We start from the raw sequence: 56387 nt of genomic DNA, 5'->3' as shown, positions 1-56387 counted from the left end.
ATGTTGTGTTTTCCGTCGTCACAGTGACTCCTTATCCCAACCTTTGAAGGGGATTATACATAGAAGTCGAGGCCTTCTTGATGTTTTAGTCGGCCGCACACGTTGTGAGTACTAATTCCCACCATACAGCCGAAGCCGCTTGGCGGCTATGGGATCATTATTTGGGTGCTCAACGCCTGGGTGCTAAAAGCCGAGCTATGGTAGTCTAGTACGCTTTATCATCGATTATAGAGGACTGGGCCAAGATGGCGGCCAAGCCGATCTACCGCGTAGTGGTGCACCAGCAAGGTGAAGTGTGGGAACTCTATGTTCGCGAAATCTTTCAAAGCGAACTATGGGGGTTTATCGAGGTGGAAGAGTTTGTCTTTGCCGATGCCAATCGCGTGGTGGTTGACCCGGCAAGCGAGAAGCTTGAACGCACTTTTGAAGGCGTTAGCCGAAGCTATTTGCCGATGAATGCTATTGTGCGCATTGATGAAGTTGAGCGAGAAGGCCCGCTTAAGGCGGTAAAAAGTGATGCCCGTGTGGCAGAGTTTCCACGTCCCTTCTCGATGCCACCACGAAATGAGTGAAGCGACGCCTGACGCGGCGCAGCGCTTTGTGTAAAGGTCTAAAACGTTTAAGGCACTGTTTATGCGAGTGAAAAATTGTCGTGTACGCGCCGTTGCCGTGGCGCTTGGCATGCTGCTCAGCGCAGTAAGCGCCTCAGCCGTTGCTCAGTCGGAAGATACCGCTTGGGTATCCGATGAGCTCAGCACTTACGTACGAAGCGGCCCGACCGATGGGTATCGTATCGTCGGCACGTTAACCGCCGGTGAGCAGGTTCAAGTACTTGAATCCAGTGGCGATTATACCCGCGTGCGCAATAGTGAGGGTGATACCGTCTGGGTGTTGAGCAATGAGCTTCAGAGCTCGCCCAGCGCGAGCGAGCAGTTACCTGCCTTAGAAACGAGAGTGGAGGAGCTGACCGACGAGCTTGAAGGCATCAATTCAGCGTGGGAGCAACGCGTTGCGTCCATGACCGAAACGCTTGAAATGCGTGAAGGGCGAATTGCGGAGCTGCAAAACCGCAACGCAGCGCTTGATCAAGAATCTGATCAATTGCGCCAACAAGTCCGCTCGTTGCAGGCGCGGCTGGATACCCAGGAAGAAGATTTGCTGCTGCGCTATTTTATGTACGGTGGCGGGGTAGCCGGTGCGGGATTGGTGGTCGGTTTAATCGTGCCGCATCTGCCGCGTCGGCGTAAAAAACGCGACCGTTGGTTTCAATAAGATCGGCAGGCTTAAGTAAGGAGATCACTGATGCGCGAGCAATGGCTAAAGCGCTGGCGGGAAGGGCGCATTGGCTTTCACTTAGCGCAAACCCACCCAGCGTTGGTTCGCCACTGGAAGGCGCTTGGGGTACCAAGCCGTGCCAAAGTGCTCGTGCCTCTATGTGGTAAAAGCCTGGATATGCGTTGGTTGTCTGAGCAGGCGCATCCGGTATTAGGTGTGGAGCTTGCGCCTGAAGCGATAGCGCAATTTCTTGCCCAACGCAGTGGTGACGTATCGCGTTATCACCAAGCCGGTTTTGATATCGCTCGCCAAGGCAGCGTTGAGCTGTGGCAAGGGGATTTTTTCCACCTGCATATCCGGCAGGTGGATGAAGTGGGCGCCTTTTATGACCGCGCTTCATTGATTGCGCTACCGCCCGCCACCCGTAAGCGCTACGCTTTTCACCTTGCGCAGCTGGTGCCGCCAGGGGCGAAAGGGCTACTGATCAGCTTGCGGCGTTGTGATAGCGACGCTGGCCCTCCCTACAGCGTCAGCCATGAAGAAATTGATGCGCTGTTCACCCCTAACTTTCGGTTGGAGATGTTGGAGGAGAGTGCGCCCGATGAACGTGGCTTCGCCGAGAGTGTTTGGGCCTTAGAAAGGCGTGGTCCGCTGGAGTAGGCGTTGTTTTACAGCAAAAATGATATGCCATCCTTCGACAGGCTCAGGAAGAACGATTTGCGGCAACTTCCGCTCGTCCTGAGTTTGTCGAAGGGAGCTTGTCGAAGTTTTTATCTGGCGTTAGCGTGCCAGGAGTTCAGCAAGCTCTGGGTCGCTAAATGCGCGGTCCAATCCATCGCTTAATAAATCGTTCAGCATCCGCGTATTCGCGGCTTCACCGGGTTTGACCGCAAAGCTCTGGGTGCGCCGAGAGGTGTAAGTGCCGGTGTAGGTCGTGCCCTGGTGGCGGCCAATGGCACGAAAGACGCCTTCCAGCTGTGCTTCATCTAGCGCTGGCTGGCTACTATCGCCATGCACGTAGGTGAGACTTGCCAATTCCAGAATGAGCGAAGGACGTCCATCGGCTTTTTCCATTGTTGGGGTGAAGCCCATATCCCGTACGGCGCGTTCGGCTTCTTTTTGTAAATGAGGAATCAGCTCGTGGCTGCTCACGGTAATGGTGGCCGTCGACATTCCCGAACCGCTACGCTGGCCGATTACATCCGTAGCACGCCCATCTTGTGCCATCACCGTGACACGTTGCCCTTGGCCGGTTTGCGGTACGTCGGCGCTGCGCGTGGGAGAAAGGCTTAAATAGTGGGGGCTCGCGCAGCCCGCTAACCAAACGCTGGCAAGCAAGGCTCCTGATAAAGTAAGAAAACGACGCCGTAACATTGGGTTCTCCCCTATGGCTAAAGCATTAGTATAACGCGGGTATCGCGTTGGCGGTATGTTCAGGCGACCGGCATTGCGTTGCTGCTTTCAACGCCGCGCGGTTTCACCTGGTGAGCACGCAATAGGTATCGCTATGACGTTTACAGATCTATTTGAAAACGATGGTATGAAGTTGGTTAATCTGCTTCCACGGGATGGAGAGGTCAACTATCACGGCAAGATCCTGGATACAGTCACCGCCGATAGGTATTTGGATAAGTGCATGAGCGAATTACGCTGGGAGCATGATCGCGCGTTTATTTATGGAAAAGAGATTACCACCAAGAGAAAGGTAGCATGGTATGCCGATGCGCCGGTCTCCTATACGTACTCTGGGTATACCAAGGTAGCGTTAGTTTGGCCGGACCTTTTGCGCGAGATTAAACAGGTAGTGGAGAGCCACTGCACAGACGTGTTTAATTCCTGCCTGGCTAATGTCTATAGCGTCGGCGAGGAAGGCATGAGCTGGCACAGTGATGCCGAAAAAGATCTTGTTGAAAATGGCACAATCGCGGCGTTGAGCCTTGGCGGCGAGAGAAAGTTTTCGTTTAAGCATAAGCAAACAGGGGAGACGGTGGCGCTTTGTTTAGCGCATGGAAGTTTGTTAATAATGAAAGGCATCACACAGAAGCATTGGTTACATAGCTTGCCAAAAACCAGGAAAAACGTAGGGCCTCGGGTTAGCCTTACGTTTCGGCAAATGCGTTAGGCATCCATGCCAATATGCGCATCAAAAAGGAGGCCAACAGCGCCAATGTGATCGCCGATACAGTGGCGTGCCGGTCGCACCCTTGATCTAGTTGCCAGGCCCTAAGCCACATGGCGTTGCTCAGGCGCTTTTGACTCTGCCTCGGGGAAGCGATGCCATTGGCGCAGATGGACGTAAAGGCGTAGCCCACGACGCAGCGCCAAACGCTCGAAATCAGCATGACGCACGGTGGCAAGCCACGGCTTCGCCAACCAATCCGCTTCGAGCTCAACGCGTACTTCGGCGCCCACCGGAGAAATGGCGGTAATCGTTACCGGCAAATGGCTCTCGGGGGAAGGCGCCTCTGCTAGGCGCACCTCATGCGGGCGCAGTAATAGCTCTTCGTGGCCATCGGGCAGATCCACGGTTAAGCGCGCGTCACCGCAAGTGAGCACGCCGTTGCGCACGCGGCCTTCCAGGTGGTTGACGTCGCCTAAAAACTCAAACACAAAACGGTTTTTGGGCACGCGATAAAGCGTCTCCGGCGAGTCGATCTGCTCAATACGGCCGTTACTCATCACCACCACGCGGTCAGAGAGTTCAAGTGCTTCTTCTTGATCGTGAGTGACAAACACGCTGGTGAAGTTGAGTTCGTCGTGTAAATGGCGCAACCAGCGACGCAATTCTTGGCGCACCTTGGCATCGAGAGCGCCAAACGGCTCATCGAGAAGCAATACATCGGGTTTGACCGCCAGTGCCCGTGCGAGTGACACCCGTTGCTGTTGCCCGCCGGAAAGCTGAGCGGGGTAGCGATTGGCGAGGTGCTCCAGCTTGACCATTTCCAACAGCCGGAAGACTCGCGAGCGAACCTCGCCGCTGCTGGGGCGGCGCTTACGCGGCATGACCGTCAAACCGAAGGCGACGTTATCGTACACCGTCATGTGGCGAAACAAGGCGTAATGTTGAAACACAAAGCCGATGCGTCGGTCGCGCACGTGAACGTTGGTAACATCGCGCTCACCGAACAAAATCTTACCGGGTTCACGAGCATGGTCGGCGTTTTCCAGCCCCGCGATAATCCGCAATAGCGTGGTTTTGCCTGACCCCGAGGGGCCTAGTAGGCCAACCAACTCACTTTCGTGGATATCAAGATTGACTGGCTCTAACGCCTGGGTGGCACCAAAGTGTTTGCCAATATTGTGTAAGTGAATGCTCATATGAATGCCTCCCGGCGTGATGCGCGCCATTCCAGGGTGGCTTTAGCAGCCAGTGTCAGTAGGGCAATGAGGGCCAACAGTGAGGCGCTGGCAAAGGCGCCCACGGTGTTGTAATCCTGGTAAAGCTGTTCTAAATGCAGTGGCAGCGTATTGGTTTGACCACGAATTGCCCCGGATACCACCGAGACCGCGCCAAACTCACCCGCCGCGCGGGCATTGGTCAGAATCACGCCGTACAACAGCGCCCAGCGGATATTGGGTAGCGTGACGCGCCGAAACAGGGTCCAGCCACGGGCACCGAGTGTAACCGCCGCTTCTTCTTCTCGTGAGCCTTGCGCCTGCATCAGCGGAATGAGCTCGCGGGCCACAAAGGGGCAGGTGACAAACACGGTCACCATTAATATGCCCGGCCAGGCGAACATCAGCTGAATATCGTGGCTATCCAGCCAAGCGCCCATCCAGCCATTGCGTCCGTAAAGCAGCAGGTAAATCAGGCCCGCCACCACCGGTGAGACGGCAAACGGAATATCAATCAGTGTTTGTAAAAGCCGCCGGCCAGGAAAGCTAAAGCGCGTCACGAGCCAGGCGAGTGCCACGCCAAACACCAAGCAGATTGGGATGGTCAAAAGCGCCACACCCAGCGTCAGGGCAATGGCGTGCAGTGTGTAGGTGTTGCTGACGTTACTCCAAAAAACACCAACGCCTTGGGAAAACGCCTGGGCAAAGATAGCCACCAGCGGCAGCAACAAAAAGAGCGCCGATAGCACCACTGCAGCGCCAATCAGCACGCGGCGCACGGCCGGGGCATCACCGATACGACGCATTAGCCTTTTCCTCCGTGTAAGCGGCGAATGAAACGGCCTTGCCAAATATTGATAGCAAGAAGCAAGGTCAGCGAGACAAACAGCACCACCGAGGCAATCGCCGAGGCACCGGCATAGTCATACTCTTGAAGTTTAACGAAGATCATTAAGGCGGTGATTTCGGTTTCGTAAGGCGTGTTGCCGGCGATAAAAATGATCGCGCCGAACTCCCCCAGCGAGCGCACAAACGCAAGCCCTGTGCCGGTGACAATGGCAGGCCACAGGTGAGGAAGAATCACGCGTCGAAACGCCACGCCATCGCGTGCCCCTAGCGACATGGCTGCCTCGTCCACTTCATTGGGCATGTCTTCCAGCACCGGCTGCACCGTGCGTACCACAAAGGGAATGCTGGTAAACGCCATGGCCAACGCAATCCCGACCCAGGTGTAAGCGACTTGAAAGCCTAAGGGCTCCAGTAAGCCGCCCATCCAGCCGCTGTTGGCGTAGAGCGTGGCGAGCGTGATCCCGGCCACTGCCGTGGGCAGCGCAAAAGGTAAGTCCATTAGCGCGTCAAGCAGGCGCTTGCCGGGGAATTCGTAGCGCACCAATACCCAGGCCAGCAGTAAGCCAAAGATCGCATTCACTATCGCGGCAACGGCTGCCGCGCCGATGGTGACCATATAGCTCGCGACGACGCGGCCTTCGGTCACAATCGCCCAGTATTCAGCCAAGCTAAGATTGGCCAGTTGGCCAAATAAGCCCGTCATGGGCAGCAGCAGTACCAGCGAAATAAACAGCACGCTGATGCCCATCGAGAGGCCAAAGCCTGGGAGAACCCGCTTTTGACCGGCAGCGATGCGACGAGTGCTAAGCGCAGCCAAGCTCATGGAATACCTCAGCGACGCTGGAGCTGGTCGAGAAGACCGCCGCTGCCGAAATGGGTGTCCATGACGTTATCCCAGCTGCCAAAGACATCGTTGACTTCCAAAAGCTCGGTTTCCGGGAAGTGATCGGCGAATTCAGCGACCACGTCTTCGTTGTGTACACGGTAATTGAAGCCCGCGAGCAAGCGCTGCATTTCCTCGGTGTAAAGGTATTCCAGATAGCCATGCGCCAGGTCTTCGTTACCGTTGTCCTCGGCATTTTCCTCTACCACGGCCACCGGGAATTCCGCCAGTATGCTCACCGGCGGCACGATGACTTTATAATCATCGCTGCCGTACTCACCGCGGATGTTGTTGACTTCCGACTCAAAGCTGATGAGCACGTCGCCCATGCCCCGCTCGATGAAGCTGGTGGTGGCACCACGGCCGCCGGTGTCGAATACCACAACGTTGCGCAGGAACGTACGCATAAAGTCGTGAATTTGCTCTTCGTTACCGTCGAAATGCTGGTCGGCAAATCCCCAGGCCGCCAAGTAGGTGTAACGCCCATTGCCCGAGGTTTTCGGATTAGGGAAGACGATATCGATATCTTCGCGTGCTAAGTCGTCCCAGCTTTCGATACCTTTGGGGTTACCGTCGCGTACCAAAAAAGCGGTGGTGGAATAGTAGGGCGAGGCGTTGTTATCGAACGCATCTTGCCAATCCTCAGCGACCAGGCCGGCATCGGCGAGCACTTGCACGTCGGTGACCTGGTTGAACGTCACCACATCCGCACGCAGGCCTTGCAAAATAGCGCGTGCCTGGGCGGAAGAGCCGCCGTGGGATTGGCTTACGCTCACGTCTTCGCCGTGCTCTTCTTGCCACCAGGCCTCAAACTTGGGGTTAATCTCACCAAAAAGCTCGCGCGCGATGTCATACGAGGAGTTCAAAAGCTCGCGCTCCTGTGCCACCGCCGTGGGGGCGGCAGCGCTCGCGGTAACGGCCAGCGCGAGCACGCTGAGGCCTAGGTTTTTACTTATCGCACGTTTCTTACTTATCGTACGTTTCTTGTTTAGCGAGAGATGAGTGAATGGCATGAAAATATTCCTTCGATAGCGTGTGGCCTGAAACGCTCAGGCGAATAACACAAAAGGTTAAACCTGCATTTATGGAATTACAATCATGTTTTATATTCTATTTAAGAATATATGTGTATGGAGTTAGGGATGCCGTCGCCTTTAGAAAAAGTAAACGCAGAACCCCAAGCCCATGCTCTGTTATCATGCGGTTTTTTCGCTAGCCAAGGTTTCACTTCATGACGACTACCCGCGATTTTGTGATTGCGCCTTCGATTCTTTCTGCCAACTTCGCCCGCTTGGGGGAAGAGGTTGATAACGTTCTCGCGTCCGGTGCGGATTGGGTACATTTTGATGTGATGGATAACCATTACGTGCCCAATCTCACCATCGGCCCGATGGTGTGCCAAGCGCTGCGTGATCATGGCGTGACCGCCCCTATCGACGTACATTTGATGGTCAAACCGGTGGATCAGTTAATCGGTGATTTCATCAATGCCGGGGCGAGCATGATTACCTTCCACCCGGAAGCGTCAGACCATATCGACCGCTCATTGCAGCTGATCCGCGACGGTGGCTGTCAGGCGGGATTGGTCTTCAACCCAGCCACGCCACTTTCATACTTGGATTACGTGCTAGATAAGATCGACATGGTGCTGTTAATGAGCGTCAACCCTGGTTTTGGTGGGCAGGCGTTTCTCCCTTCCACACTGGATAAACTGCGTGAGGCGCGGGCCAAAATTGATGCTACGGGGCGAGCAATTCGCTTAGAAGTTGATGGCGGTGTCAAAGTGGATAATATCGCCGAGGTTGCGGCGGCAGGGGCAGACACCTTTGTGGCGGGCTCGGCGATTTTTAAAGCGTTTGAGGCCAATGATCCTAATGGCTATGACTCGGTGCTCAAGCAAATGCGGACTAATCTCGCTTACGCCGGGCAATAACGGAGGAAAACGGGTGCACTTAACGCTTAAGGGGAAGCGGCTTGTGGCGTTCGACCTGGACGGCACATTGATTGACTCTGTACCGGATCTCGCCGTGGCAGTGCAAAAGACGCTCGACGATCAAGGCCTGGCGGTACCGCAAGAGGCGGATGTGCGTGATTGGGTGGGAAATGGTGCTCCGGTGCTGGTGGAGCGCGCGCTTACCTGGGCGTTAAATGAGCCGCCCTCCGAGGAGAGGCAGGCGGAAAGCTATCGCGAATTTTTGGCCCACTACGCTCATGCCCCCAATCGGTTAACCCGGCTCTATCCCGGCGCTGCAGAGACGCTTTCTGTGCTTAAAGAAGCTGGCTTGACGTTGGTGTTGATTACCAATAAACCCGAAGACTTTATCGCCCCGATTCTTGAGCACTTTGACCTCTCAGGTTATTTTGATTTGACCCTTGGGGGTGATTCGCTGGCACGCAAAAAACCTGATCCACTACCGCTTCTTCATGCCGCCGAATATTTTGGCGTTCCTACCTGCGAATGCGCCATGGTGGGGGATTCTCGTCACGACATAGGGGCGGGAAAAGCGGCGGCGTTCACCACGTTCGGCCTGCCCTACGGCTACAATCATGGTGAGCCCATCAGTGATAGCCACCCCGATGTATTGCTCGACACCCTTGATGATCTTATTTCTTCAACGACTGGTTCTTCAACGACTGGTTCTTCAACGACTGTTCTTTCAACGACAGGGACCGCGTGATAATGACCCCCGAATATTTTGCCGAGCTCGCCAAGGCGGGTTATAACCGCATTCCGGTCTCCCGTGATGTGTTGGCGGATTTAGATACACCGCTTTCCACTTACCTAAAGCTTGCCAATACGCCGTGGACATTCTTGCTTGAGTCGGTGCAAGGCGGCGAAAAGTGGGGACGTTACTCGATTATTGGGCTGCCGTGTCACGAACGCATCGAAGTACGCGGGTTTACCGTCCACCACGTTAAAGAGGGTGAAACGCAAGGCGTGACCGAAGTAGAAGACCCGCTGGCGTGGATTGAGCAATTCCAGTCGCGCTTTAAAGTCCCCAAACTGGACGATCAGCCGCGCTTTGATGGCGGGCTGGTCGGGTATTTCGGTTACGACACCATCCGTTATATCGAGCCGCGCTTGCGCGGCGTCAAAAAGCCCGACCCCATCGGTGTGCCGGATATTTTGCTGATGGTGTGCAACGACTTGGTGGTGTTTGACAATCTTTCAGGGCGCTTGACGCTTTTGACTCACGCCGACCCAGAAGAGCCCGATGCACTTGAACGCGCCGAGCGCCATTTAGCGCACTTGGAAAGCCGTTTGCGCGATGCCTATGTGCGCCCGCAAGGCAAGGGTTCTGGACGCTCGGCGGTGGAGGAGAGCGACTTCAACTCCGGTTTTACCCAAGAAGGCTTTAAAGCGGCGGTGGAGAAAATCAAAGAGTACGTGCTGGCGGGTGACATCATGCAGTGCGTGCCCTCGCAACGCATGTCGACCTCTTACCAGTCTGCGCCGCTGGATCTCTACCGCGCGTTGAGAAGCCTCAACCCGTCGCCTTATATGTACTATCTCAACCTCGACGATCATCAGGTTGTCGGCTCGTCGCCAGAAATCCTTACCCGCACCGAAGGGAGCGAGGTGACGGTACGCCCCATTGCCGGCACGCGAAAGCGCGGCAAAACCGAAGAGGAAGATAAGGCGCTGGAAGCGGAGTTGCTGGCCGACCCTAAGGAGCGCGCTGAGCACTTGATGCTGATTGATTTGGGCCGCAACGATGTCGGCCGAATTAGCGAAGTGGGCAGCGTTGAAGTCACCGATCAGATGGTGGTGGAGCGCTACTCGCACGTCATGCATATTGTCTCGAATGTGACCGGAAAGCTGAAACCGGGGCTCACCGCCATGGACGCGTTACGCGCTACTTTCCCTGCCGGTACGGTTTCTGGCGCGTCGAAAATTCGCGCGCTTGAAATCATCGATGAAGTCGAGCCGGTCAAACGGGGTATCTACTCAGGTGCGGTGGGTTACCTCTCTTGGCACGGCAACATGGACACCGCGATCGCCATTCGTACCGCCGTGATCAAAGACGGCCAGGTTCACGTGCAGGCAGGCGCCGGCATTGTCGCGGATTCCGTGCCGGAAATGGAGTGGCAAGAAACGCTCAATAAAGGCCGCGCGCTGTTTCGCGCCGTGGCGATGGCCGAGCGAGGGCTGGATAATCTGTAGTCGGCCTGAAGTCGTCGGCCTGAAGTCGTCGGCCTGAAGCAGCAGGCAACTCGCCGGATTGGGTGATGTTGCGCACGAGCCCCTGCACGCTAGGCCTGGGTTGCGGTATCATCAATAGCAAATGGTTTCACCAAATAACGGGGTTAGCGGGCCAATGGCGCACGGGCAGGGGGTTCAAGAAAAGGTGGCACAGGAAAAGGCAGCGCCACAAAGCGCGAAACGAGTTGTCATGCTCGATAACTACGACAGCTTCACGTTCAACATCGTCCAGTACCTGGGCGAGTTAGGCGCTGAGGTGCTGACGCACCGCAACGATGAAATCGGTATTGCGGATATTGAAGCGCTTGCGCCCACCCATTTAGTAATTTCTCCCGGGCCTTGCACGCCGTCTGAGGCGGGGCTTTCCATGGAAGTGATTCAGCACTTTGCCGGTCGACTGCCCATTTTGGGTGTGTGCTTAGGGCATCAAGCCATTGGTCAAGTTTACGGTGGTCAGGTGGTGCGCGCACCGCAGGTTATGCACGGCAAAACCTCCGCCATCGAGCATACCGGCGAGGGCGTTTTTGCCGGGCTTGAAAACCCCTTGGAAGTGACGCGCTATCACTCGTTGGTGGTGGAAAAAGCGAGCCTGCCTGAGTGCTTGGAAATCACGGCCTGGACGAGTGACGATGATATTACACCGGGCCTTATCATGGGATTGCGCCACCGTGAGCTCGATATTGAAGGCGTTCAATTTCATCCTGAATCGATCCTGACCCGTCAAGGCCACGCGTTATTGGCCAACTTTCTTAAACGCGCTTGACCGTTCACCCTTAACTAAGAGGCTCACGTTTTCATGCAGATGCGAGATGCTATTCACGCGGTCATGTGCCGCGAAGACCTCTCTTTTGAGGCGATGCACGCGCTGATGCGCCAGATCATGACCGGCGAGGCGACCGATGCTCAGATTGGTGGCTTGCTCGTCGGGCTAGCCATGAAAGGCGAAAGCGCCGTGGAGATCAGTGCGGCGGCCAAAGTGATGCGTGAGCTGATGAATCGCGTTGAGCTCAATGCCGATAACGTGGTGGATATTGTGGGTACGGGTGGCGACGGGGCTAACCTTTTCAATGTCTCCACCGCCGCCAGCTTTGTTGCCGCGGCCGCCGGAGCGCATGTGGCCAAACACGGTAACCGCAGCGTGTCGTCTTCTTCTGGTAGCGCTGATCTTTTTGATGTGGCGGGTATCTATCTTGATTTAAAACCCGAACAAGTCGCGCGCTGTATTGAGCAAGTGGGCGTTGGCTTTATGTTTGCGCCCAACCACCACCCGGCGATGCGCCACGCGATCGGCCCACGCCGTGAGATGGGCGTGCGCACTCTATTCAATATTCTTGGCCCGCTCACCAACCCGGCCAGCGCGCCTAACCAAGTGCTGGGTGTATACGCCCGAGAGCTTGTGCCGTTAATGGCAGAGGTGATGCAGCACTTGGGTAGCCGGCATGTCATGGTGGTGCACGCCGAAGACGGCTTGGATGAAATTTCGCTGGCCGCGCCCACGCAGGTGGCGGAGCTGAAAGACGGCGCGATTCGCCACTACACCATCACACCCGAAGAACTCGGCATTGCCCGTCAGAGTCTTGCACCGCTAAAGGCGGCTAGCGCAGAGGATAGCCTGCGTTTGGTCCAAGCCTCACTAATCGGCGAAGGCGCGGCAGCGGATATGGTCGCGCTCAATGCCGGGGCCGCGCTTTATTGTGCGGGGGTTGCCGATACGCTGAAAGAAGGTGTGATGGTGGCGCAGGATGCTCAAGCCTCCAAACTGCCGCTGGAAAAGCTAAAAGAGCTTGCGCACTTTACTAGCGTTTTCAAACACTAATGCTTGCAAGAGCCTAACGCTTGCACAAGCAGCGTGATTCAACAAAAGAGAATTCCATGACACAACAGGCTACGCCCACGATTTTATCCCGCATTCTCTCGCGTAAGGACGAAGAAGTCGCTGAGCGCTGCCAAGCGGTTTCCGAAAAAGAACTGCTGGCGCTTGCAGAGAAGCAGAGTGCACCGCGTGGCTTTATTCGCGCGCTGAATAAACGCATTGAGCAAGGCGATGCGGCGGTGATTGCCGAGGTGAAAAAAGCTTCACCCTCTAAGGGGGTTATTCGTGAGGACTTTGATCCGGCGGAAATCGCGGCACGCTATGCTGAAGGCGGGGCGGCGTGCCTTTCCGTGCTCACTGATGCGGATTTTTTTCAGGGTCACGAAGATTACCTCATGGCCGCGCGCGATGCTTGCGACCTGCCAGTGATCCGCAAAGACTTCATTATCCACGGCTACCAAGTCACCGAGGCGCGCGCCATTGGCGCTGACTGCATCCTGCTGATCGCAGCGGCCTTAGATGATGCCAAGCTTAACGACCTTTACCAACAGGCAAATGCGCTGGGTATGGATGTGTTGGTAGAAGTCCATAACGCCGACGAGCTTGAGCGTGCGCTGGCGCTGGATATTAAGCTTGTGGGAATCAATAATCGTAACTTACACACCTTCGATACCAGCTTGAACACGACGCTGGATTTGTTGCCGCTTATTCCCGATGACGTGACCGTGATTACCGAGTCAGGCATCCATACCCGCGACGATATCGAGCTAATGCGCGATCACAATATCAACGGCTTTTTGGTTGGTGAAGTCTTTATGCGCGAGGACGACCCCGGTATAGCCTTGAAAAGACTCTTCTTTTAGTACGTCTTCGGTAGCCACGTTTTCAGTTGTCTATATGTAAAATTGCAAGAGAGGATTTAATGGAAGATCCAAAAACGGTAGTAAAAGAGGAACCGCGTAAGAGCCTCATAGTCCTTTTGATCATGGCGGCTTACAACTTTATCTTGGGCGGTATTATCCTTATCGGCGTCCCCCGTGGCACGGCACCCATCGCGGAGAATGTTGGTTGGGTCATGATGATTATTGGCGTGCTTTCAGTGGTGCTCTTCGTTGTGGCACGCCGGCACCGGCTCAAGCAGAAAAAATAAACCGCCAGCCAACAAGGCTTTGTGGGTTAGTTGGGCTGCTGTCGGCGCCTCACCCGAGGCGGTCAATAAGCCAAAGCAGCCCAGACACCAAAAAGCTAACCACAATCATGGTGGTTAAAGGAAAATAAAACGCTGCATTTTCCCGGCGGATCGCAATATCACCGGGAAGTTGGCCCAACGGCAGTTTTGACAGCCAAGGCCAAAAAATCCCGATAGCAACGACTATCAATCCTACGATGATTAGCGTTTTTGACATGGCGAACTCTCCGCTGTGTGGCTGTTACCTCGCCTTTCCGTGTGCTTTCTTTAGTGCGTTAAGCAGCGCCTGCAACGGGTGCGGTAGCGTTTGTGCCGAGAAGCGCTTGGCCTGGCTGCGACAGGAGTAGCCCGTGGCCAGCAACTTGCCGACGTTATCCTCTGCTTCCACCTGCGGCTGCCAAGACTGAGCGTAGATGGTTTTCGAGGTCTCTAGGTTACGCGTTTCATGACCGTAAGTGCCGGACATGCCGCAACAGCCGCTGGCAACAAGTTCTAACTCTAAGCCAAACGCTGCAAATACCTGTTGCCACGCCTTGGGGCTGCCCGGCGAGTTGGTTTTTTCGGTGCAGTGCGAAAGCAGTTTAAAGCCAGGGTCGGTGAGTGCTAATTCACTCGGTGCTAAGGTGTTGAGGTGAGTCGCCAGCCACTGACTCAACCACTCTTGCAACATTAGCACCTCGGGCACAGCGTTGTTCCCGAGCGCTTTCACGTATTCTTGGCGGTACGTTAGCGTCATCGCCGGGTCGATGCCCACGAGTGGCACGCCAAAGCGTGAAAGAGTGCGCAGTCGCTCGGCTTGTTTCTTGGCGGTGCGCTCAAAAGCGCCCAAAAATCCCTGTACGTGCAGCGGCTTACCGTTGGCTGTGTAGGGCATGACGAAAACGCGAAGACCAAGGCGGGAAAGTAACTCCACAACATCGATAACAACCTTGGCCTCAAAGTGAGTGGTAAACGCATCCTGCACCAGTATTACGCTATCGGCGCGTTGTTGCTCGGTCAAAAGGGATAGCGCGGTTGGAGTTGCCTCCGCGACGCCCCAAGCGCGGAGCTGTTTTTTAACGCTAGCGCGTGAAAGGTCAGGCGAGTCGCTGATGCCCAGGCCTTTGGTCATCAGACGGTCTACCCACCGCTGACTTAGTAGCGTGTTATACAGCGGCGCGATGCGGGCCATGGCCGGTAGCATCCATTCGGTACCGCCGACCAAGTAGTCGCGAAGTGGGCGCAGGTAACGGCCGTGGTACACCTCTAAAAACTGTGAGCGAAACTGCGGTACGTTGACTTTTACTGGGCATTGCCCTGCGCAGGATTTACATGCTAAGCATCCTGCCATGGCGTTGTAGACCTGGTGGGAATAGTCGTGATGTTGGCGCTTGCTCAGGGTGTTCATTGCTCGATGCGGGAAGCTTTTGATAAAGCCCCAACCGCCCTCGGCTTTTTTCTTGCGCGATTCTTCCACGACGTCGATCCCTGCCTGGGACTGCAGACGCAGCCATTCGCGAATAAGGCTAGCGCGGCCTTTGGGGGAGTGAACGCGGTCGCGCGTGGCTTTCCACGACGGGCACATCGGGTCGTCGACATCGTAGTTGTAGCAGGCGCCGTTGCCGTTGCAGTAGACCGCCGCGTCGTACGCTTGCCAGGCACGTTCATCGATGGTGCGATCAAGCTCGCCGCGAGTGGTAACGCCGTCAATGGTTAACAGCGCCGGGTCGCTGTCTTTGGCGATCAGTGTGTCGGCGCTTGCTGAAGGAGCCAGCGGCGAGGCGATTTTACCGGGATTGAGTTGGTTGTAAGGGTCAAAGGCGGCTTTGACGCGCTGCAAACTGGGGTAAAGCTCACCGAAAAATTTAGGGCCGTACTCCGAACGTACGCCTTTGCCGTGTTCGCCCCAAAGTAGCCCGCCGTACTTTTGCGTGAGGGCGACGACCTCATCAGAAACCTTGCGAATCAGCGCTGCCTGTTCGGGGTCTTTCATATCGATGGCAGGTCGTACGTGCAAAACGCCAGCATCCACGTGGCCGAACATGCCGTAGGAAAGCCCGCGGGCATCTAAGGCCGCGCGAAATTCAGCGATGAAATCCGCTAAGTGCTCCGGCGGCACGGCGGTATCCTCGACAAAGGCAATGGGGCGCTTTTCCCCCTGTACGTTGCCCAAAAGGCCCACCGAGCGCTTGCGCATACCGTAGACTTTTTGGATCTGAGCGCGGCCTTCGGCCAGGGTAAACCCGAGCCGCTCAACCGTGGCATCTTCTTCAATGTGGTGGGTAAAAGCGTGCACGCGCTCGGCCAACCGCGCGGGATCGTCGTCGTTAAATTCGATCAGGTTAATGCCGCGAATCGCCGTGGTGCTTTCAGGGAAAAATTCGGCGACGCTGTCCCAAACGAAATCCTCCATCGCGAGCAGCAACACGGTGTCGTCGACGGTCTCGATCGAAGTGGGGCGAGCGCTTGACGCCATCAGTGCTTTGGCATCCCGCAGGGCCGCCATGAAGCTTGGGTAGCGCACGTTGACCAGTGTCGAGTGCTTGGGAATTGGCAGCACGTTGAGGACCGCCTCGTTGAGAAACCCAAGCGAGCCTTCCGAGCCGCAGAGCACACTATTGAGGTTAAGCTCGCCGTTATCCTCGCGCAGATGGGCTAGGTCGTAACCGGTCAAGCAGCGATTGAGTGGCGGGAATTTCGCCTCAATCAGCGCACGCTGGTGATCGATAATATCGGCAGCGGTTGCGTGAACGTTGCCCAGAATGCCTTCGCGCTGGCGCGCTGTCAGCTCGTCTTGCGCGTTAAGCGGACGGCTTTGCAAGTGCTTTCCGCCCAGCAGCACGGTATCAAGTTCCAGCACGTGATCGCGCGTTTTGCCGTATTCGCAGCTGCCTTGGCCACTAGCATCGGTGGAAATCATGCCTCCGATGGTAGCGCGGTTAGAGGTGGAGGTATCTGGAGCAAAGAAAAGCCCGTGGGGCCTTAGCGCGTCGTTAAGCTGGTCTTTGACCACACCAGCCTGAACGCGCACACGACGGTTCTCGACATCGATATCTAAAATGTGGTTCATATGACGCGAGACATCTACCACGATGCCATCAGTGAGCGACTGGCCGTTAGTGCCGGTGCCGCCGCCGCGTGGCGTGAGCGCGATGTGACGGTGCGGCACTTGGGCGGCGAGCTTGGCGAGGCGGGCTAAGTCTTCGGCGTGTTTGGGGTACACGGCTGCCTGGGGCAGGCGTTGATAGATCGAGTTGTCGGTGGCCAATACCGTGCGGTTGGCGTAATCCGGGGCGATCTCACCGTCAAAACCGCTGGCTTTCAACGCTTCAAGAAAGCGCACATAGTCGCCGCTCACACGCTCAAGGGGTACGTGTTGAGAATCCAGGGATGCAATCATAATTGATCAGACCGTCACTGCCGAAAGCGGATGAAGAGGAGGTGACGACTACTTTACCGCAGTGACCGACCGCGTGCACCTGGGCGGCGGCGTTATGCCTCGCCGAGTGCTTTCTTGACTAGCGCGGCAGATGAGGCCGGTATGGGGAGCGCTAACGCCAGTTTGCCTCTTCATCAATTCGAAACTGTATCCTGGTTTCCATGGTGGCGGCCTATTCGAGGTTGTGGATACAAACGTAAGGTCAAAAAGACTGGTACGGGGCGGGCGCTTCCCTTTTCAAATTCCCCTCGTGGGCACCCATAGCCCCCACTCGCGCTTTTGCCTACAATGGGCGCCTTTAATGCGGCGTTTTGTGCCGTAAATTTCACTGATTTCAGGCCAAGGAATAACTCATGCTCGATCCGAAACTGCTGCGCGATGATCTTGATGCGGTAGCGCGTAAGCTGGCGCGCCGTGGCTTTGTGTTGGATAAAGAGGAGCTGTCGACGCTGGAGTCGCGCCGCCGTGAACTGCAAACGCAAACCGAACAGTTGCAAAATGAGCGTAATACTCGCTCTAAAGCGATTGGAAAAGCGAAGGCTAACGGTGAGGATATCCAGCCGCTGCTGGATGAAGTGAGCGATTTGGGCGAGCGTCTGGATGCGGCGAAACGTGAGTTGGCCATCGCTGAGGATGATTGGGAGGATATTGTCAGCGGCATTCCCAATTTGCCGCACGAAAGTGTTCCCGATGGCGAGAGCGAGGACGATAACGTCGAGCTGCATCGGATGGGTACGCCGCGTGAGTTTGATTTCGAAGTGCTGGATCACGTCGATCTGGGTAAAAAATCGGGTTATCTCGATTTTGAGCTGGCCGCGAAGCTAACCGGCGCACGCTTTGCGGTGATGCGCGGGCCGGTGGCGCGCCTGCATCGGGCACTGGCGCAGTTCATGCTGGATACCCAGACAGAGCAGCACGGTTACGAAGAGTGCTATGTGCCGTACATGGTCAACCGCGACTCGCTAATAGGAACCGGTCAACTGCCGAAATTCGGTGACGATTTGTTCAAGCTCAACGATGAGCGCGAGTACCACTTGATTCCCACTTCTGAGGTGCCGCTGACTAACTTCGTGCGTGATGAAATCGTCGAGCAGGCAGCGCTGCCGATGAAGCTGACCGCTCACACGCCGTGTTTTCGGGCGGAGGCGGGTGCCCACGGACGCGATACTCGTGGCATGATTCGCCAGCACCAGTTTGATAAAGTCGAAATGATACAAATCGTTGAGCCGGAGAAAAGCTATGACGCGCTCGAAGAAATGCGTGGCCATGCTGAGGCGATTTTACAAGCGTTAGAGCTACCGTATCGCGTAGTCACGTTGTGTACCGGCGATATGGGCTTTGGTGCGGCGAAAACCTATGACTTAGAGGTATGGCTGCCAAGCCAAGAAACATACCGTGAGATTTCGTCAATTTCCAACTGCGAAGACTTTCAAGCCCGTCGTATGAAGGCACGCGTGCGTATCCCTGACGTTAAAAAGCCGCAGCTTGTCCATACCCTAAACGGCTCGGGCTTAGCCGTGGGGCGCTGCCTGCTGGCGGTACTGGAAAACCATCAGCAGGCAGATGGCTCGGTGTCCATTCCCGCGCCGTTGCAGCCCTATATGGGCGGTGTGCAAACCATCGCGCTGTAAGCCTGGTTCTTTAAGTCTTATTTTTTAAGCCTTACTCCTTGAGCGACCACTCGACGTTAACCCCGGCATCGATGCGAATGGTGCCGGGGCGATATTCGCTCTGAGTGGCTCCTGCGTCGCTACGTTCTGCGCTCATCGCCATCATCCGTGGCTGAAAAGAAGGTGACTGGGTTTCTTCAATGCGAATCACGCGGCTTAATTGGGTATCAAGCGTTGTGGCCATCAGGTTGGCCTTATGGCGGGCTTTTTCTAGTGCTTTAACCAACGCTTCATCGGTGGCGGCGTCGCGGTCTTGCAAGTCAAACTCGACCCCCTCAAGGCGGTTAACGCTGGCGGCCACGAGCGCGTCAAGTATTTCACTCACACGCTCGACATTGTGAAGCTCAACGGTCACTGGGCGCTCAATCCGTGTGCGTCTAAGTGTCTCGCGCTCACCGTTGTCGCGTGCGTTGTGTACCTGTTGCGGGCTGATATTAAGCGAGCCGGCGGTAATCGCCTCGCGTGCCACGCCGTGCGCTTCTAGGGTGCGAATCAGCTCGCCCGCACGCTTTTCTAATTGTTGTCGAGCATCGCTCAGCGCCGCCTGATCCTCTTCTGCTAGTTGATTGATTGCCGGTGTGTCCTCCCAGAGGCGGGCGCTTAGCGTGGCTTTATCCGGTGCGACGTCTACATGGGCATCTGCTGTGACACGAAGGCGTGGCGTTTCCTGCGTTGTTATGGCTTCATTCGCTTGAGCTGAGCAGGCAAAGGCAAAAATGGCCAAGCACGTACCGAACAGCAGGCGTTGTAGGGGGTGTGTTAGAGCTGTTGGGATCATCACGGGGTGTTTCCTTAAAAGATTAGATGAGTCAGCAAAGCGTTATGTCGAGCGCTATGCGCCTATTAAGTTCGTAGATGAATGGCAGAATTTGTGCAAACTCGCCGTTACCGCCATGATAAGTGAATAAGAATCTAAGGAAGGAGGTTATGCCCAAATTGAGCAATGACAACGAGCGCTTTAATAACTATCAAAGCATGCCGCTAAATGCCACGTTATCGCTGGCGGCGTTAGTGGTGATCGTAGCAGGGATGAAAGCCGGCTCAAGTTTATTGGTGCCAATGCTGCTGGCGTTTTTTATCGCAGTGGTATGCACTTCTCCGGTGCAGTGGCTTCACCGCTGTGGTTTGCCCATGCGCGTGGCGGTATTTTTTACGCTGCTGGTTTTGCTCGCGCTGGTGTTGCTTTTAGGGCTATTGGTGGTGAATAGTTTCAGCACTTTTGTCAACGCACTGCCCGACATTGAAACGCGCCTTTATGAAGCGTATTGGAGCGTGCTGAATAAGCTTTCGGAGATGGGGCTTGCGATTGACCCAGAGCAGGTTAACTCGCTGTTTGACATGCAAAGTGGCACAAGCTGGGTGACTGCCGTGTTAAGCGAGATTGGTAATCTGTTCATGCAGAGCATCATCGTCTCGCTGCTGGTCGTGTTTATGATGTTCGAGACGCTTAATTTTCGCGATAAGGTGTCACTTGCGTTGGAAAATCCCGCGCCCAGCCTGAAGCGCTTTACTGAATTCAGCCGTACTTTTAAACGTTATCTTGCGGTGAAAACCATCATCAGTTTGGCCACCGCGGTCTTGGTGTGGCTCTCTTGCTTGCTGGTAGGTGTTGAGTTCCCACTGCTTTGGGCGGTGTTGGCGTTTGCGCTTAATTTTATTCCTAATATTGGTTCGGCGATCGCCGCGATACCGCCGGTATTGCTGCTGCTGGTGTCGCAGGATGGCAGTGTATGGCAGGCATTTTTGCTCTCGTTGGCCTATCTAGGAATCAACTTTGTGTTGGGGAATTTAGTCGAGCCGCGTTTGATGGGGCGGGCGTTGGGGCTTTCTACCTTGGTGGCGTTTGTTTCGCTCGTGGTGTGGGGCTGGATTTTTGGTGTCGCGGGGATGCTGTTGTCGGTGCTTTTAACCATGACGCTTAAAATTGCGTTGGACAGCCATCCGCAAACACGTTGGATGGCGCACCTTTTAGGCCCGGGCGCACGCCTCAGCGAAGAGAAAAGTGAACGTTTGCGTGACGCCGACAAGCCACCGCTAAAACGTGAGCATTAAATGCACTGAAAAGCGCCAACAAAAGCACCAATAGAGAATAAAAAGACCGCCAGTGCGGCGGTCTTTCTCAATCAACGCTTACTCAGCGAGGGTTTGGTCAATGCGCGTTCAAGCGTTCTGGTCGATGAACTGTGTCAGTTGAGACTTGGATTGAGCGCCAACCAGTGAAGCGACTTTCGTGCCTGATTTAAAAAGCATAACGGTGGGCACACCACGCACCCCTTGTTCAGCGGCAATTTCAGGGGCGTCGTCGACGTTGATGCTGACGACTTTTAGGTTGTCTCCGCGTTCTTCGGAAACTTCATCTACCACCGGTGCCATGACTTTGCAGGGGCCGCACCAAGGGGCCCAGAATTTCAGCAGCACGGGTTGTTCGGCGTTGAGTACTTCTTGCTCAAAATTGGCGTTGGTGACATCAACGTTAGACATGGGCTTCTCCTGTTTTGCTTAGTGAAAGCGCTCTTGCACCGCGCCAAGCCGATCAATGTTAGCGACCATGGCAGAGGCTGGCAAATATGCGGTGGAAAATCGATGCCGACATAGCGGCATGCGTAATAAAATTGTTTATACTTTAAAGATATTATAAACTTTATTTATATACTATAAATTTTATTTTCGGGGCTGGCTACGTTGTTTCGTAGCGACTCAATACCGATGGCTCAAAGGGCGACGATATGAAGCTACAACAATTACGTTACATCTGGGAAGTAAGTCGTCACAACCTCAATGTGTCGGCGACGGCACAGAGTTTGTTTACCTCGCAACCCGGTATTTCCAAGCAAATCCGCTTACTAGAAGACGAGCTTGGCGTTGAAATTTTTGCCCGCAGTGGCAAGCACCTTACTCGTGTCACCCCCGCTGGGCAGGCGGTTATTGACCTTGCTGGGCAAGTACTGCGCCTGACCGATAACATCAAAGAGGTGGCGCAAGAGCATAGTGATGAGCGTCGCGGCAGCCTGGCGATTGCAACCACGCACACGCAAGCGCGCTACGCGTTACCGCCGATTATTACCGAGTTTACGCAAAAATACCCCGATGTCGCGCTGCATATGCAGCAGGGGACGCCTAAGCAAATCGCCCAAATGGTAAGCGAAGGGCAGGCGGATTTCGCCATTGCAACGGAATCGCTGGAGCTTTTTACCGACTTGGTGCTGCTGCCGTGTTATCGCTGGAATCGCTGTGTGCTGGTGCCCAAAGGCCATCCGTTGGCCGAACTTGACGGCCCGTTAACACTAGAGGCCTTAGCGGCGTATTCTTTGGTGACCTATGTGTTTGGCTTTACCGGTCGCTCGCAGCTGGATGACGCGTTTAAAGCCAAAGGCTTGACCCCCAATGTGGTGCTAACTGCCGCCGATGCTGACGTGATAAAAACGTACGTGCGCCTTGGTATGGGCGTCGGAATTGTGGCCCACATGGCGGTTGACCCAGAGCAGGATACTGACCTGGTGGCGCTGGAGGCTGGGCATCTGTTTGAAAGCTCTACCACTAAAATCGGGATCCGCCGCGGTACCTTCATGCGCGGCTACATGTATGATTTCTTAGAGCGGTTTGCGCCGCACCTTACGCGTGAGCGTGTTGATTCGGCGTTAACCGCGGGTCCGCGTCACGAGCAGGCGCTGTTTGACGAAGTGGAACTTCCCGAATATTAAGCCTTAATCGCGTTTCAAACCTTACGCCCCTGTCAGACGCAGGGGCTATCTTCGTTGACAACGAGTCTAACGAAATACCGTGCATCCCTCGATAGGCTCATCCCTCGACAGGCTCAGGACGAGCGGTCATGTCGCGCATCCTGAGCCTGTCGAAAGAGGTGTGTTAGTGCTGCAGATGTAGCCCGCACTCGCGTTTTTCTTCCACCTTGGTGGGGTCAAAGTAATCAAAGTTATTGGGCAAGCCGTGTGCTTGCAGGTAGTCATACATATCTTTTGCTCGCCAGTGCAGTACGGGAGCGACTTTTAATAGCCCACTTTCGGACTGGCTGACTGGCTGCATCTTAGCGCGTTCCGGGGTGTCTTCAGCGCGAAGTGCGGTAAACCATACATCGGGCTGCATTTCGCCCAGCGCGCGCTCAAACGGCTCAATTTTAACTTCTTGCGTGAAGCCAGCGTGACGCGAATCGTCAATGCTGGGGAAGGGGCCTTCTAGCGCTTCGCGGTGGGCGCGAGTTCGCTGCGGCAGGTAGGTGATAATATTGAGGTTGAGCTGTTTAATCACCTTATCGGCAAAGCGATAGGTCGCTTCGGTGTTGTAGCCGCTATCCATCCACACAATGGGAATCTGGGGATTGACCTGCGTCACTATGTGCAGAATCACGGCTTCAAAAGGGCGGAAATTCGTCGTGCAGATGGGTCGCTTACCCTGCTGCATGGCCCATTCGACCAATGCTTGCGGCTGGTGCCCCAGCGTTTGGTTGATTTCGTCTAGGTCGAAAGCCGTGGTGGATGGCGTGGGCATTTTGTCTCCTTGGTGTCATGCGAGAAAAGCCTAAAGGTTTATGTCGCCAGGCTACCAAAAGCCAATCCTTCCTCCCCAATACCGTTTGGTTTGGGTTTTATATTTCTTTTTGATTTAGGTTTTTTGTTTTTTATTCCAAAGATGAGATGAGGTGGCGGATTTTATCCAATGTCTCGGTGTACTCTGCCTCGCCTTCGGAATCGGCTACCAAACCGCCGCCACCCCATAAATGCAACGTGTCACCATCGGCGATCACCGTGCGAATCGCAATTGAGGTGTCCATGCTGCCGCGCGCATCCACATACCCGAGACAGCCGCAATAAACGCTGCGCTGGCAGGGCTCTAGTTCGTCGATAATCTGCATCGCGCGAATTTTGGGTGCCCCGGTAATAGACCCCCCAGGGAAAGCGGCCTTGAGCAGCGCCAAGGGTGAATGCGTGGGGGAGAGCTCTCCTTGCACCACGCTGACCAGGTGGTGAACGTTGGGGTAGCTTTCGAGCTCGCACAGTTGCGGTACGCGAATACTGCCCGGTTGGCACACACGACCTAAATCGTTGCGCAGCAAATCCACAATCATCACGTTCTCAGCGCGATCTTTGCTGCTTGTTAATAGCGCTTGAGCGAGTGCTAGGTCTTCAGATGGCGAGCGTCCGCGCGCGCGCGTGCCTTTAATGGGGCGGGTTTCGACCGCCCCAAAGCGTGACTGAATAAAGCGCTCGGGAGAGAGCGAGAGCACGGCTTTATCGTCCCACGCCATAAACCCAGAAAAAGGAGTCGGGGTGGCGTGGCGCAGGCGTAAATACGCCGCCCAGGTATCCCCGGTAAATCCGGCGGAGAAGCGTTGGGCGAGGTTGATCTGATAACAGTCGCCGGCGCGAATATAATCCTGAACGCGGGCAAAGCGTTCGAGGTAATCCGCCTGTGTCATCTCGGCCTGAAAACGTGTGGTCAGTGAAAAGGCGGGGCTATCGGGGGAAGGCTGCGCCAGCCAGTTGTTTACTTGTTCACGGCGGGCGTCACTGGCGATCAGCCATGCTTTTTGCGCGACATGGTCAAGCGTAATCGCCCAGTCATAAAGCCCGAGCCGGGCCTGAGGAAGTTTCGTTGAGGCTGGGCGCTGGCTCGCGACCAATTGGGCTTCGCGGCCTAAGTCATAGCCCCAATAACCCATCAGTCCGCCGGTAAACGGCAGTGCGCTCTTTGGCGCCTCCACGTTAAGTTGCTCCAACAGCCACGCCTGTTGCGTAAAAACATCGCCCAACGTTTCAGGCGGCGTTAGCGCATGGCTCTCAATCGATGAATCGCCTTGTGTATCCACGTTGAGCGTCGCTAGCGGGTCGCTGCTCATAATATCGTAGCGTCCTGCTGCTAACGGCCGACCGCTATCCAGCAGTACGGCGCCAGGCCGTTGCCGTAGTTGCGCGAAAAACGCTAACGGGTCGGGGTGGTAAGGCAAAGCGGAGATCGAAAGCGCTGTGGCCATGCAAGCGTCAACCTGAACAATAAAGAGCGACACATTTTAGAGGGCGGCTTGGTGTTACACCAGCCACGGAGCTTGACGTAAATTTCACGAAACGTTTTTCACAAAACGACTTTTCATGTAACGGCTTTGGTCAAAAAGTGCCCGAATAAAACGAGATTGTTGACAGAAAGGCGTAGCCGCGGCACCCCGAATACAACGAAAGGTGGATAAAATCGGCGATATAGCCTAGTTGACGCGGGAAAGTGAGAGCGCTAAAGTTCTTTCAACCTCTGATTGTCGACAATTTGATATGACTTTACTTGCCACGCGGTCCCCTCAGCAACGCGCTACGCCTGAGCAACACACTATGCCAGAACGAGCCGAGACGAACAGCGACGATACCTCACCGGAAGTGCGTACGCTCGCCGAGCGGGTGTTCCATCAGCTACAGGACGCCATCGTACGTGGTGAAATCGTGCCGGGCAGTAAAATAACCGAGCCGGGCCTTTCGAAAACCTACGGTATTTCCCGTGGGCCGCTGCGCGAAGCGATGCGCCGTTTGGAAGCCCACCGGTTAATTGAGCGCGTCCCTCATGTAGGTGCACGCGTCGTGCAGCTTTCCATGAAAGAGCTCTTAGAGCTATTCGACGTACGTGAAGCATTAGAGAGCATGGCAGCGCGCTTAGCGGCTGAGCACATGACTGCCGAAGAAATCGCTGGGCTGCGTAACGTACTGGCCGTGCATGAAAGCCAAGACGATTTAAAACGTGGCGAGGCTTACTACCAACGCGAGGGTGATTTGGATTTTCACTACCGCATTGTGCAGGGCAGCCATAACAAGATGCTGATGAACCTGCTTTGCGATGACCTTTACTACTTGGTGCGCTTGTATCGCACCCAGTTTAGCGCCAGCGGTTCACGCCCGCAGCGCGCCTTTGTCGAGCATCATCGCATTGTCGATGCCATTGAAGCTGGCGATGCCGAACTTTCCGAGTTATTGATGCGCCGCCACGTGAGTGCCTCGCGCGCGAATGTCGCTGACCGTTATGCGGCCGCGTTGGAACAAACGTCAACCCAAGCGTTTAGCCAAACCCAGACAGCACCCGAAAAATAGCGGCCCAAAAGCCGTCGCGATGTTAAGAAAGATGTTAATAAAAGATGTTAAGAAAAACAGGACAGGAGACACCGTATGTCAACGCTAAAAGCGTCATCTAAAACACCCGGCGCGCGCTTTCGCGTTGCGTTAGAGGCTAACCGCCCGCTGCCGATTCTCGGCACCGTCAACGCGTATACCGCCATGATGGCGGAACGCGTCGGTCATCAGGCGATTTACCTTTCCGGGGGTGGTGTGGCCAACGCCTCTTTCGGGCTGCCGGACTTGGGCATGACCACCATGAATGACGTGGTTGAGGACGCTCACCGGATTTGCGGCGCCACTGACGTGCCGCTTTTGGTCGATATCGACACTGGCTGGGGCGGTGCCTTCAACATCGCGCGCACGGTCAAAGAGATGCAGCGCGCGGGTGTGGCCGCCGTGCACTTGGAAGATCAGGTCGCCCAGAAGCGCTGTGGTCATCGCCCGAACAAGGAAATCGTTTCCAAGCAGGAGATGGTTGACCGCATCAAGGCCGCCGCCGATGCGCGTATCGATCCGGATTTCTACCTAATCGCGCGGACCGATGCCTTCCAGAAAGATGGTCTGGATGCCGCCATCGAGCGCTCACAAGCGTGTATCGAGGCGGGCGCTGACGCTATCTTCGCTGAAGCCGTGCACACCTTGGAAGATTACAAAGCGTTCTGCGAGCGCGTTGACGCGCCGATTCTGGCTAATATCACCGAATTTGGGGCGACGCCGCTGTTTACCCAGCAAGAGCTAGGTGATGTTGGTTGTCGCATGGTGCTTTATCCGCTTTCGGCGTTTCGCGCCATGAATGCCGCGGCTCTCAAGGTTTACCAGAGCGTTCTGGATAACGGCCACCAGAAAGATGTGGTCGACATCATGCAGACCCGCGAAGAGCTCTACGACTTTTTGAACTACCACGACTTTGAACAGAAGCTGGATGCGCTGTTCGCGGAGAAGGGTGGCAACTAACAGCGTGACAAACTAATAGCGTGACAACTAACAACAACGTGTATCGCGTCGCTAGACGCGATAATGAAACGACATTTTAAGGAGTACGCAACATGGCAGATAAGAAAATTGGTGGTGCAGGACTACGTGGCCAGAGCGCTGGTGAAACGGCTCTGTGTACCGTAGGTCAGACCGGTTCAGGCTTGACCTATCGCGGCTTTGATATCAAAGAGCTAGCGGAAAAGGCCACCTTTGAAGAAGTGGCCTACCTACTACTCAAGGGCAAGCTGCCGAATCAAGCCGAACTCGACGCCTACATTGCTAAGCTGAAAAGCCAGCGTGGCCTGCCGGCGGCACTGAAAACCGTGCTGGAGCAGATCCCGAAAGACGCGCACCCGATGGACGTGATGCGTACCGGTGCCTCTATGCTGGGTAACCTGGAGACCGAGCAAAGCTTCGACGAGCAGCAAGATGCCACCGACCGCTTGGTTGCCGTGCTGCCGTCAATCATCTGCTATTGGTATCGCTTTAGCCACGAAGGCGTGCGGATCGAGACTGAGACTGACGATGACTCCGTGGGCGCGCACTTCCTGCACCTGCTTCGCGGCGAAGCGCCGAGCAAGCTGCATGCCGATGTCATGAACGTATCGCTCATTCTTTACGCCGAGCACGAGTTCAACGCCTCGACGTTCACCGCCCGCGTTTGTGCCTCAACGCTCTCGGACATCCACTCTTGCGTTACCGGTGCTATTGGTTCGTTACGTGGCCCGCTGCACGGCGGCGCTAACGAAGCTGCAATGGCGATGATCGAGGATTGGAAATCGCCGGAAGAAGCTGAGCGCGAAATGATGGGCAAGCTCGAGCGTAAAGAAAAAATCATGGGCTTTGGTCATGCGATCTACCGCACCTCTGACCCGCGCAACGAGATCATCAAGCATTGGTCAGAAAAACTGGCTAACGACGTAGGCGACACCGTGCTGTATCCGGTCTCTGTGCGCTGTGAAGAGGTGATGTGGCGAGAGAAGAAGCTGTTCTGTAACGCGGATTTCTTCCATGCCAGTGCGTATCACTTCATGGGTATCCCGACTAAGCTGTTCACACCGATTTTTGTTATGTCGCGCGTGACAGGTTGGGCGGCGCACGTCTTCGAGCAGCGCGCCAATAACCGCATCATTCGCCCGAGCGCCGATTACACCGGCCCGGAGAAGAGCGAATGGGTGCCGATCGAGCAGCGCGATTGATTCGCCGTCGAATGAATCGCCGCTTGATCCTCCTCCCAGCAGCCAGGCGCTGCTGGGAGCGGGCTGAGTCTGAACCTACCCTCTCGCCGTGAGTTTTCCGCTATGAACACCGAATACCGTAAACCCCTACCCGGCACCGACCTGGATTACTTCGACGCGCGTGAGGCCGTCGACGCTATTCAGCCCGGCGCCTATGCCAAGCTTCCCTATACTTCGCGCGTTTTGGCCGAGCAACTGGTACGCCGCTGCGAACCGGGCATGCTGACCGACTCGCTCAAGCAGTTGATTGAGCGCAGGCGCGACTTGGACTTTCCCTGGTACCCGGCGCGCGTGGTGTGCCACGACATTCTGGGGCAGACCGCGCTTGTGGATCTCGCGGGCCTGCGTGATGCCATCGCCGAAAGGGGCGGTGACCCGGCCAAGGTCAATCCGGTAGTGCCAACGCAGCTAATCGTTGATCACTCCCTGGCCGTGGAGCACGCCGGTTTCGAGAAGGATGCCTTCGAGAAAAACCGCCAGGTGGAAGATCGTCGTAACGATGATCGCTTCCATTTCATCAACTGGACCAAGACCGCGTTTGAAAACGTTGACGTGATCCCTCCCGGCAACGGCATCATGCACCAAATCAATCTGGAGAAAATGTCGCCGGTAGTGCAAAAGCAAAACGGCGTGGCGTTCCCCGATACCTGTGTGGGTACCGATAGCCACACGCCCATGGTCGATGCGCTGGGCGTTATCTCCGTGGGCGTGGGTGGCCTTGAGGCCGAGAGCGTAATGCTCGGTCGTGCCTCGATGATGCGTCTGCCCGATATTACCGGTGTTAAACTTACCGGTAAGCTACAGCCGGGTGTGACCGGCACCGACATGGTGTTGGCGATTACCGAATTCCTACGCGACTCAAAAGTAGTGGGTGCGTACCTGGAATTCTTCGGCGAAGGCGCCGATAGCCTCACCGTGGGGGATCGCGCCACGATCTCCAACATGACGCCGGAATACGGTGCCACGGCGGCGATGTTCTATATCGATGACCAAACCATCGACTACTTAAAGCTCACCGGCCGCGACGACGACCAGGTCGAGCTGGTCGAGAAATACGCCAAGCACACCGGCCTGTGGGCAAGTGACCTGAAAGCCGTCGAGTACGAGCGCGTGTTGGAGTTTGATCTCTCCAGCGTGTCACGTACCTTGGCCGGCCCCTCTAAGCCGCACGCCAAACTTCCGACCAGTGAACTTGTCAATCAAGGTATCGCGGTGGGTCTCGATCAGGCGCGCGAAGACGAGAAAAACGGCCTGATGCCCGATGGCGCGGTGATCATCGCGGCGATCACCAGCTGCACCAATACCTCCAACCCACGCAATATGGTGGCGGCGGGGCTGATTGCGCGCAATGCCAATAAGCTCGGTCTAACGCGCAAGCCGTGGGTGAAGTCGTCTCTGGCGCCCGGGTCGAAAACCGTCAAGATGTACCTGGAAGACGCGGGGCTAATGAACGAGCTGGAAGATCTCGGCTTTGGCGTGGTGGCCTACGCGTGTACCACCTGTAACGGTATGTCCGGCGCGCTGGACCCTAAAATCCAGCAGGAAATCATCGACCGCGACCTTTACTCCACGGCTGTGCTTTCGGGTAACCGTAACTTTGACGGGCGTATCCACCCCCATGCCAAGCAGGCGTTTCTCGCCTCGCCGCCGCTGGTCGTGGCGTACGCTATCGCCGGCACGATCCGCTTTGATATCGAAAAAGATGTGCTTGGCCATGATGCCGACGGCAACCCCGTCACGCTGAAAGACATCTGGCCCGCTGACGAAGAGATCGATGCCATCGTCAAAACGGCGGTCAAGCCTGAGCAGTTCCGCCAGACCTACATCCCGATGTTCGATCTGGATAAGAGTGCTACGGCACAAACTAACCCGCTGTATGACTGGCGCGCACAGAGTACCTACATTCGCCGCCCGCCGTACTGGGAAGGCAAGATGTCGGGTGAGCGCAACTTGAAGGGCATGCGCCCGCTGGCGATCCTGCCGGATAACATTACCACCGATCACCTCTCGCCCTCTAACGCGATTATGCTGGACAGCGCCGCGGGTGAATATCTGGACAAAATGGGCTTGCCGGAGGAGGACTTTAACTCTTACGCGACGCACCGTGGTGATCACCTCACGGCTCAGCGCGCGACCCTGGCTAACCCCAAGTTGTTCAACGAAATGGTGCGCGATGAAAACGGCGAGGTGAAGCAGGGCTCGCTGGCGCGCGTCGAGCCGGAAGGTAAGGTCACGCGCATGTGGGAGGCCATTGAGACCTACATGGAACGTCGCCAGCCGCTGATTATTATCGCCGGGGATGATTATGGTCAGGGCTCTTCGCGCGATTGGGCCGCTAAAGGCGTAGCGCTCGCCGGTGTAGAGGCCATCGTCGCCGAAGGCTTCGAGCGTATCCACCGCACCAACCTGATTGGCATGGGCGTTATGCCACTGCAGTTCCAGTCGGGTACCACACGCCATACGCTGAACCTGGACGGCACCGAGGTGTTTGATGTGGAAGGCAAGGCCGCACCGCGGGCGGAGCTTGCGTTGGTGATTCACCGTAAAAACGGCGACGTCGAGCGCGTGCCGGTGATTTGCCGCTTGGATACCGCCGAGGAACTCACGATTTACACCGCCGGTGGCGTACTGCAGCGTTTCGCAGAGGACTTCTTGGAGTCATCTGAGGTGACCGCTTAACGGTATGTAAACGTTACGTTGCTTTCTCTCACCCGGTACCTTGCGTGCCGGGTGTTTGTTATCTATTTAGCCTTGGAGTTTCTTATGTCTTCCGTTGCGCAAATTAAAATTCCCGCGACTTATATGCGCGGTGGCACCAGTAAAGGCGTCTTTTTTAACCTTACCGAATTGCCAGAAGCCGCACAAAAACCGGGTGAGGCGCGCGATAAGTTGCTATTGCGCGTGATCGGCAGCCCCGATCCTTACCAAAAGCAGATCGACGGCATGGGCGGGGCGACCTCAAGCACCAGTAAAACCGTGATTCTCTCCAAGAGTCAATCGCCGGAACACGACGTGGATTATCTGTTCGGCCAGGTCTCCATCGATAAACCGTTCGTCGATTGGAGCGGTAATTGCGGCAATTTATCCGCCGCTGTTGGCCCTTTTGCGGTGAGTAATGGCTTGGTGGACCCGGCGCGTATTCCGGAAAACGGCGTGGTCGAAGTGCGTATTTGGCAGGTCAATATCGAAAAGACCATCGTCGCCAAAGTGCCGATTACGAATGGCGAAGTTCAGGAAACCGGCGATTTCGAACTCGACGGTGTGACCTTCCCCGCGGCGGAAGTGCCGGTGGCGTTTATGGACCCCGCCGATGGCGAAGGCGCGATTTTCCCTACCGGCAACTTGGTCGATGATCTGGAGGTGCCAGGCGTTGGCACGCTCAAAGCGACGATGATCAACGCCGGGATCCCCACGGTATTTGTCAACGCAGAAGATGTCGGCTACACCGGTGCGGAACTGCAGGAGGCGATCAACGGCGACCTCGATGCGTTGACCCGGTTTGAAACCATTCGCGCCTACGGTGCGCTCAAGATGGGGTTGATTAGCGACGTGGCGGAGGCGGCCAATCGCCAGCACACGCCCAAGGTGGCGTTTGTCGCCCCGCCCAAAAGCTACACCGCTTCTAGTGGCAAGGACGTCAACGCCGAGGATGTCGACCTGCTGGTACGTGCGCTCTCCATGGGTAAGCTTCATCACGCCATGATGGGCACCGCCGCAGTGGCTATCGGCGCCGCCGCGGCAATTGAAGGCACATTGGTTAACTTGGCGGCAGGTGGTGGCAAGCGCCACGCTGTAACGTTTGGCCACCCTTCCGGCAGTTTACAGGTTGGCGCCGAGGCGAGCTTAATTGAGGGTCGCTGGAATATCGATCAGGCGGTCATGAGCCGAAGCGCTCGCGTGCTGATGGAAGGGGCTGTGCGCGTGCCGGGTGATAGCTTTTAATGGCGTAATCGCCTTGAAAGCGGGTGGATATTGGCGTCTCAGGCATTGCGACACCATACTGAAGGTCAAAGCGTAAAGCCGTTTCAATCCGGCGATTTTTCTTCAAACGACGTTTCCTCAAACGACTTTTCTGACAACAACAAGGAGCCGTGTCATGACCGCTACGTCCGAGGTGAATGAACGCCCTGAGTACGATGTTGAGCTGCAAAAAATCGCTGACTACGTCCTCAACTTTGATTCGCCGTCGCCCGAGGCGTTAGATACTGCCCGCTATTGCCTGATGGATACGTTGGGCTGCGGGCTGCTGGCGCTACGCTTCCCCGAGTGCACCAAACACCTGGGGCCGCTAGTGGAGGGCACGACCGTGCCGCACGGGGCGCACGTGCCCGGCACGCCTTATCGCTTGGACCCGGTGAAAGCCGCCTGGGATATTGGCGCCATCGTTCGCTGGTTGGATTACAACGACACTTGGCTGGCCGCCGAGTGGGGGCACCCGTCTGATAACCTGGGTGCGATTCTTGCTGTCGCCGATCACCTTTCCCAGCAGCGTATTGCCAACGGTGACGCCCCGTTGACCATGAAGGATGTGCTCCATGCGATGATCATGGCGCACGAAATTCAAGGCGTGCTGGCGCTGGAGAACAGCTTCAACCGGGTGGGGCTTGATCACGTGGTGTTGGTCAAGGTGGCCTCAACCGCGGTAGTGGCCAACATGATGGGCGCTAACCGCGAGCAGCTTCTTTCGGCGCTGTCTCACGCTTTTGTCGATGGCCAAAGCCTGCGCACGTACCGCCATGCGCCTAACGCCGGTTCGCGCAAGAGTTGGGCGGCCGGTGATGCCACCTCACGAGCGGTGCGCCTGGCGGATATCGCCATGCGCGGAGAAATGGGGATTCCCGGTGCGCTGACAGCACCGCAGTGGGGCTTTTACGACGTGCTGTTTAGCCACAGCAACAAAGACCTGGCGATAAAACCCGAAGAGGAACGGCGTTTCCGTTTTCAGCGCGAGTTCGGTAGCTACGTGATGGAAAACATTCTGTTCAAGATTTCCTTTCCTGCCGAGTTCCACTCCCAGACGGCCTGTGAGGCAGCGATTACGTTGCATCCTGAGGTCAAAAATCGCATTGATGAGATTGATCGGGTGGAAATTACCACGCACGATTCGGCAATTCGGATTATTTCCAAGACGGGTCAGCTTGCGAACCCTGCTGATCGCGATCACTGCTTACAGTACATGACGGCTGTGCCGCTTATCTTTGGCGAACTGACAGCGGACCACTATGAAGACGGCTTTCATGACGCGCATCCGGAGATTGATCGGCTCAGAGAAAAAATGCAGGTAATCGAAGACCCGCGTTACTCTGAGGAGTACCACGACCCAGAAAAGCGCTCGATTGCTAATGCCGTGCAGGTGTTTTTCACCGATGGCAGCGCCACCGATAAAGTCGTCGTGGAGTACCCCGTCGGGCATCGCCGCCGGCGCGAAGAGGGGTTGCCACTACTAGTGGAAAAGTTTGCCCAAAATCTTGCCACGCGTTACCCCAAGCAGCGCTGTGAGGCTATTTTGGCGCAATGCCAAAACGCCGACACCTTGGCTGATATGCCGGTGCCAGCGTTTATGCGGCAGTGGATGATCTAAGCGTAAGGATTAAAACGCCACCTGATCACGGATGCGATCAACCGTCGCCGGGCCGATACCATTGATACGGGTGAGATCGTCGGCGCTGCTAAATTCGCCGTTGGTATCGCGCTCTTCAATGATGGCGTCAGCCCGGCTGGGGCCAATACCGGGTAGCTCAGCGAGCAGTTCCGCATCGGCGGTATTAACATTGATGGGCGCGACTTGCTGGGCCAAAACGTTGCCCGAAACGCCCAAGCTTACGCTAATTAGAAGTGCTGCGAGTAATCCCTTAATGTGCATAAAATATTCCCTCAGTGAAAGGTGGTAATTGTATTGGCTTTTTCAATTTAGCTGGATATGGCGACGCTGCTGTAAGTTATTAGCGATAAGCGATGTAAGCCAACGCTTAATTGTTTGTAATGCAGGGATTACAGCTAGGTTGAGGCTGATATACTGCGTCGAAATCGTCATTGCAATGGAGCCTTCGCGTGGCAACTCAACCCCCTCTTTCTCAAACTCTTCTATCTCAATCTCCCCTGATTATTGCGCTAGATTATCCCTCGCTTGATGCGGCGTTGTGCATGGCGGACCAGCTCGACCCGGCTCGCTGTCGTGTGAAAGTGGGTAAAGAGCTATTTACTCGCAGTGGCCCAGCAGTGCTTGAAGCGTTACACGGGCGCGGCTTTGAGGTGTTTTTAGATCTTAAATTTCACGATATCCCCAATACCGTGGCGAGTGCTGTACAGGCAGCAGCGGAGCAGGGCGTGTGGATGGTCAATGTGCACGCTAGTGGTGGGCGAAAAATGATGCAAGCCGCCGCCGAGCGTTTGCAGGCTCAACGCCTTCGAACGCATCTGATTGCTGTTACGGTACTGACAAGCATGAACGCCGAGGAATTAAGCGAGGTGGGCGTTGCCGCATCGCCGGTGGAGCAGGTCGAGCGCTTGGCGCGCTTGGCGCAAGACAGCGGCATGGAAGGTGTGGTGTGTTCCGCGCAAGAAGCCAAAGCGCTAAACGCCTGTTGCGGTAAAGGATTCTTGAAAGTTACCCCGGGGATTCGCCCAAGTTTTGCTGCCGCAAATGATCAAGAGCGCATCATGACGCCCTGTGCCGCAATGCAGGCGGGCAGTACGCACCTGGTCATCGGGCGCCCAGTGACCGAAGCGCCAGACCCGATGGAAGCATTGGCGGCTATCGAAGCCGAGCTTTCCGAGCACTAGTTGTTTTACTGCTTCCGTGACTATTCGCCTTCCACGCCGATAATAGGGGTTATCGTGCCCCAGCGGCGGCAACTAGGGCACTGCCAATGCAACGTATCGGCGCTAAAGCCGCAGTGTTGGCAGCGGTGGCGCGGACGGTTTTTTAATAATGCTTGGGTATGGTGCTTGAGCAGGAGTAAGCGGCTATCCGGCTGTTCGCGGCCGCTTAATTGCTGGCTTTCGATATACAGATCAATCAGGTGATCCAGCCCACCTAAGCTGGGCGAGTGGTGTAAATGCTCCCCGGTAATCTCGATCGCCTGCTCGACTCCCGCGCGCTGATGGACGACTTCACTCAGACTGACAATAACGCTGGTAAGTGGCGCTAGATCAAGCAGGGTTAACAAGTGTTGTTCGAATCCAGCCGTATCGCCGGATCGCCAGTAAGCGCGCTTCAATGCAGGGAGCATGGTTGGAATATGCGCTTGTGATTGATGGGGAATGGCGTTAAGCCGCGCTATCGCTTGGCGATAGTGATCGTTATCCATTTCCAACTCGGCAAGTAATAAGTTGGCGCGTACGCATTGATCGTCTAGCTGCAGGGCTTTTTTTAAATGGCGTTTGGCCAGGGCGCGGCTAGCTTGGTCTATCTCCTCTTGGGCCATTTCGCATAGCCAGTGCGCTGCTGGAGTGCGCATTTTAGGCTGTAGCTTTAGCATGGGCAGGGTGGTATCAAGGGCTTCTTGCCAGGCTTTTTCACGTTCTAGTAAATCAACCAGTAACCGCTTGGCCACAAGGCGGTGATTCTCTTGCTGCGTCTGGTCGATCACCGATCTTAGTAGTCGCTGCGCGCGATCATGTACACCCAGCGAAATAAAGTCCCGGGCAAGTTCAAGTTGGACCTGCTCATTTTGCAGTGCCGTTAACGCGGGGCGAGCCAATAAATTCTGATGAATGCGGACCGCTTTATCGGTTTCACCACGGGTGCGAAACAATTTGCCCAACGCGATGTGAGTGTCAATATTCTCGCTATTGACTTCTAATGCTTGAATAAACGTATGAATAGCTTCGTCAGGCTGCTCATTAAGCAGGTAGTTCAACCCAACGAAATAGTCGCGCGTAAGCGTAGGGGGAGATGCCGGCGGCGTTGGGTTTGTTCGTTTCAGCGCTTTTCGATAGCCCAATCCATAGCCTATGGCAACGGCTGCCAACAAAACGCCTAGCAGCACGGCATCCATCATTTAGGTCAGTTCCTTAAGCTCCTGAGTACGAAGACGATCAAGCTCTTTTTGTTGCTGCTTGCTGTGACGCTGTGCGCGTGCCAGGCGCGCTTTTAGGCGAGCATAAACCCCCAGCATCGCGAGCATGCCAACAATGACGCCGCTAGCCAGGCTTGCGAGTAGCCAAACGGAAAGTGAAACAGGGGGTAGCTCAATCCAGATCAGGTTTAAGCCAATAGTCTGCTGGTTGTTAACGGCAAAGAGGATGCCAACCAACAGCACCACAAGCAAAATGACGGCTAAAATAAGCCCTTTGATCCAACGCATGTGAGTTTCCTAGTCTGTGACGTTTGCAATATGTCTATTGTGTATGACTCTTGGCTGCGCGTCACCACGCAGAAGGTCAAAGAGCCTGGATTAATACCCTAGCGCACGGCTAGCATCGACTTGTTCGCGCAGCTCCTTGCCGGGTTTAAAGTGCGGTACGTATTTGCCATCTAATGCCACCGCTTCGCCGGTCTTGGGGTTTCGACCTGTCCGTGGTTCGCGAAAATGCAGCGAAAAGCTACCAAAACCGCGAATCTCAACGCGTCCACCACTGGAAAGGGTGTCGGTGATATCGTCAAGTATGAGGCGAACGGCGGTTTCAACTTCTTTAGCGGATAGCTCCGGCTGACGCATTGCAATTTGTTCGATCAGTTCAGATTTAGTCATCGGTTAGCTCCATGCGAACGTGATAAGCCGTGGCGCGCGTCGCGATCTTTATTTTGTTGCTCAGCATACTGCGCAGGACGCCATAAAACAATTCAGGTAAAACAAACAAGCCAAATAAAACAAGGTACTAGAGAAAGTCGTTATGCTACTCACAGCATAGGCGAGCAATGCGGCTGGCGCGACTTTCATGCTCAGGTATACTAACCGTACATTTATTTAACGCAGTGGGGCTTAAGTTGAGCGACGACACATCACCCGAAGCGATTTTACGTAAGAGGCTTTATTGGCACTCCCGTCGTGGCATGTGGGAGCTGGACCTGCTGCTAATTCCTTTTCTGCAACAGTGTTACGACAGCCTAAGTGCGGAAGATCAGCTCGCGTTTCAACAGTTGATCGAAGAAGAAGATCAGGATTTGTTTGCTTGGTTAATGCGCCGTGAATGGCCAGCTAATACAACGCTTAGGCGTATCGTGAAGATGATTGTCGAACATGCCGAATCCACCGATAATTCTGCCTATCGCACCCTCTAATTGGCAACGAGCAAGCGACGTAGGACTGTGTGCCAGTGGTATTGTGCTGGCCGTATGGCACTTAGAGTTTGTCGCAGTGTTAGGCGCGGCAAGCTTGGTGCTAGTTTTTTGGGGCTGGCGCGTGCTTTGTGGTTGGCGCTGGCGCCAGCCGTTAATACGTACGCTTTGGGTTGTCGAGCATGAAGGCAGTGTGCAAAGTCACTGGATATATGCCAGTGGCGAAGTGAGTCATACACGGACGTTGCGCTGCGACTACCTCGGGCCACGGCTTTTGCGCCTTAACGTGGGCGGAGAACGTCTGTGGCTATGGCCGGATAGCGCGCCTGTCGACGCTCAACGCCAGCTTCGTCGCTTATTGCTGTATATCCCTCAGCGTTAGTCGGGAAGGGTGCGGCGCTTGAGCGTGATGAGGCCAGTCAGGCGAGTAGTGCAACCCCCGCGATTCATGGCGCTGCTGAGCGGCCAATACCGTCAGCCGTGCGAGCCTAATGCTATGCAGAAGGCGACGAATTTCTGGGTGTAACCCGTCAGGGTCTAACGCGAGTAATCGCGCCTCAAGCGTTGCAAGCCGAGGCGACGCGATTTCCAAGCCTTTAACATGCCGAACAATGGCGACATGCTGGCTCATGGTGGCACGCATTGCTGCCCGCAGCTCAGCTAAAATCGTGCGATCGAGGGGGATACTGGCATTGAGTTGAGTGACGTTAGGGCTCGTTAAGGTCTGTAGAGTGGAATTGTCAGGCGTAGCCAGTAAGCTTTCGGCACAACTTCGGGCAAAAACCAAACACTCTAAAAGAGAGTTGCTCGCCATACGGTTGGCGCCGTGAAGCCCTGTGCAGGCCACTTCGCCAATTGCATACAATCCTGCCACGCTTGTGCTGCCGTACAAATCGGTTGCAACACCACCACAGCTATAGTGTGCCGCGGGTACAACGGGAATGGGCTCGCGGGTAATGTCGATACTACGAGATGCACAGTGAGCGAAGATCGTCGGGAAGTGGTGGCGGATAGCCTCAGCGCCCAAATGGCGTATATCTAACCAAACATGGCCGCGCGAGCCTCGCTGGATTTCGGCGTCAATGGCACGTGCCACAATATCGCGGGGCGCAAGCTCGGCGCGAGCATCGACGGTAGGCATAAAGCGCTCGCCAGCCTCGTTCAAAAGCTGACCGCCTTCGCCTCTTACCGCTTCACTAATGAGAAATGCAGGCCCTTCAGGGTCATACAGGCAGGTGGGGTGAAACTGTTGAAACTCAAGATTCATCAGCGTCGCCCCTAGCGAGGCTGCCATCATCATTCCTTCGCCGGTGCTGGGAGCCGGTGTGGTGGTATGTTGATAAAGCCCGCTGGCGCCGCCGGTCGCGAGGGCTGTGTGGTTTGCCAATAATATGTGGACTTTACCACTGGTATCGATGGCATGGGCGCCACAGCAAGCGCCGTTATCATCGGTCAACAGGTCAACAACGGACACATCATCACGTTGAGTGATACGAGGGTGCGCTGACGCCTGGCGGTTTAGCGTGTCGATAACAGCTTTACCAGTGGCGTCGTCCGCGTGAATGATACGTCGCGCGTTGTGCCCGCCTTCGCGAGTTAAGTGGTAGGCATAACGTGCATCGGGGGCAGTGTCGGGGGTAAACGGCACGCCGTTGTCGATCAACCACTGTATCGCCGCCGGGCCGTTTTCTACGGTGAAGCGCACGGCGCGTTCATCACACAGGCCATCACCGGCAATAAGCGTATCTTGGACGTGGGCCTCAAGGTTATCGTCTGGGGAGAGTACGGCAGCAATTCCCCCTTGAGCCCATCGGCTGGCGCCTTGGTCATCTTGTGCGGGGCGAACGAGCACAACGTGGAAGCGTTCTGCGAGGGTTAGTGCTAAGGTCAGGCCGGCGACGCCGCCGCCAATAATTAAAACATCGGATTGAGACGCGCTCATGAGACCGCTCCTTATTACGCCCGATTTATGATCATGCACAGTAGGGTTAAAGAATAAGGCGATAACGCAGCAATGCAAGAAGGCGCAATACAGGTGGGAAGTTTCATGGTGCCCGGAGCCGGACTTGAACCGGCACGGGGTTTCCCCCGAGAGATTTTAAGTCTCTTGCGTCTACCAATTTCGCCATCCGGGCGGTGCAGCGAGAGGGTCGTTGCACAAAACAAAATGGAGGCTGGAGTCGGAATCGAACCGGCGTACACGGAGTTGCAGTCCGCTGCATAACCACTCTGCCATCCAGCCTCAACGTCAATGGAGCGGGAAAGGAGATTCGAACTCCCGACCCTCGCCTTGGCAAGGCGATGCTCTACCGCTGAGCTATTCCCGCTTGACGTGGGAGCGAATTATACGCGTTGCTCCTGCCTTGTCAATGACTTAATCGCGTTTCTGGTACGTTTCCAAGCGGCTTAATATGACCTCACATTGAACGACTCAAATGCGGCCAAGCGGCCCTAAGGTATTGAATCATTGACCAAAGCGTCAGTGCAGCCGCAACAAAGAGCGTGGCAACACCCACAAAAGCAAACGTATGTCCCGGCGGGAAGGCGATCAAGATCAAGATGGCCACCATCTGTAAGGTGGTTTTGAGTTTGCCTATCCAAGAAACCGCAACTGAGGCGCGTTTGCCCATTTCGGCCATCCATTCACGCAGTGCTGAAATCACAATTTCGCGACCGATAATCACCAGTGCGGGTAGGGTTAGGAACCAAGTATCAAAGCGCTCAATTAATAAGGCCAGTGCGATAGCGACCATCAGCTTATCGGCAACAGGATCAAGAAAAGCACCAAACGGGGTCGACTGGTCCCAGCGCCTAGCAAGATAGCCATCTAGCCAGTCGGTTATTGACGCGAGCGCAAAAAAAACGGCAGCAAGCGGCATACTCCAGCTAAAGGGTAGGTAAAAGAGGGCAACCAGAAGCGGAATAAAAGCGATTCTGATGAGTGTAAGGATGTTGGGTATATTCATCGCAGGGTGCGATCCTTGCCAAAGACAAAAAAGAAGAGCGGTTAGGGGCTATTCTATCCCCCATAAGCAATAGCATCCATGCTCATTAGCACTTTAATCATGTAGTAAGTTAATAATGTAGTACGTCAACAAGGTGGTACATTAACCGTGTAGCGCCTGATAAATCGTCTTTGCCAAGGCTTCACTGATCCCAGGTACGCGAGCAAGTTCTGCACGGCTGGCTTTTTGCACGCCTTGTAAACCGCCAAAAAAGCGTAATAGCTCGCGCCGCCGTTTGGGGCCGATGCCTTCAATCTCTTGCAAAGTCGATGTGCGGCGTGCCTTATCGCGCTGAGCACGGTGGCCAGCAATGGCAAAACGGTGCGATTCATCGCGGATATGCTGGATCAAGTGCAGGGCAGCCGAAGTGGAGTCGAGGGCTAACGGGTGTTCGGGTGTTGAGAGAAATAGAGTTTCTAACCCTGCCTTACGTGTGCTGCCCTTGGCGACCCCCAGCAGGGTAATGTTGGGTAGTCCCAAATGCTCAAGCACGCCACGTGCCATGTTTAGCTGCCCCTTGCCGCCGTCAACGATCAGAATGTCAGGCGGAACCGTTTCACCGCTTTTTACCCGCTTCAACCGGCGCGTAAGGGCTTGCTCCATGGCGGCGTAGTCATCGCCGGCGGCAACGTCTTCAATTTTAAAATGGCGGTAATCACTTTTACGCGGGCCATTTTGGTCAAACACCACGCAAGACGCCACGGTAGCTTCACCGTGGCTATGGCTAATATCAAAACACTCAAGACGCTTTGGCAATTGTGCTAACCCAAGCGCTTGTTGCAGTGCTTGGAAGCGCTCGCTCATTTGCTGATGGCTGGCAAGCTTGGACGCTAACTGTTGCTCGGCGTTGGTGATGGCCAATTGTTGCCATTGAGCGCGGTGGCCGCGCACCTGGTGGGTGACGCGAACGCGTTTGCCCGCTTGCTGAGAAAGGACATCGGCAAGTAGCTCGCTATTATCCAGCGCTAGGCTGGTAATGACCTCAGCCGGTACTTCGTGGGGTTGACCTAAATAGTATTGGCTGACCACTTCGGTTAATAGCGTAGAAGGGGCAAAATCTAAGTCGTTTTTGGGAGTGTGGTGGCGAGCACCCAGCATACGGCCATCGCGTACGCTCAGGATAGAAATAGCCAACCCACCGGGGCGCTGGGCAAGGGCAAAAATATCGGCTTCTCCACGCTCGTTATCCACGAACTGACGCTGCTGTAGCTGACGAAGGTGCTGCACTTGGTCGCGAAGGCGCGCCGCTTCCTCAAAATCTAGCGCTTGGCTAGCGGTTTCCATGGCATCGTTTAATGCTTGGGTGACGTTTTCGCTTTTGCCTTCTAGGCACATGACGGCGTGCTCGACGTCACGGCGATATTCTTGCTCAGAAATATACCCAACGCACGGGGCGCTGCAACGCTCGATTTGGTACTGCAGGCAAGGTCGTGAGCGGTGGGCGAAGACACTATCCTCACAATTGCGGATGCGAAAAATTTTCTGCATTAGCGCTAAACTTTCACGCACGGCACCGCTGCTAGGGTAAGGCCCTAAATAGCGGCCATCGTTTCGGCGCTGACGAACGCGCTTGTACTCCAACGCGGGGTAAGAATGGCGGTCGCTGACAAAAATGAACGGGTAGGATTTGTCGTCGCGCAGCAGGATATTATAGGGGGGGCGTAGCTCTTTGATCAGCGTTTGTTCAAGCAGTAGTGCCTCGGTTTCGCTGCGCGTGACGGTCAGCTGGATATCCGCAATGCGGCTTACCATGGCCTGCGTTTTGGCATTTAAACTGCCGCGAAAATAGCTTGAAAGGCGTGCGTTTAAACGCTTCGCCTTACCTACGTAAAGGGTGTTGCCGCTCTCATCAAGCATGCGGTAAACCCCGGGAGAGGCGCTTACCGTGGTTAAAAATTGTTTAGCATTGAAGCTCATTTATCGCCCGTTCCTGCTGTCTAGGTGTGTCACCTCGGCAGCAGTTTAACAGGTTTTTAGGTCACGCTTCGGCGGTCTCAAAGCCTTCAACCAAGCCGTGGCGTAACGCGAGATGCGTCAGTTCCACATCGGTGCCCACCCTGAGCTTATCAAACAGGCGGTAGCGGTAAGTATTGACCGTTTTGGGGCTTAGGTGCAGACGGTCAGAGATATCTTGAACGCGTTGACAGTTAACAATCATTAACGCGATTTGTAGTTCGCGGTGTGAAAGCGGGGCGAACGGATTATCTTTATGGGTAAAATTTGACAGGGCGAGGCGTTGAGCGATCTCTTGGCTAATATAGCGGTTACCGTGAAAGACTTGCCGGATGGCATCGATCATTTCAGTAGGTTCAGCGCCCTTACTTAAAAAGCCGGTGGCGCCTGCTTCGAGCATTTTCCGCGCAACGTTATCTTCCATGTGGGCGGTCAATATCAGTATGCGAATGTCTTCCATCCCGCGATGAAGTCGCCGCGTGGCTTCTAGACCGCCAATGCCGGGCATGCGGATATCCATCAGCACGATGTCAGGTCTTAACCGACGACTTTGGGCGACAGCACTTTCGCCATCGTCGGCTTCGCCAACAATATGGATATCGCTCTCTTGATTAAGCAGGTGAGCAATACTGGTTCTGACCAAGTGATGATCATCGGCGATTAGAACGTTGATCACGGGAGACTCCTGCATTTGGCTGAGGCGTTAGTGCGTTAAAATACTGGCACACGGTCTAGCAAAGAGGAATTAGCATTAAGGCCATAACGCGAAAAACTTGACCAGGCTCAATTGGCGACGTACCATCCAGGCCGCTACTTGAAGTAGCCATGTTATTAGGGGCCTTAGCTCAGCTGGGAGAGCGCGACACTGGCAGTGTCGAGGTCAGCGGTTCGATCCCGCTAGGCTCCACCAAATATTTAACCGCCCGATATCCACTGTGATGTCGGGCGGTTTTTTTACGCACGCTTTTTTAGTTCACCTTGCCGAGCAGCAAAAACTCAATCAACGCTTTTTGCGCGTGGAGACGGTTGCCGGCTTCCTGCCAGACCACTGCGCGCGGGTCGTCAAGTAGCGTGGTGCTGATTTCTTCACCGCGGTGAGCCGGTAGGCAGTGGAGAAATAAGGCATCTTCTTTGGCCTGGTCGAGCATTGCCTCGGTAACTTGAAATCCGGCAAAGTCGGCTTCTCGCTTAGCTTGCTCTTCTTCTTGTCCCATCGAGGCCCACACGTCGGTAGTTATCAGGTCGACGTTCTTAACCGCGTCTTGCGGGTCGTGTGTCAGTGTGACCCGGTTGCCGGCGACGGCCATCATGTTAGCGTTGGGTTCATAGCCTTTCGGACAACAAATCCGCAGGTTGAAATCAAACTGGCGGGCCGCATTGATCCAAGAATGGCACATGTTGTTGCCATCGCCGATCCACACTGCCGTGCGGTCTTTAACGCTACCGCGAAGCTCGGTCCATGTCATGACATCGGCGAGCAGTTGGCAGGGGTGGTAGTCGTCGGTGAGCGCATTGATGACGGGCACGCTGCTTGCCGCGGCGAATTCTTCCAGACCGGCGTGGGAAAAGGTGCGAATCATCACGGCGTCGACCATTTCCGACAATACGCGAGCGGTGTCGCCAATGGGCTCGCCGCGGCCTAGCTGGGTATCGCGCGGGGAGAGAAACAGCGCGTGGCCGCCAAAGTGTGTCATCGCCGTTTCAAATGAGACTCGGGTGCGCGTGGAGGATTTCTCAAAAATCATCGCCAGGGTGCGGTTAGGAAGCGGTGTGTAGCTTGGCCCTTGCGCCTTGAGGTTACTTTTGATGGTGATGGCCCGTTGAATGAGGTAGTTCAGTTCGTCGGGGGTTAGGTCCAAAAGGGTCAGAAAATGGCGTGTCGCCATGGTTACTCTCCGCGCAAAAACTCTATCCTAGCGAGGCACTGGGGGATGCGCAACGCGCATGGCATGCGTAGAATAGCCACCAAGGCTAAGGCCCAGTAACGCAGTCAAGTATTAGTGACGTCGTCTAGTATTAGGCTGTCCGTCACATACCCGTCAGAAAACGAGGAGTTGGTATGAGCACCACGGTAGAAAACATTCAGCAGCAAATCAGCGAAAACCCGATTTTAATTTACATGAAAGGCACGCCGCAGCTTCCTCAGTGCGGCTTTTCGGCACAGACCGTTCAAGCGCTAATGAACTGCGGCGAGCGCTTCGCGTTCGTCAACGTATTGGATAACCCCGATATTCGCGCTGAGCTGCCGAAAGTGGCTAACTGGCCGACCTTCCCGCAGTTGTGGGTGGAAGGTGAGTTGGTCGGCGGCTGCGATATCGTGATGGAAATGCACGAAAGCGGTGAGCTGGCAACGCTTGTTAAAGCCGCCGGCGAGCGGGCGAACAGCGCGGAAAACAGCGATAATGCGTAATTTGGCGTAAGCCTTCCGCGTCTGCGGTTGGCGGGCTTACGTGCAGCCGCTAGAATGGCGGCTTTTATGTCGTTGCTATTAGGCACTTCAGCCCGCCAAAGGATATCTGCTCAATGAGCTATCAGGTTCTGGCCCGTAAGTGGCGGCCACGCACATTCCACGAGCTTGTGGGTCAGGCCCATGTGCAGCGTGCCTTGGTCAATGCGCTTGACCAAGGCCGTTTGCATCATGCCTACCTCTTCACCGGCACTCGCGGCGTGGGCAAAACCACTCTCGCGCGGATTCTGGCTAAGTGCTTAAATTGCACGGCGAATGGCCGTGGTGATGAAGGTGTGACCTCGGTCCCTTGCGGCGAGTGCGATAGCTGCCGGGCCATTGACGAGGGCCGCTTCGTTGACCTGATTGAAGTTGATGCAGCGTCGCGCACCAAGGTCGAAGACACCCGTGAGCTTCTGGATAACGTTCAGTACGCCCCAACGCAGGGGCGCTACAAGGTGTATCTCATTGACGAGGTACATATGCTCTCGACCAGCAGTTTCAACGCGCTGCTGAAGACCCTCGAAGAGCCGCCACCTCACGTCAAGTTCCTGCTGGCCACGACCGATCCGCACAAACTCCCGCCCACCGTATTGTCGCGCTGCCTGCAATTTACGCTGAAGCATATGCCGCCGGAGCGGGTGGTCGAACACTTGCAGCATGTACTCACGGCGGAAGGTGTTGCGTTTGAAGATAGCGCCCTGTGGCTACTTGGCAAAGCCGCAGAAGGCTCCATGCGCGATGCCATGAGTCTGACCGATCAGGCCATTGCCTTTGGTCAGGGCGAAGTCCGCCATGGTGATGTGGCGGCCATGCTCGGCACGCTTGATCACCGTCATGTGCTGGCGTTAGTTGAAGCGTTGGCCGAGGTGGACGTCGCGCGGTTGTTGAGTGAGGTCGCTCAACTGGCCGAACAGGGGCCGGACTTTGCCGCTGTGTTAGATGACATCACGGCGATTTTGCATCGCCTTGCAGTGGCGCAAATGGTGCCTGACGCGGTGGATAATAGCCACGGTGATCGCGAGACGGTACTCGCGCTAGCCTCACGCTTTACCGCCGAAGACGTGCAGCTCTATTACCAGATCGGTATTCAAGGGCGTGGCGATATGGTGCACGCCCCTGATTTGCGTAGTGCGTTAGAAATGACCTTGCTGCGTATGCTGGCGTTTCGCCCCCAAGGCGTGCCTAAGCCTCCGCAAACGCCGCTGCCACTAACACCGCAGCCGCAGGAAGTATCGCCCCAGCAAGCACCCGCCGAAAGCGCTGCCTCCGCCCCGGCGCCGACTGAAGCGCCACCGCCGTCAAGTGAGCCACCAAACCAATCTGAGCCGCCGCCCTGGGGTGATGAGGTGTCTACACCACCCGAGCCGCTGTTACCCGAGCCAGCCCCTGAGGCAGCCTCTGAGACAGTCCCTGAGTCTCAAGTCGAGCCGCCGACCGCGTCGGAACGGGAAGCTCCGCCTGAGCCGCCGCCTATCGTGTCGAGCGCCCCCCCCGAGCCTGCCAAGCCGTCGCAGCAAGGCGATTCTGGCCGGTTGAACCACGACAAGTGGCTTGCCATGTTTGATTCCCTAGGCTTAGGCGGGCTAACACGCAACCTTGCCGCCAACTGCCAGTGTGAAAGCGATGATGGCAAGACATTGGTGCTGCGTTTGGCGCCGAGCCAAGCCGCGATGCAGGCAGAGATTCATCAAACCCGAATTGCCAAGGCATTAAGTGCTCAGGGGATTGAACGTCAGGTGGCGTTTCACGTCGAAGCGTTAGACACATCCGAAGAAACACCACAACAGCGCGAAGAGCGGCAAGCTCAAGAGCGCCATGCTCACGCGATTGATACCTTAAGCCGTGATCCTCACATTCAAAAGCTTCAACAAGCGTTCGGGGCAAAACTGATAGAATCAAGCATTAAACCCGCGCACTTGTCGCGTTGAACCGTAGGTTGAGCTTAGGCTTGGTGTGCAAGTTTCACTTCTTGCTTTTACAGCTGATGTTTTTACAACTGATACTTTTACAACTGACTAATCGATCGACGCAGATGGAGATAACGCCATGATGAAAGGTGGAATGGGCAACCTGATGAAACAGGCCCAAGAGATGCAAGAGAAAATGCAGCGTGCCCAAGAAGAAGTCGCCAACGCTGAAGTATTGGGCGAGGCGGGCGCCGGTATGGTGAAAGTGACCATGAACGGGCGCCACGATGTGATTGATGTCGATATTGATGCAAGCGTCATGGAAGAAGACAAGGAACTGCTTGAAGACCTTCTCGCCGCGGCGGTGAATGATGCGGTGCGTAAAGTGGAAGTTAGCTCCAAGCAGAAAATGGAAGAAGCGACCTCGGGGCTGGACCTGCCGCCGGGCTTCAAAATGCCGTTTTAAGCGATGCGTTTTTCCCCCCTTGTCGAGCAGCTAATGGAAGCGTTTCGCGTGCTTCCAGGCGTTGGGCCGAAAACGGCTCAGCGCATGGCCATGCATTTGCTAGAGCGCGAGCGTGACGGCGGAAAGCGGCTAGCGGCGACTATCGCGCAGGCCATCGATGAGGTTGGCTACTGTCAGCGCTGTCGTACATTAACCGAAGCTGAGCTTTGCGCTCTATGCGAAAGCCCCCGCCGTGATGACGCGCTGTTGTGTGTTGTGGAATCGCCTGCCGACCAGCTGGCCATTGAAGAAGCAGGCGGTTTTCATGGGCGCTATTTTGTTCTTCATGGTCATCTCTCGCCCATTGACGGCGTCGGACCTGATGCCATCGGCTTAGAGCAATTGGAAGCCCTGGTAGCGCAAGGGGTGATCCAAGAAATCGTGTTGGCGACCAACCCTACCGTAGAAGGGGAGGCCACCGCGCATTATATCGCCACGCAACTTAACGATTACGGCGTGCGTTTTTCGCGCTTAGCTTATGGCGTACCCATGGGCGGCGAGCTTGAGTACGTCGATGGCGGCACGTTAAGTCGCGCTTTCAACGGCCGGCTGCCTTTTTCCAGCGAATAATCACTTCTCGCCCCCGATTCGTGCCAGTCAGTACAACCATTTGGAACTCTGCTTTTGTCTATTGCCTCTCCTATTTATCACTGGATTGATACGCCGCAAGCGTTAGATGCTGCTTGCGATAAGATGGCAGGTGCCGACGTGATCGCGTTGGATACCGAATTTTTTCGCGAGAACTCTTTCTACCCGGTACCGGCGCTGATTCAGTTTGCCTGCGATGAAACGGCCTATCTTATCGACCCGCTCGCCACCGACTGCACGCCAGCGTTTAAGGCGCTGTTGGAAAGTGGTCCCACCAAGCTGCTTCACGCGAGCAGCGAGGATTTGGATGTTTTTCAGCGCTGGGCTGGCGTATTACCGACGCCGCTGATCGATACGCAGGTTGCTCAAGGTTTTCTTTCCGAGAACCCCGGCATGGGGTATCAGAAGTTAGTGGAGTATTGGACGGGCGAAACATTGCCCAAAGAAGAGACCCGCTCCGACTGGCTAGAGCGCCCCTTGAGTGAAGCCCAGTGCCGTTATGCCGCGCTGGATGTGATCTATCTGCTCAAGGTGTGGTCGCAGCAAGCGCAAAAGCTCCACGACCTTGGCCGGTTGCGTTGGGTAGAGCAGGAGTGCCAGGCCCTGGTGGACCAAGCCCAAATAGACAGTGCCGATCAGTGGTTTACTCGTCAGCGCAACCTGTGGCGGTTAACTCCGCGCCAGATAGAGGCCTACCGTCTGATGACAACGTGGCGCGAAGGCGAAACGCGTCAACGCAATTTGCCCCGAAACTGGCTGGTGAGCGACAAAGTGCTGTTTGCCATTGCTGAAGCGATGCCCAAAAACCGTTTCGAGTTGGCGAAACTCGAAGGCGTTAAACCGCCGCTGGTGAAAAAAGAGGGCGATAAGCTATTAGCATTAGTGAAACAAGCCCATGCTTGCCCTGATGACGCACTCCCGGCGGCGTGGCCAGACCCTGCTCGGCCACCGTTTAAGCCACTTTTTAAGGCGCTTAAAAAGGCCATTACCGCGCAAGCGAATGCGCTGGGTGTGGCGCCCGAAATGCTGATGCGGCGCCGCGATATTGAGCAGCTGGTCATGCAATCGCTGGCGCATGAGGCGCTGACAATGCCTGTTGGATGGCGCGGCGAATGCCTTAATCCGTCGCTCAACCATGTTTTACAAGACTATGTTTCACAAGAACAGGTTTCACAAGAACAGGTTTTGCCAGAACACGTTTTGCAGGAAAAGACTGATGACTAATAACGCGCCTGATCGTCTAATTTGCGAAGTTTTCAAAAGCCCTCGCAAAGAAGAGATGTATCTGTATGTTGAAAAGCGCAACGGCGTTGCCGATGTGCCCGACGTGCTTATGGAGCGGTTTGGTAAACCGGTGCCGGTGATGACGATGATGCTCACCCCCGATAAGCCGCTGGCGCGCGTGAAAGCGGCTGATGTCATGGCGGCGATTCGCGAGCAGGGCTTCTATTTTCAGATGCCGCCCGCCAAAGAAGAGTACTTACTCGATCTTTACAAGACGCCGACAGAGGCACGCTATTAATCCTCGGGCGTAATGTACGAGGGAAATAGCACGTGAGACAGAGCACGTGGGAGATGGCATGCGAGAGATAACATGAGAGAACGGTTCTGGGAACGCTACACGCTTGAGGAGCTCACGGCTGAGGAGTGGGAAGCGCTCTGCGACGGCTGTGGCCAGTGCTGTCTTCTTAAACTGCATGATGAAGATACGCGGGAGCTTGCCGTTCTGAACGTGGCTTGCCGCTTGCTCGATACCCAAAGTTGCCAATGCAGTGATTATGAAAATCGCTTTGATAGCGTACCCGATTGCACCCAGCTGACACCGGCGCTGGTCAAAGAGTTTACTTGGCTGCCACAAAGCTGTGCGTATCGGCGCGTGGCGGAAGGGCGCAAATTGGCGGGGTGGCATCCGCTACTGAGCAATGATGCCGAGCGCGTTCACCGTAAAGGTATTAGCGTACGTGGTTTTGCCGTGTCGCAGGATAGCGTGCCAGAAAATAAGCTTGAAGAGCACATTATTGCCATCCTGCCGATGTAGCATGCCCCCTTTGCGCTGCTTTATGCCCTTGATCAGGCGATAAAGCTATGAAGTTAGCGCTGTATCTTGCGTTCTGTCAGTCTAGTTCTTTAGGGTTAGTGCTATTGTGTTAGTGCCATCATAATAAAACTGCTCTATTTCGTAGTAGAGATGTATCGGGGCTACCAAGTATATACCGTTAGTGGGTGCAGTTCGCATCCAGCGCCAGGGGAACACGTCAGCGTGAACAGCACAGATAGCTATCAAGTACCGCATGTGAGCTGTCATTTTTGCGGCCAGCGGGCGTTTTGTTTTCCCTCAGGACTGCCGCGTCAGGCGCTAGAGTCGTTTGATCAACTAATTGAGCGGCCGTTGCCGTTTGAACACGACAGTGTGATTGTGCAAGCGGGAGAGACTTTCCGCACGTTGTTGATGGCGCGCTCCGGGCTTATTAAACAGGTAGCGTGTGCTGACTCGGGGCGACCTTATCAGCTTTTGGATATTTATTTGCCTGGCGAAGTGGTCGGCCTTGAGGCGATTGGCGACACTCACGTGACGAATACGCTTGTGGCGGCTGATAAAACCTTCATTTGCCGCATTCCTTACGGCAAGCTCACGTTATTTGGGCTTCGCCATCACAGTGTGCAAAAGGCCTTACTGCTAAAAACGGCGCGTCAGTTGCGTCAGCGTCAGCGTCGTTTTGAGTTAATCTATGGGCGCAGCGCCGCCAATAAACTGGCAAGCTTTCTGCTTGATCTATCGAGACGGTTGAAAGGCCACGGCAAAGCGGCCGACCGCTTTGCTTTGCCATTGTCGCAAATTGAGATTGCAAGCTATCTTGATCTCGCCCCCGAAACCGTCAATCGTCACCTGCGCCGGTTAAAGAAGGACCATATCGCAACACTTGCCAACCGCGAAGTCGTCATCCATTCATTTGCGGGGCTATTAGCTGATGCAAATCGCTAAACCAAAACAGCTTCCTTTACCTGGTTCGCTCTCTACTCCCATCTCTCCTGCCATTTTGGCGACAACCTCTTTGGTGATTGGTAAGCCAAAACGGGACGGTAGTATTTAATCGCATTGGAAGTAAGGCTATAAAGCACTTGTCGCAGCCGAGTGGGGTCGGTCATCACGTGGCAGTCGGCATCGTTTAGCGAGGCAAAAAAACACAGTAGCCCCCGTGCTTCGATACCCGCGCTGAATGAATCGATCGCTTCGTTAATAATTGCCACCACAGACAAAGGTTCGGTCTTGACGGGGGCATTCACTTCCAAACGCAAAATATCCAGTGCGTCGTTAACCAACGCCAGCAGGTGCTCGCAGCAAAGCGGAGGTGGGGCTCGCCTGTTACCAGCGGATTATTGGCGATGGGAACGGCAAAAGTGTCCTGTGCAAGCTCGGTAATATGGTCGAGGTTGGGGGCTTTGTCGTCGTTGAGAATATCGAGCGTGTGAAGCACCGCAAGACGTTGTTCTTCATTCGCAGGGAAAGTGGCGCTGGGCATCTTCACAATCCCTTAGCACCTATTAAAAAAAGGCACATATGAAACGCTTCGTGGCGCTATAGCGCCACGAAGCGTTTTCTTTGTCATGAAGCTAAACGGTCAAAATCGAGGCAATGCGATTCAATACAGCTGACTCGCGTAGTCGAATTTGAACAGGTCACGATTGACGGCTTAAAACTCGGCCCATTCGTCTTCGGGGGCGTCTCGGCCTAAACGATGTGATTGAGGCGCTTTGCGAGAAGAGGAGCTGGTTATTACATTGGGTCGCTGCTGAGTCGCCTTACCCCTCGAAAGCGAGGCCTGAGTATTGGCGCTAGGCAATGCTTTCCCATAGGCATGGCGCTCTCGTTCATTGAGAAACGCCATGGCGCTATGTGAAAGCCCACGGATTTGTTCGGCAAGCTCGTTAGTGGCCTCTTGGTAGGTGCCCATACTGGCAGCGCTGGACTGCGTGCTGTGGTCGATGTCGTTAATGGCGCTGCTAATTTGACTAATGCCTTGGCTTTGCTCGTGAGTCGCCGCGGTAATCTCCCCCATTAAGTCATTAACCCGGTGGCTCGCTGAACGAATTTTTTCCATGGCATCGGTGGCTTCATGGGCATGTGCCTGGCCACCGTGAATGCTATTGCGTGCTTTATCAATCAGCCCCTGCACCTGCTTCGCCGCATCGGCGGATTGGCTGGCAAGTTTGCGCACTTCTTCTGCTACCACGGCAAAGCCACGGCCATGCTCGCCGGCGCGGGCCGCTTCAACCGAGGCGTTAAGCGCCAAAATATTGGTTTGAAACGCGATGGTGTCGATCGTTTTGACAATACCGGCCATATTGTTGGCGTGCTGGGTGATGTCTTCCATGGCGTGCGCGAGATTGCCCATCACGTCGCTGGTACGGTCGACTTCGTTTACGTTACCCACCGAGGCATTGCTGGCCTGAGTCGCGTTATCAGCACTTTGCGCTACGGTAGAAGAAATTTCTTCGGCGCTTGCTGCCGTTTGCTGCACGGCGGATGCCTGCTGTTCAAGGCGGGCGGCCATGGCATCGTTGCCTTTCGAGAGGCTTTCCACGGCCGGGCGGACGTTTTCAACACGTGCATTGAGATCGCCAATCAGCGCTTCAAGTGAGCGCCGGGTAAAATCCATGGTGGCTAGGGTGTTGTCCATTTCCCTTTTGCCCATGGTGGGGATGTCGGCCTCTAAGTTGCCAGCGGCTAGCTGTAGCGCAAAATCGTTGGTGCTGTAGAAAAAGCGCCGGTTGCGCAAGCCGCTATAGAGTTGCCACGCGCCAACGGCTAAGCCCCCCACCACGCCGATACCAAGGAATGCCATGTCCGCGCTGCTTTGCGGTGCAAGGTGAGAGAGCGTGATAGAAGCGGCGATGCCTAAACCACCAAAAAGACCAACCCCGACTAGCGCCGAAAGCGTGGATTTCACGCGCATGCTTTTGAAATTTAGCGGTATTAACCGGCGCAGCGAGCGGCGGTAAGCGACACCGTGTTTGACCACAAAGCGTCCGCCCTGCTCGCGAATATCGCGATAGACGTCTTCGGCATAGGCGACTTCTTGACTGCTGGGCTTGATGCGAATGGAGCAAAAGCCGGTGACTTTTTTTCCATCGCGAATGGGAACGACGTTAGCCCGCACCCAATAGTGGTCCCCGTTTTTGCGCCGGTTTTTAACCAGACCTGACCAGTATTTTCCGGCTTGTAAGTCGTCCCACATATCCTTGAACACCACTTCCGGCATGTCCGGGTGACGAACAATATTGTGAGGCGAATGATAAAGTTCGTCGTAGCTAAAGCCGCTGACATCGATAAACGCCTGGTTGGCGTAAAAAATATGGCTTTGGCTATCGGTTTTTGAAATCAAGACGTCGCTGTCGTCCAGGACGTACTCCCGCTGGGTCACCGCTCCATTATCGCGCATGGTAGTTTCCTATTTGGTACAAGGATTTTTCAGGGGAGGTTTATTATTGTCTAATTAAGTGGCGCTAAAGATATTGCTTTTTTGTGACAAAAGGCAAACTTTAATACCATTTAATTACACAATGCTTGAGATAGGTTAAATGTATTAGGGTTATACGGGCTCGAGCTTGCGTGATTCCAACCAATCTACTAGCGAGCCGTAAGGCATTGGGTGGGCGAGAAGATAACCTTGAAACACATCGCAATCGAGCGCGGCGAGCGTTTGGTGCTGTTCCCGTGTTTCCACGCCCTCCGCTACTACCGTCAGACCGAGGTGGTGGGCAAGGTCAATGATGCCGCCGACAACGGCGGTGTCTTTGCGGTTGTCAGGTAAGTGGGTAATAAAGCTGCGGTCAATTTTTAGCGTATCAACCGGCAAGTGGCGTAGGTAGCTAAGGCTTGAAAAACCGGTGCCGAAGTCGTCGATGGCCACATGCACGCCCATCTCACGTAGCCGATGGAGTGTGGCGATGGCGCCTTCGGTGTCGTTCATCAGCACACCTTCGGTAAGCTCAAGCTCTAAGCGGATGGCGGGTAGGTCGGTGGCTTCCAGCGTTTCGGCGAGGGTTTGTAGAAAATCCGCGCGGTGAAACTGCAGCGGCGATAAGTTAACGGAAATCAGGCAATCATGGGGTAGCGAGTCTGAAAGCGCGAGTAAATCACGTGCAGCGCGCTTCATGACCCACTGCCCGAGGGCCACAATTTGGCCTGTCTGTTCGGCCAGGGGGATAAAGCGCCCCGGCGAGATAAAACCTTTGACTGGATGTTGCCATCGCAGTAACGCCTCAAAGCCTTTTACCACACCATTTCGATGAATAAGCGGTTGATAGTAGAGGTTTAATTGCTCTTGGGTAATGGCGTCTTGAAGGTCGTTACGCAACATTAGTCGTTGCGTTAGTTTGGTGTTGATCTCATGGGTAAAGACTTGTACCGAGTTACGTCCCTGCTTTTTGGCTTTGTACATTGCCATATCGGCATGCTGGATAAGCTCGCTCGGGTTGTTTAGCTGATCGTCACTGACGGCGATGCCAATGCTGGCCGACAAATGCAGCTCATGCTCGTCAATACGGAAGGGCTGTTCGACAGCCTTAATCACTCGCTCGCCGATCTCTTCGGCTTGTTTTAGATTGAGTAAATCAGGTAACAACAAAACAAATTCGTCGCCGCCAAAACGGCACAAGGTATCCGATGGGCGAATGGTGGTTTCAAGGCGTTTTGCCACGTTGATCAAAACACGGTCACCTATTGCATGACCGAGCGTATCGTTAATCGGTTTGAATTCGTCTAAATCGATAAACAGCACGGCAATTTGCTGCCGATGGCGTTTAGCGAGTTCGACGTCGTGGTGGAGATGATCTTCAAACAGCGCGCGATTACCTAACCCTGTCAGCGGATCATGCGTGGCATGATACGCAAGTTGGTTTTCGTGGTTTTTGCGCGCCGAGATGTCATTCAAAATGCCGATAAAGTGAGTGACCTGGCCATCGTTGGCACGCACAGGCGAAATAAACACTTGGTTCCAGAAAGACTGACCGTTTTTGCCGTAGTTACGCAATGTCAGGTTGATATCGCGCGCCTCACTCAGCGCCCCGCGCATCTGCTCTCTTTGCTCTGGATGCGTATCGGGCCCTTGTAAAAATCGGCAATTCCGGCCTTTTACCTCTTCTAAGGTATAGCCCGTCATCTGCGTAAACGCGGCGTTGGCGTACACAATAGGCATGTCCGCTTGATTTGCATCGGTAATCAAAACGCCGTTACTACTGGCCTCTAAGCTGCGCTCAAAAATATGCAGCTGCGCTTCGCTTTGATGCCGCTCCAATGCAAGCCTCGTCAGGCGTGCCGCATGGGTGATAATTCGATGCTGTGGCTCTGACGGCGCGCCTGGCGATGGCCAAACCAGTAACAGGGCACCGAGTTCGTCGGGACGGGTGGCATCGAGGGGAACTAAATAGGCTGACTGATAACCTTGTTGGTAAAGCGTTTGGCAAAGCAGAGTTTCAGCCCCGTTATCGGCGAGGTCCGTCGCTGAGAATACAGGATAAAACGGATCAATCCCGCGCTGGCTGAGGGCTTTGATTTGTGTGCACAGGTCAGCGCTTTGGTGTAATGCGTTGGGGGCGCTCACGGTGATGAGTTCGCCGTTTGTATCGCCAGTGCGGGCACTCCATATAATGACGTGTACGTCGGGAATTTGCTGCTCAAGGTATTGGCAGATCTGCTCCACAATGGGACGGTAAGCAGTGCCTCGGGCAATCAATGCCTGCAGGCGGTTTTGGCTTTTGAGCTGGCGTTTAGCAAGGGATAACTCGCGAGTGCGTGCGTTATGTTTTTTCATAACGTGCTTGGTCATGGTGTGCTTTGTCATGATCGTGGCCAGCCCCAGGCTGCCCAGGAGGAGCAAGACCGCGCTTAACGCCATGCTGACCATGAGCCCAGCGCCACCCACCGCCATTACTGCGATGCTGCTTAGGGCCATCGTAATAACGACCGCCACTAAAAGGGCGGTTTGACGCGTATCGGCTTTCATCAACATTGAATCACTGTGGTAGCTCGAAAGAGTGTCGCTTTTAGCATAAATAGGGGTTAACAAACAAAGTCATTGGCTAAGACTATCGAATGGCCGTGCCCGGCGTTAACTTACGTTGAACAAAAAACCGCCGCATTCTGCGATTCAATTTTGTGAATGAATCGTCGTAGGGTTCAAGCGCACTTTAGTATTTTCATTCTGCTGTCAGCGCTGATTTTATATAGCGATTGGCGCGTGATTGTGATGGGCGGCGGGGTGATTGCGCTGCATCATGCGCTCTTTACCTGGTTGCAGCACTTAGGTTATGTCGACCTCTACAGCAGCATGATGGGCATGGGCGATGATGTTCACGGTATCGCAGAACTGCTGGCGTGTTTGCTCATGCATGGTGGGGCGGTGGTACAAGTGGTGATACTGGGGTATTTGGCCAAAGTGCTGGCCCGGATGGTGTCAGAGGGGCTACACGTTACCCGTTTTGCTCATGAAGCGGGTAGCGGTAAGTTGGATATGGCTTTCTCGGCGTCTGAGCAACGCCTTCCTGCGGTGGCCGCCGTGGCGATGATGCGTGACATGATGCAGCCGCTCAATGATCAGGCGAGCCAATTCGCCGAGATGTTAGTCGAAATTGACAACGCGTTAGACCTCTCGCGTGAAGCGGTGGATGAAGCCCACCAAGTGGCGAAGCAGCTTTCCGTCACCGCCGAAACACTGGTGCGCGCCGTGAGCGGATTCACGCTTCCCTCGGGATCGTCGCCTAATCGGCTATTGCTACCTTCCTAAAGGGTATGTCAATTTAGT

At 55.1% G+C, this 56387-nt stretch carries 56 protein-coding genes and 4 tRNA genes (1 of these 60 only partly in view); 33 read left to right on the top strand and 27 right to left on the bottom strand.

Going from position 1 to position 56387, the window contains the following annotated elements; genetic code table 11:
- Positions 1–22, bottom strand: partial view of a hypothetical protein gene (locus QC823_RS06430; protein ID WP_309655529.1) — the start only. The gene continues 2018 nt to the left of window position 1, outside the view; 22 of the gene's 2040 nt are visible here — the first part of the coding sequence; the start codon lies at positions 20–22; its stop codon lies beyond the left edge, outside the window.
- Positions 23–245: 223 nt separating this feature from the next.
- Between QC823_RS06430 and QC823_RS06425 the strand changes: the two genes are divergently transcribed.
- The 3 genes from QC823_RS06425 to QC823_RS06415 all read left to right on the top strand — a co-directional run bounded on the left by QC823_RS06425 (position 246) and on the right by QC823_RS06415 (position 1935).
- Positions 246–572 carry a DUF1820 family protein gene (locus QC823_RS06425; protein WP_309655528.1) on the top strand — a complete coding sequence of 109 codons (327 nt, stop codon included), beginning with the start codon at positions 246–248 and terminating at the stop codon, positions 570–572.
- Positions 573–633: 61 nt separating this feature from the next.
- Positions 634–1272, top strand: a complete 639-nt coding sequence (locus tag QC823_RS06420; protein WP_309655527.1) for a TIGR04211 family SH3 domain-containing protein — start codon at positions 634–636, stop codon at positions 1270–1272.
- 30 nt (positions 1273–1302) lie between these two features.
- Positions 1303–1935: a class I SAM-dependent methyltransferase gene (locus QC823_RS06415; RefSeq protein WP_309655526.1), complete on the top strand. Its 633-nt coding sequence runs from the start codon at positions 1303–1305 to the stop codon at positions 1933–1935.
- 120 nt (positions 1936–2055) lie between these two features.
- Here QC823_RS06415 and QC823_RS06410 read toward each other — a convergent pair whose 3' ends face one another.
- Positions 2056–2649 carry a YajG family lipoprotein gene (locus QC823_RS06410; RefSeq protein WP_309655525.1) on the bottom strand — a complete coding sequence of 198 codons (594 nt, stop codon included), beginning with the start codon at positions 2647–2649 and terminating at the stop codon, positions 2056–2058.
- 133 nt (positions 2650–2782) lie between these two features.
- Between QC823_RS06410 and QC823_RS06405 the strand changes: the two genes are divergently transcribed.
- Complete coding sequence (locus QC823_RS06405; RefSeq protein ID WP_309655524.1) at positions 2783–3397, top strand: alpha-ketoglutarate-dependent dioxygenase AlkB family protein; 615 nt, start codon at positions 2783–2785, stop codon at positions 3395–3397.
- 101 nt (positions 3398–3498) lie between these two features.
- Here the strand turns inward: QC823_RS06405 and QC823_RS06400 are convergent, their stop codons facing one another.
- The 4 genes from QC823_RS06400 to cysP are packed head-to-tail and all read right to left on the bottom strand — an operon-like array spanning position 3499 to position 7356.
- Positions 3499–4593: a sulfate/molybdate ABC transporter ATP-binding protein gene (locus QC823_RS06400; protein ID WP_309655523.1), complete on the bottom strand. Its 1095-nt coding sequence runs from the start codon at positions 4591–4593 to the stop codon at positions 3499–3501.
- Positions 4590–5417, bottom strand: a complete 828-nt coding sequence (gene cysW / locus QC823_RS06395; protein ID WP_309655522.1) for a sulfate ABC transporter permease subunit CysW — start codon at positions 5415–5417, stop codon at positions 4590–4592. Before cysW ends, QC823_RS06400 begins: the two co-directional genes overlap by 4 nt.
- On the bottom strand, positions 5417–6283 hold the full coding sequence (gene cysT / locus QC823_RS06390; RefSeq protein ID WP_309655521.1) for a sulfate ABC transporter permease subunit CysT: 867 nt from the start codon (positions 6281–6283) through the stop codon (positions 5417–5419). Before cysT ends, cysW begins: the two co-directional genes overlap by 1 nt.
- An 8-nt stretch (positions 6284–6291) precedes the next feature.
- Complete coding sequence (gene cysP / locus QC823_RS06385; RefSeq protein WP_309655520.1) at positions 6292–7356, bottom strand: thiosulfate ABC transporter substrate-binding protein CysP; 1065 nt, start codon at positions 7354–7356, stop codon at positions 6292–6294.
- Between the two features lie 218 nt (positions 7357–7574).
- Here cysP and rpe point away from each other — a divergent pair, with 218 nt between their 5' ends.
- The 7 genes from rpe to QC823_RS06350 all read left to right on the top strand — a co-directional run bounded on the left by rpe (position 7575) and on the right by QC823_RS06350 (position 13510).
- Positions 7575–8276, top strand: coding sequence for a ribulose-phosphate 3-epimerase (rpe, locus tag QC823_RS06380; protein WP_309655519.1), 702 nt, complete (start codon positions 7575–7577; stop codon positions 8274–8276).
- 13 nt (positions 8277–8289) lie between these two features.
- Positions 8290–9021, top strand: a complete 732-nt coding sequence (locus QC823_RS06375) for a phosphoglycolate phosphatase (protein ID WP_309655518.1) — start codon at positions 8290–8292, stop codon at positions 9019–9021.
- A 2-nt stretch (positions 9022–9023) separates the two neighbouring features.
- Entirely contained in the window at positions 9024–10508 is a 1485-nt protein-coding gene (trpE, locus tag QC823_RS06370; RefSeq protein WP_309655517.1) for an anthranilate synthase component I, read from the top strand.
- Positions 10509–10737: 229 nt separating this feature from the next.
- On the top strand, positions 10738–11310 hold the full coding sequence (locus QC823_RS06365) for an anthranilate synthase component II (protein ID WP_309655516.1): 573 nt from the start codon (positions 10738–10740) through the stop codon (positions 11308–11310).
- Between the two features lie 33 nt (positions 11311–11343).
- Positions 11344–12363 carry an anthranilate phosphoribosyltransferase gene (gene trpD / locus QC823_RS06360; RefSeq protein ID WP_309655515.1) on the top strand — a complete coding sequence of 340 codons (1020 nt, stop codon included), beginning with the start codon at positions 11344–11346 and terminating at the stop codon, positions 12361–12363.
- A gap of 56 nt (positions 12364–12419) precedes the next feature.
- A complete protein-coding gene (gene trpC / locus QC823_RS06355; RefSeq protein WP_309655514.1) occupies positions 12420–13223 on the top strand; it encodes an indole-3-glycerol phosphate synthase TrpC in 804 nt (267 codons plus the stop codon).
- A 59-nt stretch (positions 13224–13282) separates the two neighbouring features.
- On the top strand, positions 13283–13510 hold the full coding sequence (locus QC823_RS06350) for a hypothetical protein (protein ID WP_309655513.1): 228 nt from the start codon (positions 13283–13285) through the stop codon (positions 13508–13510).
- Positions 13511–13559: 49 nt separating this feature from the next.
- On the opposite strand, the gene QC823_RS06345 is transcribed toward QC823_RS06350, so the two are convergent.
- A complete protein-coding gene (locus QC823_RS06345) occupies positions 13560–13766 on the bottom strand; it encodes a DUF2905 domain-containing protein (protein WP_309655512.1) in 207 nt (68 codons plus the stop codon).
- Between the two features lie 24 nt (positions 13767–13790).
- Positions 13791–16928, bottom strand: coding sequence for a D-2-hydroxyglutarate dehydrogenase YdiJ (ydiJ, locus tag QC823_RS06340; RefSeq protein WP_309655511.1), 3138 nt, complete (start codon positions 16926–16928; stop codon positions 13791–13793).
- Positions 16929–17320: 392 nt separating this feature from the next.
- Between ydiJ and serS the strand changes: the two genes are divergently transcribed.
- On the top strand, positions 17321–18598 hold the full coding sequence (gene serS / locus QC823_RS06335) for a serine--tRNA ligase (protein WP_309655510.1): 1278 nt from the start codon (positions 17321–17323) through the stop codon (positions 18596–18598).
- Between the two features lie 31 nt (positions 18599–18629).
- On the opposite strand, the gene QC823_RS06330 is transcribed toward serS, so the two are convergent.
- Positions 18630–19415, bottom strand: coding sequence for an SIMPL domain-containing protein (locus tag QC823_RS06330; protein WP_309655547.1), 786 nt, complete (start codon positions 19413–19415; stop codon positions 18630–18632).
- A gap of 149 nt (positions 19416–19564) precedes the next feature.
- Between QC823_RS06330 and QC823_RS06325 the strand changes: the two genes are divergently transcribed.
- Positions 19565–20689, top strand: a complete 1125-nt coding sequence (locus tag QC823_RS06325) for an AI-2E family transporter (RefSeq protein ID WP_309655509.1) — start codon at positions 19565–19567, stop codon at positions 20687–20689.
- Between the two features lie 108 nt (positions 20690–20797).
- Here the strand turns inward: QC823_RS06325 and trxA are convergent, their stop codons facing one another.
- The gene (gene trxA, locus QC823_RS06320) at positions 20798–21118 is read right to left on the bottom strand and encodes a thioredoxin (protein ID WP_309655508.1); all 321 of its coding nucleotides are present in this window, start codon (positions 21116–21118) and stop codon (positions 20798–20800) included.
- A 245-nt stretch (positions 21119–21363) separates the two neighbouring features.
- Between trxA and cysB the strand changes: the two genes are divergently transcribed.
- On the top strand, positions 21364–22338 hold the full coding sequence (gene cysB, locus QC823_RS06315; protein ID WP_309655507.1) for an HTH-type transcriptional regulator CysB: 975 nt from the start codon (positions 21364–21366) through the stop codon (positions 22336–22338).
- A gap of 163 nt (positions 22339–22501) precedes the next feature.
- On the opposite strand, the gene QC823_RS06310 is transcribed toward cysB, so the two are convergent.
- Both QC823_RS06310 and pabB read right to left on the bottom strand, forming a co-directional pair.
- Positions 22502–23140, bottom strand: a complete 639-nt coding sequence (locus QC823_RS06310; protein ID WP_309655506.1) for a phosphoadenosine phosphosulfate reductase domain-containing protein — start codon at positions 23138–23140, stop codon at positions 22502–22504.
- 130 nt (positions 23141–23270) lie between these two features.
- Positions 23271–24623: an aminodeoxychorismate synthase component I gene (gene pabB, locus QC823_RS06305; protein ID WP_309655505.1), complete on the bottom strand. Its 1353-nt coding sequence runs from the start codon at positions 24621–24623 to the stop codon at positions 23271–23273.
- A gap of 346 nt (positions 24624–24969) precedes the next feature.
- On the opposite strand from pabB, the gene QC823_RS06300 reads away from it, so the two are divergent.
- From QC823_RS06300 to QC823_RS06275, 6 genes are all read left to right on the top strand, one after another.
- On the top strand, positions 24970–25716 hold the full coding sequence (locus QC823_RS06300) for a GntR family transcriptional regulator (RefSeq protein WP_309655504.1): 747 nt from the start codon (positions 24970–24972) through the stop codon (positions 25714–25716).
- A 75-nt stretch (positions 25717–25791) separates the two neighbouring features.
- Positions 25792–26694, top strand: coding sequence for a methylisocitrate lyase (gene prpB / locus QC823_RS06295; protein ID WP_309655503.1), 903 nt, complete (start codon positions 25792–25794; stop codon positions 26692–26694).
- 92 nt (positions 26695–26786) lie between these two features.
- Positions 26787–27914 carry a bifunctional 2-methylcitrate synthase/citrate synthase gene (gene prpC, locus QC823_RS06290; protein ID WP_309655502.1) on the top strand — a complete coding sequence of 376 codons (1128 nt, stop codon included), beginning with the start codon at positions 26787–26789 and terminating at the stop codon, positions 27912–27914.
- 102 nt (positions 27915–28016) lie between these two features.
- Complete coding sequence (gene acnD / locus QC823_RS06285; RefSeq protein ID WP_309655501.1) at positions 28017–30632, top strand: Fe/S-dependent 2-methylisocitrate dehydratase AcnD; 2616 nt, start codon at positions 28017–28019, stop codon at positions 30630–30632.
- 84 nt (positions 30633–30716) lie between these two features.
- Positions 30717–31895 (top strand): 2-methylaconitate cis-trans isomerase PrpF, encoded by a 1179-nt coding sequence (gene prpF / locus QC823_RS06280; protein WP_309655500.1) that lies wholly within the window; start codon positions 30717–30719, stop codon positions 31893–31895.
- 154 nt (positions 31896–32049) lie between these two features.
- Complete coding sequence (locus tag QC823_RS06275; RefSeq protein WP_309655499.1) at positions 32050–33534, top strand: bifunctional 2-methylcitrate dehydratase/aconitate hydratase; 1485 nt, start codon at positions 32050–32052, stop codon at positions 33532–33534.
- A gap of 9 nt (positions 33535–33543) precedes the next feature.
- Here the strand turns inward: QC823_RS06275 and QC823_RS06270 are convergent, their stop codons facing one another.
- The gene (locus tag QC823_RS06270; protein ID WP_309655498.1) at positions 33544–33816 is read right to left on the bottom strand and encodes a ComEA family DNA-binding protein; all 273 of its coding nucleotides are present in this window, start codon (positions 33814–33816) and stop codon (positions 33544–33546) included.
- Between the two features lie 188 nt (positions 33817–34004).
- Between QC823_RS06270 and pyrF the strand changes: the two genes are divergently transcribed.
- Complete coding sequence (gene pyrF, locus QC823_RS06265; protein WP_309655497.1) at positions 34005–34736, top strand: orotidine-5'-phosphate decarboxylase; 732 nt, start codon at positions 34005–34007, stop codon at positions 34734–34736.
- Positions 34737–34756: 20 nt separating this feature from the next.
- On the opposite strand, the gene lapB is transcribed toward pyrF, so the two are convergent.
- From lapB to QC823_RS06250, 3 genes are all read right to left on the bottom strand, one after another.
- Positions 34757–35956 (bottom strand): lipopolysaccharide assembly protein LapB, encoded by a 1200-nt coding sequence (gene lapB / locus QC823_RS06260; protein WP_309655496.1) that lies wholly within the window; start codon positions 35954–35956, stop codon positions 34757–34759.
- Positions 35957–36262, bottom strand: coding sequence for a LapA family protein (locus QC823_RS06255; protein WP_309655495.1), 306 nt, complete (start codon positions 36260–36262; stop codon positions 35957–35959).
- 90 nt (positions 36263–36352) lie between these two features.
- On the bottom strand, positions 36353–36649 hold the full coding sequence (locus QC823_RS06250; protein ID WP_179930287.1) for an integration host factor subunit beta: 297 nt from the start codon (positions 36647–36649) through the stop codon (positions 36353–36355).
- 236 nt (positions 36650–36885) lie between these two features.
- On the opposite strand from QC823_RS06250, the gene QC823_RS06245 reads away from it, so the two are divergent.
- On the top strand, positions 36886–37179 hold the full coding sequence (locus QC823_RS06245; RefSeq protein WP_309655494.1) for an FAD assembly factor SdhE: 294 nt from the start codon (positions 36886–36888) through the stop codon (positions 37177–37179).
- The gene (locus QC823_RS06240) at positions 37139–37558 is read left to right on the top strand and encodes a hypothetical protein (protein WP_309655493.1); all 420 of its coding nucleotides are present in this window, start codon (positions 37139–37141) and stop codon (positions 37556–37558) included. Before QC823_RS06245 ends, QC823_RS06240 begins: the two co-directional genes overlap by 41 nt.
- On the opposite strand, the gene nadB is transcribed toward QC823_RS06240, so the two are convergent.
- The 7 genes from nadB to uvrY form a co-directional block, all read right to left on the bottom strand.
- The gene (gene nadB / locus QC823_RS06235) at positions 37532–39118 is read right to left on the bottom strand and encodes an L-aspartate oxidase (protein ID WP_309655492.1); all 1587 of its coding nucleotides are present in this window, start codon (positions 39116–39118) and stop codon (positions 37532–37534) included. The two genes, QC823_RS06240 and nadB, sit on opposite strands and share 27 nt — an antisense overlap.
- A gap of 106 nt (positions 39119–39224) precedes the next feature.
- A tRNA-Leu gene (locus QC823_RS06230) sits at positions 39225–39311 on the bottom strand.
- A gap of 33 nt (positions 39312–39344) precedes the next feature.
- Positions 39345–39418: transfer RNA gene (locus QC823_RS06225), tRNA-Cys, on the bottom strand.
- 10 nt (positions 39419–39428) lie between these two features.
- Positions 39429–39503 (bottom strand) — tRNA-Gly (locus QC823_RS06220).
- Positions 39504–39593: 90 nt separating this feature from the next.
- On the bottom strand, positions 39594–40142 hold the full coding sequence (gene pgsA / locus QC823_RS06215) for a CDP-diacylglycerol--glycerol-3-phosphate 3-phosphatidyltransferase (RefSeq protein ID WP_309655491.1): 549 nt from the start codon (positions 40140–40142) through the stop codon (positions 39594–39596).
- A gap of 141 nt (positions 40143–40283) precedes the next feature.
- The gene (uvrC, locus tag QC823_RS06210) at positions 40284–42098 is read right to left on the bottom strand and encodes an excinuclease ABC subunit UvrC (RefSeq protein WP_309655490.1); all 1815 of its coding nucleotides are present in this window, start codon (positions 42096–42098) and stop codon (positions 40284–40286) included.
- Between the two features lie 61 nt (positions 42099–42159).
- Positions 42160–42810, bottom strand: coding sequence for a UvrY/SirA/GacA family response regulator transcription factor (gene uvrY, locus QC823_RS06205; RefSeq protein ID WP_309655489.1), 651 nt, complete (start codon positions 42808–42810; stop codon positions 42160–42162).
- Between the two features lie 158 nt (positions 42811–42968).
- Between uvrY and QC823_RS06200 the strand changes: the two genes are divergently transcribed.
- A tRNA-Ala gene (locus QC823_RS06200) sits at positions 42969–43044 on the top strand.
- Positions 43045–43102: 58 nt separating this feature from the next.
- Here QC823_RS06200 and argF read toward each other — a convergent pair.
- On the bottom strand, positions 43103–44020 hold the full coding sequence (gene argF, locus QC823_RS06195; protein WP_309655488.1) for an ornithine carbamoyltransferase: 918 nt from the start codon (positions 44018–44020) through the stop codon (positions 43103–43105).
- 173 nt (positions 44021–44193) lie between these two features.
- Here argF and grxD point away from each other — a divergent pair, with 173 nt between their 5' ends.
- From grxD to QC823_RS06155, 8 genes are all read left to right on the top strand, one after another.
- Positions 44194–44544 (top strand): Grx4 family monothiol glutaredoxin, encoded by a 351-nt coding sequence (gene grxD / locus QC823_RS06190; protein ID WP_309655487.1) that lies wholly within the window; start codon positions 44194–44196, stop codon positions 44542–44544.
- Positions 44545–44657: 113 nt separating this feature from the next.
- Positions 44658–46511: a DNA polymerase III subunit gamma/tau gene (dnaX, locus tag QC823_RS06185; protein WP_309655486.1), complete on the top strand. Its 1854-nt coding sequence runs from the start codon at positions 44658–44660 to the stop codon at positions 46509–46511.
- 118 nt (positions 46512–46629) lie between these two features.
- A complete protein-coding gene (locus QC823_RS06180; protein ID WP_309655485.1) occupies positions 46630–46956 on the top strand; it encodes a YbaB/EbfC family nucleoid-associated protein in 327 nt (108 codons plus the stop codon).
- A 3-nt stretch (positions 46957–46959) separates the two neighbouring features.
- Positions 46960–47565, top strand: coding sequence for a recombination mediator RecR (gene recR, locus QC823_RS06175; protein WP_309655484.1), 606 nt, complete (start codon positions 46960–46962; stop codon positions 47563–47565).
- Between the two features lie 48 nt (positions 47566–47613).
- The gene (gene rnd / locus QC823_RS06170) at positions 47614–48807 is read left to right on the top strand and encodes a ribonuclease D (RefSeq protein WP_309655546.1); all 1194 of its coding nucleotides are present in this window, start codon (positions 47614–47616) and stop codon (positions 48805–48807) included.
- On the top strand, positions 48800–49105 hold the full coding sequence (locus tag QC823_RS06165; RefSeq protein ID WP_309655483.1) for a YcgL domain-containing protein: 306 nt from the start codon (positions 48800–48802) through the stop codon (positions 49103–49105). Before rnd ends, QC823_RS06165 begins: the two co-directional genes overlap by 8 nt.
- Positions 49106–49177: 72 nt before the next feature.
- Positions 49178–49621: a YcgN family cysteine cluster protein gene (locus QC823_RS06160; protein ID WP_309655482.1), complete on the top strand. Its 444-nt coding sequence runs from the start codon at positions 49178–49180 to the stop codon at positions 49619–49621.
- 222 nt (positions 49622–49843) lie between these two features.
- Positions 49844–50566 carry a Crp/Fnr family transcriptional regulator gene (locus QC823_RS06155; protein WP_309655481.1) on the top strand — a complete coding sequence of 241 codons (723 nt, stop codon included), beginning with the start codon at positions 49844–49846 and terminating at the stop codon, positions 50564–50566.
- 298 nt (positions 50567–50864) lie between these two features.
- On the opposite strand, the gene QC823_RS06150 is transcribed toward QC823_RS06155, so the two are convergent.
- The 3 genes from QC823_RS06150 to QC823_RS06140 form a co-directional block, all read right to left on the bottom strand.
- A complete protein-coding gene (locus QC823_RS06150; protein WP_309655480.1) occupies positions 50865–51104 on the bottom strand; it encodes a hypothetical protein in 240 nt (79 codons plus the stop codon).
- A gap of 171 nt (positions 51105–51275) precedes the next feature.
- The gene (locus tag QC823_RS06145; protein WP_309655479.1) at positions 51276–53024 is read right to left on the bottom strand and encodes a methyl-accepting chemotaxis protein; all 1749 of its coding nucleotides are present in this window, start codon (positions 53022–53024) and stop codon (positions 51276–51278) included.
- 150 nt (positions 53025–53174) lie between these two features.
- Complete coding sequence (locus QC823_RS06140; protein ID WP_309655478.1) at positions 53175–55595, bottom strand: putative bifunctional diguanylate cyclase/phosphodiesterase; 2421 nt, start codon at positions 55593–55595, stop codon at positions 53175–53177.
- 150 nt (positions 55596–55745) lie between these two features.
- On the opposite strand from QC823_RS06140, the gene QC823_RS06135 reads away from it, so the two are divergent.
- Entirely contained in the window at positions 55746–56369 is a 624-nt protein-coding gene (locus QC823_RS06135) for a hypothetical protein (protein WP_309655477.1), read from the top strand.
- Positions 56370–56387 lie beyond the last annotated feature (18 nt).

Origin of the sequence: Vreelandella vilamensis, assembly GCF_031451755.1 — a bacterium.
Taxonomy (GTDB): Bacteria; Pseudomonadota; Gammaproteobacteria; order Pseudomonadales; family Halomonadaceae; genus Vreelandella; species Vreelandella vilamensis.
Note: the sequence above shows the minus strand (reverse complement) of the source record. Positions and strands in the feature narration are given on the sequence as shown.

Coding starts and splice junctions, on each gene's coding strand:
- QC823_RS06425 (WP_309655528.1), top strand. CDS start 246: ATGGCGGCCAAGCCGATCTACCGCGTAGTGGTGCACCAGCAAGGTGAA.
- QC823_RS06420 (WP_309655527.1), top strand. CDS start 634: ATGCGAGTGAAAAATTGTCGTGTACGCGCCGTTGCCGTGGCGCTTGGC.
- QC823_RS06415 (WP_309655526.1), top strand. CDS start 1,303: ATGCGCGAGCAATGGCTAAAGCGCTGGCGGGAAGGGCGCATTGGCTTT.
- QC823_RS06410 (WP_309655525.1), bottom strand. CDS start 2,649: ATGTTACGGCGTCGTTTTCTTACTTTATCAGGAGCCTTGCTTGCCAGC.
- QC823_RS06405 (WP_309655524.1), top strand. CDS start 2,783: ATGACGTTTACAGATCTATTTGAAAACGATGGTATGAAGTTGGTTAAT.
- QC823_RS06400 (WP_309655523.1), bottom strand. CDS start 4,593: ATGAGCATTCACTTACACAATATTGGCAAACACTTTGGTGCCACCCAG.
- cysW (WP_309655522.1), bottom strand. CDS start 5,417: ATGCGTCGTATCGGTGATGCCCCGGCCGTGCGCCGCGTGCTGATTGGC.
- cysT (WP_309655521.1), bottom strand. CDS start 6,283: ATGAGCTTGGCTGCGCTTAGCACTCGTCGCATCGCTGCCGGTCAAAAG.
- cysP (WP_309655520.1), bottom strand. CDS start 7,356: ATGCCATTCACTCATCTCTCGCTAAACAAGAAACGTACGATAAGTAAG.
- rpe (WP_309655519.1), top strand. CDS start 7,575: ATGACGACTACCCGCGATTTTGTGATTGCGCCTTCGATTCTTTCTGCC.
- trpE (WP_309655517.1), top strand. CDS start 9,024: ATGACCCCCGAATATTTTGCCGAGCTCGCCAAGGCGGGTTATAACCGC.
- QC823_RS06365 (WP_309655516.1), top strand. CDS start 10,738: ATGCTCGATAACTACGACAGCTTCACGTTCAACATCGTCCAGTACCTG.
- trpD (WP_309655515.1), top strand. CDS start 11,344: ATGCAGATGCGAGATGCTATTCACGCGGTCATGTGCCGCGAAGACCTC.
- trpC (WP_309655514.1), top strand. CDS start 12,420: ATGACACAACAGGCTACGCCCACGATTTTATCCCGCATTCTCTCGCGT.
- QC823_RS06350 (WP_309655513.1), top strand. CDS start 13,283: ATGGAAGATCCAAAAACGGTAGTAAAAGAGGAACCGCGTAAGAGCCTC.
- QC823_RS06345 (WP_309655512.1), bottom strand. CDS start 13,766: ATGTCAAAAACGCTAATCATCGTAGGATTGATAGTCGTTGCTATCGGG.
- ydiJ (WP_309655511.1), bottom strand. CDS start 16,928: ATGATTGCATCCCTGGATTCTCAACACGTACCCCTTGAGCGTGTGAGC.
- serS (WP_309655510.1), top strand. CDS start 17,321: ATGCTCGATCCGAAACTGCTGCGCGATGATCTTGATGCGGTAGCGCGT.
- QC823_RS06330 (WP_309655547.1), bottom strand. CDS start 19,415: ATGATCCCAACAGCTCTAACACACCCCCTACAACGCCTGCTGTTCGGT.
- QC823_RS06325 (WP_309655509.1), top strand. CDS start 19,565: ATGCCCAAATTGAGCAATGACAACGAGCGCTTTAATAACTATCAAAGC.
- trxA (WP_309655508.1), bottom strand. CDS start 21,118: ATGTCTAACGTTGATGTCACCAACGCCAATTTTGAGCAAGAAGTACTC.
- cysB (WP_309655507.1), top strand. CDS start 21,364: ATGAAGCTACAACAATTACGTTACATCTGGGAAGTAAGTCGTCACAAC.
- QC823_RS06310 (WP_309655506.1), bottom strand. CDS start 23,140: ATGCCCACGCCATCCACCACGGCTTTCGACCTAGACGAAATCAACCAA.
- pabB (WP_309655505.1), bottom strand. CDS start 24,623: ATGGCCACAGCGCTTTCGATCTCCGCTTTGCCTTACCACCCCGACCCG.
- QC823_RS06300 (WP_309655504.1), top strand. CDS start 24,970: ATGCCAGAACGAGCCGAGACGAACAGCGACGATACCTCACCGGAAGTG.
- prpB (WP_309655503.1), top strand. CDS start 25,792: ATGTCAACGCTAAAAGCGTCATCTAAAACACCCGGCGCGCGCTTTCGC.
- prpC (WP_309655502.1), top strand. CDS start 26,787: ATGGCAGATAAGAAAATTGGTGGTGCAGGACTACGTGGCCAGAGCGCT.
- acnD (WP_309655501.1), top strand. CDS start 28,017: ATGAACACCGAATACCGTAAACCCCTACCCGGCACCGACCTGGATTAC.
- prpF (WP_309655500.1), top strand. CDS start 30,717: ATGTCTTCCGTTGCGCAAATTAAAATTCCCGCGACTTATATGCGCGGT.
- QC823_RS06275 (WP_309655499.1), top strand. CDS start 32,050: ATGACCGCTACGTCCGAGGTGAATGAACGCCCTGAGTACGATGTTGAG.
- QC823_RS06270 (WP_309655498.1), bottom strand. CDS start 33,816: ATGCACATTAAGGGATTACTCGCAGCACTTCTAATTAGCGTAAGCTTG.
- lapB (WP_309655496.1), bottom strand. CDS start 35,956: ATGATGGATGCCGTGCTGCTAGGCGTTTTGTTGGCAGCCGTTGCCATA.
- QC823_RS06255 (WP_309655495.1), bottom strand. CDS start 36,262: ATGCGTTGGATCAAAGGGCTTATTTTAGCCGTCATTTTGCTTGTGGTG.
- QC823_RS06250 (WP_179930287.1), bottom strand. CDS start 36,649: ATGACTAAATCTGAACTGATCGAACAAATTGCAATGCGTCAGCCGGAG.
- QC823_RS06240 (WP_309655493.1), top strand. CDS start 37,139: ATGCCGAATCCACCGATAATTCTGCCTATCGCACCCTCTAATTGGCAA.
- nadB (WP_309655492.1), bottom strand. CDS start 39,118: ATGAGCGCGTCTCAATCCGATGTTTTAATTATTGGCGGCGGCGTCGCC.
- pgsA (WP_309655491.1), bottom strand. CDS start 40,142: ATGAATATACCCAACATCCTTACACTCATCAGAATCGCTTTTATTCCG.
- uvrC (WP_309655490.1), bottom strand. CDS start 42,098: ATGAGCTTCAATGCTAAACAATTTTTAACCACGGTAAGCGCCTCTCCC.
- argF (WP_309655488.1), bottom strand. CDS start 44,020: ATGGCGACACGCCATTTTCTGACCCTTTTGGACCTAACCCCCGACGAA.
- grxD (WP_309655487.1), top strand. CDS start 44,194: ATGAGCACCACGGTAGAAAACATTCAGCAGCAAATCAGCGAAAACCCG.
- dnaX (WP_309655486.1), top strand. CDS start 44,658: ATGAGCTATCAGGTTCTGGCCCGTAAGTGGCGGCCACGCACATTCCAC.
- QC823_RS06180 (WP_309655485.1), top strand. CDS start 46,630: ATGATGAAAGGTGGAATGGGCAACCTGATGAAACAGGCCCAAGAGATG.
- recR (WP_309655484.1), top strand. CDS start 46,960: ATGCGTTTTTCCCCCCTTGTCGAGCAGCTAATGGAAGCGTTTCGCGTG.
- QC823_RS06165 (WP_309655483.1), top strand. CDS start 48,800: ATGACTAATAACGCGCCTGATCGTCTAATTTGCGAAGTTTTCAAAAGC.
- QC823_RS06160 (WP_309655482.1), top strand. CDS start 49,178: ATGAGAGAACGGTTCTGGGAACGCTACACGCTTGAGGAGCTCACGGCT.
- QC823_RS06150 (WP_309655480.1), bottom strand. CDS start 51,104: ATGCCCAGCGCCACTTTCCCTGCGAATGAAGAACAACGTCTTGCGGTG.
- QC823_RS06145 (WP_309655479.1), bottom strand. CDS start 53,024: ATGCGCGATAATGGAGCGGTGACCCAGCGGGAGTACGTCCTGGACGAC.
- QC823_RS06140 (WP_309655478.1), bottom strand. CDS start 55,595: ATGTTGATGAAAGCCGATACGCGTCAAACCGCCCTTTTAGTGGCGGTC.
- QC823_RS06135 (WP_309655477.1), top strand. CDS start 55,746: ATGAATCGTCGTAGGGTTCAAGCGCACTTTAGTATTTTCATTCTGCTG.